46 protein-coding genes (1 of these 46 running past the window's edge) are annotated in these 45,860 nt (G+C 37.1%); 31 read left to right on the forward strand and 15 right to left on the reverse strand.

All coding sequences use genetic code 11. From position 1 onward, the window contains the following. Nucleotides 1-616: the 5' end (the start) of a cation diffusion facilitator family transporter gene (locus ABZP31_RS15190; RefSeq protein ID WP_071851566.1), read on the reverse strand. The gene continues 665 nt to the left of window position 1, outside the view; the window shows 616 of its 1,281 coding nt (coding positions 1-616); it begins with the start codon at nt 614-616; the stop codon falls past the left edge of the window. A 90-nt stretch (nt 617-706) separates the two neighbouring features. Here ABZP31_RS15190 and cadR point away from each other — a divergent pair, with 90 nt between their 5' ends. From cadR to ABZP31_RS15225, 7 genes are all read left to right on the forward strand, one after another. Further along, complete coding sequence (gene cadR, locus ABZP31_RS15195; RefSeq protein WP_004992253.1) at nt 707-1,099, forward strand: Cd(II)/Pb(II)-responsive transcriptional regulator; 393 nt, start codon at nt 707-709, stop codon at nt 1,097-1,099. A gap of 142 nt (nt 1,100-1,241) precedes the next feature. Beyond that, complete coding sequence (locus tag ABZP31_RS15200; RefSeq protein WP_262476003.1) at nt 1,242-1,652, forward strand: hypothetical protein; 411 nt, start codon at nt 1,242-1,244, stop codon at nt 1,650-1,652. A gap of 48 nt (nt 1,653-1,700) precedes the next feature. After that, on the forward strand, nt 1,701-3,068 hold the full coding sequence (locus ABZP31_RS15205; protein ID WP_262476002.1) for a TolC family protein: 1,368 nt from the start codon (nt 1,701-1,703) through the stop codon (nt 3,066-3,068). 1 nt (nt 3,069) lies between these two features. Then, nucleotides 3,070-4,305, forward strand: coding sequence for an efflux RND transporter periplasmic adaptor subunit (locus ABZP31_RS15210; protein ID WP_004281853.1), 1,236 nt, complete (start codon nt 3,070-3,072; stop codon nt 4,303-4,305). Further along, a complete protein-coding gene (locus tag ABZP31_RS15215) occupies nt 4,295-7,453 on the forward strand; it encodes a CusA/CzcA family heavy metal efflux RND transporter (protein ID WP_034671372.1) in 3,159 nt (1,052 codons plus the stop codon). Before ABZP31_RS15210 ends, ABZP31_RS15215 begins: the two co-directional genes overlap by 11 nt. A gap of 86 nt (nt 7,454-7,539) precedes the next feature. Further along, a complete protein-coding gene (locus ABZP31_RS15220; protein ID WP_262475999.1) occupies nt 7,540-8,439 on the forward strand; it encodes a cation diffusion facilitator family transporter in 900 nt (299 codons plus the stop codon). Nucleotides 8,440-8,642: 203 nt separating this feature from the next. Continuing rightward, the gene (locus ABZP31_RS15225; RefSeq protein WP_004897244.1) at nt 8,643-8,825 is read left to right on the forward strand and encodes a hypothetical protein; all 183 of its coding nucleotides are present in this window, start codon (nt 8,643-8,645) and stop codon (nt 8,823-8,825) included. A 131-nt stretch (nt 8,826-8,956) separates the two neighbouring features. Here the strand turns inward: ABZP31_RS15225 and ABZP31_RS15230 are convergent, their stop codons facing one another. Next, nucleotides 8,957-9,889: an IS5-like element IS17 family transposase gene (locus ABZP31_RS15230; protein WP_151985036.1), complete on the reverse strand. Its 933-nt coding sequence runs from the start codon at nt 9,887-9,889 to the stop codon at nt 8,957-8,959. Between the two features lie 55 nt (nt 9,890-9,944). On the opposite strand from ABZP31_RS15230, the gene ABZP31_RS15235 reads away from it, so the two are divergent. The 3 genes from ABZP31_RS15235 (at nt 9,945) to ABZP31_RS15245 (ending at nt 12,675) form a co-directional block, all read left to right on the forward strand. Further along, the gene (locus tag ABZP31_RS15235; protein WP_151985038.1) at nt 9,945-11,213 is read left to right on the forward strand and encodes a Y-family DNA polymerase; all 1,269 of its coding nucleotides are present in this window, start codon (nt 9,945-9,947) and stop codon (nt 11,211-11,213) included. Between the two features lie 116 nt (nt 11,214-11,329). Then, nucleotides 11,330-11,668 carry a DUF192 domain-containing protein gene (locus ABZP31_RS15240; RefSeq protein WP_015060266.1) on the forward strand — a complete coding sequence of 113 codons (339 nt, stop codon included), beginning with the start codon at nt 11,330-11,332 and terminating at the stop codon, nt 11,666-11,668. A 71-nt stretch (nt 11,669-11,739) separates the two neighbouring features. Next, the gene (locus tag ABZP31_RS15245) at nt 11,740-12,675 is read left to right on the forward strand and encodes a hypothetical protein (RefSeq protein ID WP_015060265.1); all 936 of its coding nucleotides are present in this window, start codon (nt 11,740-11,742) and stop codon (nt 12,673-12,675) included. Nucleotides 12,676-12,720: 45 nt separating this feature from the next. On the opposite strand, the gene ABZP31_RS15250 is transcribed toward ABZP31_RS15245, so the two are convergent. The 8 genes from ABZP31_RS15250 to ABZP31_RS15285 form a co-directional block, all read right to left on the reverse strand. Further along, nucleotides 12,721-13,782 carry a TraR gene (locus ABZP31_RS15250; protein ID WP_015060264.1) on the reverse strand — a complete coding sequence of 354 codons (1,062 nt, stop codon included), beginning with the start codon at nt 13,780-13,782 and terminating at the stop codon, nt 12,721-12,723. Next, nucleotides 13,782-14,441 (reverse strand): plasmid mobilization relaxosome protein MobC, encoded by a 660-nt coding sequence (locus ABZP31_RS15255; protein ID WP_151985040.1) that lies wholly within the window; start codon nt 14,439-14,441, stop codon nt 13,782-13,784. The genes ABZP31_RS15250 and ABZP31_RS15255 overlap by 1 nt, the downstream gene beginning before the upstream one ends. A 222-nt stretch (nt 14,442-14,663) precedes the next feature. Beyond that, a complete protein-coding gene (locus tag ABZP31_RS15260) occupies nt 14,664-15,701 on the reverse strand; it encodes a ParB/RepB/Spo0J family partition protein (RefSeq protein WP_015060262.1) in 1,038 nt (345 codons plus the stop codon). A 3-nt stretch (nt 15,702-15,704) separates the two neighbouring features. Then, a complete protein-coding gene (locus ABZP31_RS15265) occupies nt 15,705-16,481 on the reverse strand; it encodes a ParA family protein (protein WP_005253313.1) in 777 nt (258 codons plus the stop codon). Between the two features lie 152 nt (nt 16,482-16,633). After that, nucleotides 16,634-17,014, reverse strand: coding sequence for a DUF6573 family protein (locus tag ABZP31_RS15270; RefSeq protein WP_005253312.1), 381 nt, complete (start codon nt 17,012-17,014; stop codon nt 16,634-16,636). 363 nt (nt 17,015-17,377) lie between these two features. Continuing rightward, entirely contained in the window at nt 17,378-17,692 is a 315-nt protein-coding gene (locus ABZP31_RS15275; RefSeq protein WP_131319720.1) for a hypothetical protein, read from the reverse strand. Between the two features lie 89 nt (nt 17,693-17,781). After that, nucleotides 17,782-18,300 carry a J domain-containing protein gene (locus ABZP31_RS15280; protein WP_015060261.1) on the reverse strand — a complete coding sequence of 173 codons (519 nt, stop codon included), beginning with the start codon at nt 18,298-18,300 and terminating at the stop codon, nt 17,782-17,784. Between the two features lie 906 nt (nt 18,301-19,206). Beyond that, the gene (locus ABZP31_RS15285) at nt 19,207-20,412 is read right to left on the reverse strand and encodes a replication initiation protein (RefSeq protein ID WP_151985042.1); all 1,206 of its coding nucleotides are present in this window, start codon (nt 20,410-20,412) and stop codon (nt 19,207-19,209) included. Between the two features lie 1,189 nt (nt 20,413-21,601). Between ABZP31_RS15285 and ABZP31_RS15290 the strand changes: the two genes are divergently transcribed. Together ABZP31_RS15290 and ABZP31_RS15295 are read left to right on the forward strand one after the other, a co-directional pair. Further along, nucleotides 21,602-21,874, forward strand: coding sequence for a hypothetical protein (locus tag ABZP31_RS15290; protein ID WP_262475845.1), 273 nt, complete (start codon nt 21,602-21,604; stop codon nt 21,872-21,874). Nucleotides 21,875-21,885: 11 nt separating this feature from the next. Beyond that, the gene (locus tag ABZP31_RS15295) at nt 21,886-22,206 is read left to right on the forward strand and encodes a hypothetical protein (protein WP_005248735.1); all 321 of its coding nucleotides are present in this window, start codon (nt 21,886-21,888) and stop codon (nt 22,204-22,206) included. A gap of 30 nt (nt 22,207-22,236) precedes the next feature. Here the strand turns inward: ABZP31_RS15295 and ABZP31_RS15300 are convergent, their stop codons facing one another. Then, the gene (locus tag ABZP31_RS15300) at nt 22,237-22,491 is read right to left on the reverse strand and encodes a hypothetical protein (RefSeq protein WP_262475844.1); all 255 of its coding nucleotides are present in this window, start codon (nt 22,489-22,491) and stop codon (nt 22,237-22,239) included. A 526-nt stretch (nt 22,492-23,017) separates the two neighbouring features. Between ABZP31_RS15300 and ABZP31_RS15305 the strand changes: the two genes are divergently transcribed. From ABZP31_RS15305 to ABZP31_RS15390, 18 genes are all read left to right on the forward strand, one after another. Further along, entirely contained in the window at nt 23,018-23,296 is a 279-nt protein-coding gene (locus tag ABZP31_RS15305) for a hypothetical protein (RefSeq protein ID WP_005248732.1), read from the forward strand. 283 nt (nt 23,297-23,579) lie between these two features. Then, nucleotides 23,580-25,832, forward strand: a complete 2,253-nt coding sequence (gene topA / locus ABZP31_RS15310; RefSeq protein WP_114541747.1) for a type I DNA topoisomerase — start codon at nt 23,580-23,582, stop codon at nt 25,830-25,832. After that, nucleotides 25,832-26,509 carry a lytic transglycosylase domain-containing protein gene (locus tag ABZP31_RS15315; protein ID WP_015060258.1) on the forward strand — a complete coding sequence of 226 codons (678 nt, stop codon included), beginning with the start codon at nt 25,832-25,834 and terminating at the stop codon, nt 26,507-26,509. Before topA ends, ABZP31_RS15315 begins: the two co-directional genes overlap by 1 nt. A gap of 134 nt (nt 26,510-26,643) precedes the next feature. Next, nucleotides 26,644-26,949 carry a TrbC/VirB2 family protein gene (locus tag ABZP31_RS15320; RefSeq protein ID WP_004644768.1) on the forward strand — a complete coding sequence of 102 codons (306 nt, stop codon included), beginning with the start codon at nt 26,644-26,646 and terminating at the stop codon, nt 26,947-26,949. Beyond that, nucleotides 26,949-27,275 (forward strand): VirB3 family type IV secretion system protein, encoded by a 327-nt coding sequence (locus ABZP31_RS15325; RefSeq protein ID WP_005407440.1) that lies wholly within the window; start codon nt 26,949-26,951, stop codon nt 27,273-27,275. The genes ABZP31_RS15320 and ABZP31_RS15325 overlap by 1 nt, the downstream gene beginning before the upstream one ends. Before the next feature lie 7 nt (nt 27,276-27,282). Then, nucleotides 27,283-29,745 carry a VirB4 family type IV secretion/conjugal transfer ATPase gene (locus ABZP31_RS15330; RefSeq protein ID WP_015060257.1) on the forward strand — a complete coding sequence of 821 codons (2,463 nt, stop codon included), beginning with the start codon at nt 27,283-27,285 and terminating at the stop codon, nt 29,743-29,745. A 2-nt stretch (nt 29,746-29,747) separates the two neighbouring features. Next, nucleotides 29,748-30,047: a hypothetical protein gene (locus ABZP31_RS15335; protein WP_015060256.1), complete on the forward strand. Its 300-nt coding sequence runs from the start codon at nt 29,748-29,750 to the stop codon at nt 30,045-30,047. A 23-nt stretch (nt 30,048-30,070) separates the two neighbouring features. Then, nucleotides 30,071-31,096: a type IV secretion system protein gene (locus ABZP31_RS15340; protein WP_004644765.1), complete on the forward strand. Its 1,026-nt coding sequence runs from the start codon at nt 30,071-30,073 to the stop codon at nt 31,094-31,096. Between the two features lie 11 nt (nt 31,097-31,107). Beyond that, complete coding sequence (gene virB5 / locus ABZP31_RS15345) at nt 31,108-31,809, forward strand: P-type DNA transfer protein VirB5 (RefSeq protein WP_004644764.1); 702 nt, start codon at nt 31,108-31,110, stop codon at nt 31,807-31,809. Nucleotides 31,810-31,971: 162 nt separating this feature from the next. Continuing rightward, nucleotides 31,972-32,787 (forward strand): virB8 family protein, encoded by an 816-nt coding sequence (locus ABZP31_RS15350; protein WP_367156972.1) that lies wholly within the window; start codon nt 31,972-31,974, stop codon nt 32,785-32,787. 11 nt (nt 32,788-32,798) lie between these two features. Further along, entirely contained in the window at nt 32,799-33,692 is an 894-nt protein-coding gene (locus ABZP31_RS15355; RefSeq protein ID WP_367156973.1) for a TrbG/VirB9 family P-type conjugative transfer protein, read from the forward strand. After that, on the forward strand, nt 33,692-35,116 hold the full coding sequence (gene virB10, locus ABZP31_RS15360; protein ID WP_111818455.1) for a type IV secretion system protein VirB10: 1,425 nt from the start codon (nt 33,692-33,694) through the stop codon (nt 35,114-35,116). Before ABZP31_RS15355 ends, virB10 begins: the two co-directional genes overlap by 1 nt. Further along, nucleotides 35,097-36,209: a P-type DNA transfer ATPase VirB11 gene (gene virB11 / locus ABZP31_RS15365; RefSeq protein WP_367156975.1), complete on the forward strand. Its 1,113-nt coding sequence runs from the start codon at nt 35,097-35,099 to the stop codon at nt 36,207-36,209. The genes virB10 and virB11 overlap by 20 nt, the downstream gene beginning before the upstream one ends. After that, a complete protein-coding gene (locus ABZP31_RS15370; protein ID WP_367156976.1) occupies nt 36,206-38,860 on the forward strand; it encodes a type IV secretory system conjugative DNA transfer family protein in 2,655 nt (884 codons plus the stop codon). Before virB11 ends, ABZP31_RS15370 begins: the two co-directional genes overlap by 4 nt. A 10-nt stretch (nt 38,861-38,870) precedes the next feature. Next, complete coding sequence (locus ABZP31_RS15375; protein WP_367156977.1) at nt 38,871-39,152, forward strand: hypothetical protein; 282 nt, start codon at nt 38,871-38,873, stop codon at nt 39,150-39,152. Between the two features lie 10 nt (nt 39,153-39,162). Continuing rightward, nucleotides 39,163-40,452, forward strand: coding sequence for an LPD7 domain-containing protein (locus ABZP31_RS15380; RefSeq protein WP_367156979.1), 1,290 nt, complete (start codon nt 39,163-39,165; stop codon nt 40,450-40,452). A 425-nt stretch (nt 40,453-40,877) separates the two neighbouring features. Continuing rightward, nucleotides 40,878-41,264, forward strand: coding sequence for a hypothetical protein (locus ABZP31_RS15385; RefSeq protein ID WP_151984896.1), 387 nt, complete (start codon nt 40,878-40,880; stop codon nt 41,262-41,264). A 10-nt stretch (nt 41,265-41,274) separates the two neighbouring features. After that, complete coding sequence (locus ABZP31_RS15390; RefSeq protein WP_151984898.1) at nt 41,275-41,508, forward strand: transposase; 234 nt, start codon at nt 41,275-41,277, stop codon at nt 41,506-41,508. 214 nt (nt 41,509-41,722) lie between these two features. Here the strand turns inward: ABZP31_RS15390 and ABZP31_RS15395 are convergent. Beyond that, a protein-coding gene (locus ABZP31_RS15395; protein WP_104425814.1) for an IS3 family transposase occupies nt 41,723-42,870 on the reverse strand; the annotation gives its coding sequence in 2 pieces (ribosomal slippage) (nt 41,723-42,624 and nt 42,624-42,870; 1,149 coding nt in all). Between the two features lie 215 nt (nt 42,871-43,085). Between ABZP31_RS15395 and ABZP31_RS15400 the strand changes: the two genes are divergently transcribed. Further along, nucleotides 43,086-43,415 carry a four-helix bundle copper-binding protein gene (locus ABZP31_RS15400; RefSeq protein ID WP_016804323.1) on the forward strand — a complete coding sequence of 110 codons (330 nt, stop codon included), beginning with the start codon at nt 43,086-43,088 and terminating at the stop codon, nt 43,413-43,415. A 134-nt stretch (nt 43,416-43,549) separates the two neighbouring features. On the opposite strand, the gene ABZP31_RS15405 is transcribed toward ABZP31_RS15400, so the two are convergent. From ABZP31_RS15405 to ABZP31_RS15415, 3 genes are all read right to left on the reverse strand, one after another. Beyond that, nucleotides 43,550-44,254, reverse strand: coding sequence for an IS6-like element IS1007 family transposase (locus ABZP31_RS15405; protein WP_001067793.1), 705 nt, complete (start codon nt 44,252-44,254; stop codon nt 43,550-43,552). Between the two features lie 46 nt (nt 44,255-44,300). Next, nucleotides 44,301-44,510, reverse strand: coding sequence for a hypothetical protein (locus ABZP31_RS15410; protein ID WP_228273101.1), 210 nt, complete (start codon nt 44,508-44,510; stop codon nt 44,301-44,303). A 368-nt stretch (nt 44,511-44,878) separates the two neighbouring features. After that, a complete protein-coding gene (locus ABZP31_RS15415; RefSeq protein ID WP_034429273.1) occupies nt 44,879-45,760 on the reverse strand; it encodes a copper resistance D family protein in 882 nt (293 codons plus the stop codon). Nucleotides 45,761-45,860: the final 100 nt, after the last annotated feature.

Raw genomic sequence — 45,860 nt, forward strand, 5'->3', positions numbered from 1 at the left:
TCAGTTTTCGATTGGGAAGATCAAAAGTAAGACCTTTAACTGCTTCAATATCTGCAAGAGCCATACGGACCATTTGCTCTTCAGCAGAGCAATCCATTTTAGGAATGGTGTAGGTACTTGTTTGCTTAGCCTGTTGATTGCTTATATAAGTTTCAGTCTTCACAAGCTTTGCACCAAAACCCAAAGCTTCAAGTTTGGTAGTTATATTTTCATCTTTTTGATTATGTAGAACCTTTAAAGACCGGTTAGGTAAATCAAAGATGAGTTTTTGAACACCATCAATTGAAGATAGCGCCATACGAACCATCTGTTCTTCCGCAGAACAATCCATTTTGGGAACTAAGTATTCACTCATGTAGTGCGAATCTTTTAAAACGTCTTCAGTGCTTAAATTTTCTTTGGGATCAGAACTACAACAGGATTGAGCGGTATCTTCACAACTGTTTGAAGTGTTACAGCAAGGGGATGAAGATTTTTTTTCTTCCTCTTCCCCACAACAGCTAAGCGTATTATTACAATTCTTTGAATTGTTTGCTTCTGCAATTGATGGATGATTTTCTTGTTGAGATTTCTTATCTTCGCATGGTGTTTCTTTACTACATCCACAACCACTCATAATTATACCCATTAAAAAAATTTATAAACTTTGAATATTAGAATCCCTATAGTTACTATAGAGTCAAGATTTTTTGGAAATACCAACTCAATGCATTTAAAAATTGGTGAACTCTCTAAAAAAACCTCATGTTCAGTATTAACAATTAGGTTTTATGAAAAGGAAGGTTTAATTCCGGAACCGGAAAGAACGGAAGGAAATTACCGCCTTTACGATGTAGGCTATGTTGAGCGAATTAAGTTTATTTTGAATTGCCGAACTTTAAATATGAGTTTGAATGAAATTCGTCAATTACTCACCTATAAAGATAATCCCAAGAAAAATTGTTCAGATGTGAATGAATTAATTGACTTACATGTCAGTGCTATCAGGGAAAATATAATCAAGCAACAAAAGCTTATTGAACAATTATCTGATTTAAGAGGTACTTGTGATGGCTTATGTACAATTGACCAATGTGGAGTTCTAAAAAATCTAGCTTGATTATCTAGACCTATGCTTTTTTCAAAAATTCTGTATATCTTTACTTAAGGCTGCAAAAAGTTTAAGGTTACTCAAATTCTGTGATCAGATCTTTGATAGATCTGGACAGCTTCTTATTGGTGTTTTAAATACAGATTTGTGTATGAAGAGAAAAACATTTCTAATCCAGATATTGGTACTCTTATTCACATTCCAGAATATTTGGAGTGTGGCAGAGGCTGCGTGTCTGCATGAAATGCCAAACATACCCAATTCAATACTCTCTAATCCAATCGATTTAGACGAAAAGAGTGATAGTCCTAGTCAAGCACTTTATTCCTTAGAAAACTATAAAGAAATTTATGACTATTGTCAGAAGGTTTGTTTTAACGAAAAGTGCAGTCATTTCTCAAATACAATCGTGATTCAGATTGACCCACCCGATGATTTGAAGCTTAAAACTCATTTTGAGACAGTCCTTACACCATCTTATTTGGGAAGAACTTTTTATAAATCCCCTTATCTGGATCAATTAACACCCCCTCCTGATTTGCCCCTACTATTGGTGGGGTAGTCTTATAAAAGCCCACCACTCCTAATCTTATTATGTGTGGGGCATTTCATGTCAAAAAACAAATTATATCAGGATACTTCTATCCTGAATTTATCCTGGTCAGCATTCCGTACAGGTGTCTTGCTATCCGCAATGATCAGCTTGAGTACTTCTGTAGTCGCCAGTCCTCAAGATTTAACGCTGCGACAAGCCATTGATCAGGTCAACCAGTATCAAGCGTCCCAAAATTTCTGGGAAACGCAAAACAGCATTAATGCCACTAATATCCAGCAAAGTAAGCTGTTTAAAAATCCTGAACTGTCAGTTGAACAAACGGGATTTGGTTCAAATAATGAAAAAGAGCTTACCATTGGCATATCACAACCCTTGGATATTTTTGGTGAGCGAAGAGCAAACCAAAAATTAGCCAGTCTCTCTACAGATAAAACAGCGCTGAAACAGAAGATTTATCAAGCACAAATTGAGCTTGCAGTGAAATATGTATGGTCACAACTGGCCATTGCTGAACTTGAAAAAAACATTGTCAATGAACAACTTCGGGTGAGCCAAGAAAACCTTCAAGCAATCGAAAAGCGCTTTAATGCAGGCAGTATTGCCCAAGTAGATGTAAATCGCGCACGTTTAAGCCATGCTGAAAATATCCGTCTTTTTAGACAGGCCGACTTACAGGTACAAGTGGCCACCCAACAATTATCAAATTTATGGGGAACCTCTGATAAGTCATTGCAGGTAAACCTCTCTTCACAAAAGCTCTGGCCAAAATCGACTCATGAACAGGTTCAAGAATATTTAGCGGAAAACTACGTTGAGAAATATCGAGCTTTACTGGTATTAGAGTCTCAAGCAACGGTTGATCAACTAAGGGCAAAGGCACGTCCTAACCCCACTTTAAACCTGGGCGTTAACCGCACCCAATCCTTGGATAACTCAACACAAAATCAATTAGTAGTCGGAGTCAGTGTACCGCTTAATATTTTCGATCGTCAGCAAAATGGCATAAAAATCGCGCAAGAAAAAATGAACTTATTAGAGCGTCAGAAAGAGTTTTATCTGAAGCAAAATGCGCTGCAAATAGGCACAATTTTAACCGAGTTGCAGGGTTTAGAGCTGCAATTCAAAGTCGTTGACGAGACTCAAATTCCTTTGGCGACTCAAGTTCAAAGTAAGACGCTACAAGGTTTCTTGGCAGGCAAGTTTGCTTTAACCGATGTTCAGCAAGCCACGCTTCAATTACAAGACATCCGTCTGCGTAAAGTCCAGTTGTTACGGGATGGCTGGCAAAAGGCCATTGAAGCAGAAAGTTTGAGCTTAGGCATTAGCCCAAGTGAAGTCATGTCGAAAGATGCTATTGCACAAATCAATCAAAACTTATGGCAAGACATACAGGCCATGCCTGTCATTGGTGGGGGAAATTAACATGTTCGATCTTAAAAACAGCTTAAAAAAACAGAGCGGAAAAATCTCTCAACCTCTACTGATTAGTTTGGTTATCGGCGCTACCGTACTCCTCAGTATTTTTTTGATCTTAACTGGTAAGAATAAATCGGAAACATCAGATGAACATGCCGAGGAAGAAAGCGGAGAAGAACATGGCGGTGAAACCGAAGAGCATGCAGAAGGTGTGAGCCTGACTGCCAAGCAACTGGTGGAACAGGGCATACAATTATCAGCGGTCGATCAAGGCCCGGTGGTTAAATTAAGTTCTTATCCTGCCAAACTGAATGTGAATACGGATCAGCAAGCGCACGTCTCACCGAGTTTTAGTGGTCATGTAGAAAATGTCTATGTAGAACTCGGTCAAAAAGTTCAGAAAGGACAGCCTTTGGCTGCGTTGCTTGTTCCTGATCTAGTTGATCAGCAGGCCAATCTTAAAATTGAACAAACCAACCTTGAACTGGCGAAACAAGACTATGATCGTGAGCGTCAGCTTTGGTCACAGGGCATTTCAGCAAAACAGGACTATCAACGTGCTTATAACAGCTATAAACGGGCACAAATTCAGGTTCAAGCGGCCCAATCACGTTTAAGTGCATTTGGTGCAGTGAATGCCAGTAACGGACGCTATATTTTGAAAGCTCCCATTTCTGGCGTGATCAGTAAAAAGGATTTGGTTCTCGGGGAAAATGTTCAGTTAGCCGATCAACTCTTTACGATAGACCGGTTAGATCAACTCTGGCTTGAGTTTATTGTTCCAAATTCTGAAATTATGGGCTTAGCCCCGAATCAAAAGATCGAATTTAAATCCTTGCAAACAGAAAAGGTTTATCAAGCTGTTATTCAGACTTTAAATACTGAAGCGGATATTCAAACAGGTCGTCTTCAGGTGCGAGCAAAAGTTGAATCGAATGCAACCGAATTACGTCCAAACTTGATGGTGAACGTACAGTTGCAACAACGGAGTGAAAGTACCGCATTACGGGTACTTAAGTCCGCAGTTCAGAATGTCGATGGAAAAGATGTGGTTTTTGTCGCCACTCAGCATGGACAAAAAGTTGAATTCAGTCCGCAACCTGTGAAATTAGGGCAATCATCTGGGGAGAGCCAATGGATTGAAGTGGTGAGTGGGCTTAGTCAGGGACAAAAATATGCCGCTCAAGGCAGTTTTTTACTGAAATCCGAGCTGGAAAAAGGAGAGGCTTCACATGAGCACTAAAAGCCCTCACATTCCAGACCACGAATCGGTAAAACCTGAAGGACTGTTTGATCGACTGATCCAGTTTTCTATCCATAACGCAATCTGGGTCATGCTGTTTATTGCAGCCTGGATTGCTATTGGTATTTATAGTTATCAAAAGTTACCGATTGATGCTGTACCAGATATTACCAATACTCAGGTGCAGATTAACACTTCAGCCAATGGTTTTACGGCTTTAGAAATGGAACAGCGGATTACATATCCAATCGAGAATGCCATGTCAGGCATGCCGAAAATGGAACAAACCCGTTCGATTTCACGCTACGGCTTATCGCAAGTGACCATCATTTTTGAAGATGGCACGGATATTTACTGGGCCAGACAGCTTATCAACCAGCGCTTGCAAGAAGCAATGGGAGAAATGCCTGAAGATGTGCAACCTAACATGTCGCCTATTTCGACAGGTTTAGGTGAAATCTATCAATGGGTGATTAAAGCCGAACCAAATGCTAAAAAGCCGGATGGAACCCCTTATTCGGCGATGGATTTACGTGAAATTCAGGATTGGATTGTAAGACCGCAATTACAGCGCGTAAAAGGCGTTGCTGAGATCAACAGTATCGGTGGCTTTAATAAAACCTATGTGGTTGCCCCTGATCTGAACCGATTGCAACAATTGCAAATTCCTTTGTCTGATTTACAAACTGCCTTAACAGAGAATAATGAAAACCGTGGTGCTGGCTATATTGAGAAAAATGGACAACAGCTAACGGTTCGTGTTCCCGGCACTTTAAACACGATTGAAGATATCCAGAACATCAGTATTGCCAATAAAAACGGCTATCCGATTCGGGTGGCAGATGTCGCCAATGTCTCAATTGGTCATGACTTAAGAACAGGGGCTGCAACCTATAATGGTGAAGAAACTGTATTGGGTATTGCCATGATGATGATGGGAGAAAATAGCCGTACCGTTGCTCAAGCCATTGATGAAAAGGTGCAATCGATCCAGCAATCGCTACCTAAAGGTGTGGTGATTGAGACTGTGTATGACCGTACGCATTTGGTTGATCGGGCGATCAAAACCGTTCAGAAAAATTTGATTGAGGGTGCAATCCTCGTCATTGTTATTTTATTTCTCTTTCTAGGTAATTTCCGTGCTGCGCTGATCACGGCTTGCGTTATTCCACTCTCAATGCTGTTTACCTTGACGGGAATGGCAGAGCAGAAGATTAGTGCAAATCTGATGAGTTTAGGGGCACTGGACTTCGGTATTATTATTGATGGTGCAGTGGTTATTGTAGAAAACTGTATCCGTCGGCTAGCAGAAGCTCAGAAGCTGAAAGGTGGTTTACTTAGCCGTTCTGAAAGATTTAAAGAAGTCTTCTTGGCTGCAAAACAGGCGCGTCGTCCTCTGATTTTTGGACAGTTAATTATTTTGGTGGTTTATCTACCTATCTTTACCCTGACGGGTGTAGAAGCCAAACTTTTCCATCCTATGGCAATGACTGTTGTACTGGCTTTAATTGGGGCCATGATTTTATCTGTCACTTTTGTGCCAGCCGCAGTTGCCCTATTTGTCACTGGAGAAGTCAAGGAAACCGAAAGTCGCTGGATGCATTGGCTTAAAACCAAATATGAACTGCTTTTAGATAAAGCCTATGAGCTTCGTTTATTTGTGACTATTGTGGCTGCCTGTATTTTAGTGCTTACGGGCGTGCTAGCCACTCAAACAGGTAGCGAGTTTGCACCTCAACTGGGTGAAGGTGATTTTGCTGTTCAGCAAATGCGTTCCCCAAGTACAGGGTTAGAACAGTCACTGAGAATGCAGGAAAATACTGAAAAGTTACTGTTGAAAGAATTTCCTGAAATTAAAGCAATCTTTGCCCGTACCGGTACAGCAGAAGTGGCCACAGATGTCATGCCACCCAACATTTCAGATGGCGTGGTACTGTTAAAACCTCATGATGAATGGCCTGATCCAAAACAAACGATTGATGAGCTTCGCCAAAGAATGATTACTTTCTTAGCGACATTGCCGGGAAATAACAGTGAGTTCTCGCAACCCATTGAACTGCGTTTTAACGAGTTAATTTCAGGGGTGCGAAGTGATGTGGGTGTCAAGTTATTTGGCGATGATATGGAAATTCTGAATCGCGAAGCGAATAAAATTTCTCAAAAAATTAACTCAATTTCAGGCGCGACAGCCGTTAATGTAGAACAGACCAGTGGCTTACCCTTGTTGAATGTAGAGGTGGATAAGTCCAGAGCTGCACAATATGGCTTGTCGGTAAGAGCAATTCAGGATCTGGTAGCTACAAGTGTCGGTGGCCAGAATGTTGGAACAATTTTACAGGGAGACAAGCGTTTTGATTTTGTTATCCGTCTAGATGAATCCCAGCGTAGTCCTGAACAGTTAGCGGTACTTCCTATTCAATTGCCGAATGGTGGTTTAGTCCAACTGCAAGATGTGGCACGCGTTGAAAATATCCTGGGTATTAATCAGGTCAGCCGTGAAAATGGTAAACGTCGAGTGGTTATTACTGCAAATGTAGAAGGACGTGATTTAGGCTCATTCGTAACAGAGCTTCAGAGCACGTTATCCAAACAGGAATTACCAAGCGGTTATTGGATAGATTATGGCGGTCAATTTCAAAATCTGATGTCTGCAAAAGCGCGTATGCAATTGGTGGTTCCGCTCGCATTGTTGACGATCTTTATTTTATTGATGGCTGTATTCCATAATATCAAAGAAAGCTTACTGGTCTTTAGTGGTGTACCGTTTGCCTTATGTGGAGGCTTAATCGCGTTGTGGTTGCGTGACATTCCATTATCCATGTCAGCAGGGGTTGGCTTCATTGCACTATCGGGGGTGGCTGTACTGAATGGCTTAGTCATGCTCACCTTTATCAAAGAGTTGCGACAACAATATGACCTTTATTATGCAACGTGGCAGGGTGCAATTTTGCGTCTTAGACCTGTGCTGATGACCGCTTGTGTGGCGTCCCTTGGGTTTGTCCCGATGGCTTTGGCAACCGGAACTGGGGCAGAAGTACAGAGACCTTTAGCAACAGTGGTTATTGGAGGAATTATCTCCTCTACCCTGCTTACATTGGTTTTATTGCCCGTACTGTACCGCTGGATGAATGAAAAGAAAGTTTCTTAATCCAATAGATTAGTCGATTTACAGCAGAGATATTGGCTGTTATCCAATATCTCTGCTCATCATAAATAGAATAAGGAAAATATTTTATGTCAGAACATCATGATCATAGCCATGCGGTTGTTACTGAAGAAAATAGTAAGAAGTTAATGGTTGCCTTAGGTTTAACGACTACTTTTTTAATAGTAGAAGTTGTCGCTGCTTTTATTACCCAAAGTTTGGCTTTGTTATCTGATGCAGCTCATATGTTTACTGATGTAGCCGCTTTAGCTATTGCTCTTGCCGCTATCAAAATTGGTAAAAAAGCCGCAGATGATAAAAGAACTTTTGGCTATCAGCGATTTGAAATTTTAGCGGCTCTGTTTAATGCGGTGATGCTTTTTGTGGTGGCGATATATATTGTCTATGAAGCTTACCAACGTTTTACGAATCCTGCTGAAATTCAAAGTGTTGGAATGATGATTGTCGCAGTCATTGGTTTGGTCATAAATTTGATTTCAATGAAAATCCTTTCTGCGAGTGCTCAAGAAAGTCTAAATGTGAAAGGCGCATATTTAGAAGTTCTTAGTGATGCACTGGGATCGATAGGCGTGATTATCGGAGGAGTGGTCATTTATTTTACCCAGTGGATGTGGGTAGATACCGTAATCGCTGTGTTAATTGGCTTCTGGGTTTTACCTCGAACTTGGGTTTTATTAAAACAAAGTATCCATATTCTGCTTGAAGGGGTTCCTGATGAGATTGATATTGAGTCGTTAAGAAATGATTTATTGATGCTAGAGGGTGTTGAAGGGATTCATCAGTTGAAAGTCTGGGCTATATCTTCAAAAAACATTCATTTAACTGCTCATTTGGTTGCTCCTAATAGCGATCCAGATCAGCTCTATCAAAAGGCCTTAGACGTTCTAAAACATAATCATAGTATTACTGAAATTACGTTACAAATAGAAAGTACGGAATGTAATACATTGGAACAGCATAAACATTAAAGTGCTGCTCTTTCTACATAATGGACAGATGACTAGGCTGATAAACCTTACCATTTTCCTGTATTACACTTCTATTTATCACACGCACTTTAAACACCATCCTGAGACATTTTAAAATTACAAGAATGTAATTTATGAGTCCTCTGGGTGTTAATTCTTTAAAGTTAGAATATCTAACAAGTATTAAATGAGAGTAAATAAACATGCTATTCAAAAATAAATTTTGTACTAAATTACTGTTAATTAGTGCATTCTTTAGTATCGCAAGTTTTAGTTATGCAGATGGCGGATTGTTATTTCTTGAAAAGAATTTAAAAGCTTCTAAAGTTGAAAATTCTAAACAAAAACAAGTTGAAAATAATGAATCAAATGAATCAAATGAATAGTTGGGTTGCATAAATAAATCAATTAGACTTATTTATTCAGCAATATAATTCCTGAATGAATAAGTTTATAACTAAAACCGGCTTTGTTGCACAAAGATTTGAAATGCAAAGCGCCCCTAATTGAGCCAAATTTAAGGCGTAACTTGGGTAAGTGGTCGACCTAATTCCGTAAATCTGTTGAGGACTGCTACACGTGCATGAATTTCATTCACCTGACTAGGAAAGCTTCTTGCCATTAATTTATCGCCTAATAATTTGATGCAATGCATCTTGGTTTCCACCAAAGTGCGGCGATGATAGCCTGACCATTTTTTCCATAATGTCCTGCCTAAACGTTTAACTGTTCGAAGTAATTCATTTCGCTCTAGCGAGCTACTCTTTGTATCTTTCCATGGTTTCGCATTTTTTCTAGGTGGAATCACCGCATGTGCTTGCCGATCTGCAATGACCTGACGGCATTGCTTGGTGTCATAAGCTCCATCGGTATAAACAGAGTCAATCTGCTCATCTTGTGGAATCTGATTAAGTAAATCACCAAGCACCTGTGAATCACTGACATTATTGGTTGTGAGCTGAATAGCGCGTATTTGTAGGGTTTTGGCATCTATACCAATATGTAGTTTACGCCATTGGCGACGATATTCAGCTCCATGTTTCTTGCGTTTCCATTCGCCCTCACCTAGAAACTTCATGCCTGTAGAGTCTACGAGTAGATGCAGCCCATCGCTACTTTTTTGGTAGCTGATTGCAATATCAATATGCTTTTGTCTTCTACAAAGCGTACTGTAATCTGGTGCGGTCCAATTTAATCCGCAAAGTTTAATCAGACTTTGCACAAAGCCAGTGACCATACGTAAAGATAGACGGAATAAGGATTTAATCATTAAGCAGCATTGGATAGCTGCGTCGGAGTAGGTTTGATTTCGCCCTTGTTTGCCTTTTGATGGAGCATACCATTGCGTAGCAGGATCAAACCAAATGGCAATATTTCCGCGACTCATGAGTGCTCGGTTATATGCGGGCCAATTGGTTGTGCGGTAGATTTTGTGTGTAGGCTCCTTCATTTGAAAATTATATCGCTGAAAAAGCCTTTACAGATAGGTTTGTGCAACAAAGCCCATGGAAAATCAAAATAAGATCTTTGCTTTGGTAGACATTAATAACTGTTATGTAAGTTGTGAACGTGTCTTTAATCCAAGCCTGAATAATAAACCAGTAATCGTATTATCTAATAATGACGGTTGTGCTGTGGCTCGTTCACAAGAAGCTAAAGACTTAGGAATAAAGATGGGTGTACCTCTTTTTCAACTCAAGGATCTTGTAGAGCAGCACAACATTACAGTCCTTTCTAGTAATTATGCTCTATATGCGGAAATGTCCCGCAGATTTATAAAAGTCCTAGCTGAATTTGTTACACCTCAAGAACAAGAAATTTATTCGATTGATGAATGCTTTTTAGATTTAACTGCTTATGCTTATTTAATTCTGGATCGGCTATCACGTTGGCTAGGTTTGCCGGCCTGTATTGGAATTGGACGGACTAAAACAGAAGCAAAAATGGCTAATCATATCGCTAAAAAGAATAGTTATTTAAAAGGTGTATGTAACCTTGTTTCAATGGACTATTGTTCGATTGAGGGCTTATATCAATCTATAGAAGTTAGTGAAGTATGGGGTATTGGTAGAAAGCATACTAAAAAGCTGAATAGCCTAAGCATTAGTACAGTTCTAGATTTTGTCTGTACTTCACCCTTAATTATTAGAGATCAATTCTCCATAGTCATGCACAGAACATTATTAGAATTACAGGGAATTTCCTGCATTGAAATTGAGCAAAGTCCTAAAGCGAGAAAACAAATAATAGCAAGCCGTTCCTTTGGCCAGAAAGTTTATAGCTGTGAGGATCTTAAAGAAGCGATTACTCTTTATGTTCAAGATGCCGTAAGCCGTTTAAGAAGTGAAAATTTACTATGTGGCTGTATTATTAGTTTTGTTCAATCTAATCCATTTGATAGTTCTGAGCCTTTTTATAATAAATCTTTGTCTTACGCTTTACCTGATCCTTCAGACAATAGTTTATTACTTTCTAAAATTGTTACCTCAATGGTTGATCAGCTATACCAGAAGAATATTGGATTTAAAAAATGTGGTGTTATCCTCACTTGTCTTGAACCTAAAGCTACTCATATTTATGACCTATTCACGGACATGAATAAGATAGAATCAAGTAATAAGCTTATGGATTCACTCGATGATATACAGAATAAATTTGGTAAGAGCAAAATAGGATTAGGTGCCAGTATGCTACCTGATAGAAATTGGAATATGTCACGTAATAAGCTGTCTCCCAATTACTTTAAATGGGATCAACTTATGAGTGTTAAATAATTAGTCATGACTAAGACAATTTTTTTTCATGTGACTTGCCACCTGGCTAAAAGGAATAACAGGAATTGAAATTAAAATATGCAGCGTTTATAGCTCTTTTAATAGTAGTGTCTGTTATGGCCTTTAAACAAGTTTACAACCCTTACTTTGATCAAGATAAAGAAGTAAAGACGTTTAGCTTTAACGGAAAAAAATTAACAGCTCTGTACCTATATAGGGAACATGATCAAGAAATAGGTTTTAAAGAAAATCCCTCATTAAAGCCGTTAGTCTTTACGTGGAACAAGCCGATTTATACCTGTTTTAATATGGTCAATGTACCTTATGACTTAGAGATATTTTTCTTTAATGCAGATAAAAAAATTATTGGGTCGGCTGTAATGGAAAAATTTTCCCAAAAGCAGTACTGCCCCAAAGAAAAGATTCAATTTGCATTAGAAAGAATAAAAACTTAGATTTTTCAATCTAGTCTTTAATATCTTTAAAATTGTTTGAATAGTAACTATATGGATAAAGAGTATAAAATATGTCTTTAATGTCGATACTGAAATCTTCAGATCCTAAGTGCAAAGAAGTAAAAGAAATTATAAAAAGTGTCGCACCCCAAAAAAAAGATTTCAAAACTTACAGTGGTATTCCTCCTTTTACTAATTATGAAGTTATGAGTGAACATAAATTAACGAGTAGTTATGATTCAGGCTTGGTTGGTACAGCATTTGACTACTTATCTAAAATAATTTGTGCGTACTACACGAATACTGAATTGAGTGCTAAGGAATTTGAGCAGCCTAAAATTATCAGCTTTCTAGAGGAAACTAAAAACAAAAGCATTTTGGTATTGTATAAAAAAATTCAAAATCACATAGATTTTCTACTGGCTAATAAATCAAACGATTTAGAACTAAATGAAGAATTTATTGGTGGAATTATTCTTTTGGCTAAATTAGAAAATCTATGGCGATCTGGATTTCTACCAGTAGCAACAAAGAAAGACATACTAAAACCAACGGAGAAAGTGGTTTATGAAGATATATCTTCCCTAGTCAAAAATTTTGATAATGTATTCATTAAGAATGGTCTTATTAAGCCTGATAGTCTGATCACATACAATCCCAGATATTCTGCAAATATCCGTGTTGCACTAGGTGGGATAGATGCAGATATTTGTATTGATGAAACACTATATGACTATAAAAGTACAAAAAATCATGGATTTATGATTAAAGACAGTATGCAGATCACATCGTATTACTTATTCTATTTAATGGATCGAATTATGTCGTCAACAGTGCAGATGCAACGACACAGAATAGAACGAATTGCATTATATAAAGCTAGGTTTGGCCAAATTGAATATTTTGATGTTAAGCATATACCTGAAAAAGATTTAAAATATGCAATTTCTGAGCTTAATAGGATGTTTAAATTAGGTATGCCCACTCAGAAAATTAAGGATTTTTAAAGGGCACTAAAGCACAGTATTGCGCCTTATCCTTCCCTTATATTATTAACGGTCTTGCTCTTTCCCCTTGTTCTTTCCGTGTTGAAGATCTAGCTTATTAGGTTGAATCTGTGGCTGTGGCACTGGTTTTTTAACTTCTACCTTTTTCCGTAAATAGTCCACTAGATCAACTGCTAGTTTTCTATCTTGCGGATCTGGTGACTGTGATAGAGCTTTAGTAATTTCCTTGTAATGCGTCAATGCTTCTTTTTCTTGCTGTTTAGCTTTCTGGACACGTTCTGGACTGGCCTTATTTTTACCATATCGCTTAAACGATTTGCCCTGCTCTTTCATTTGTTTAACTGACTGCTTATCACTTCTATTTTTTTGAAGCCTAGCTATACGTTTTGTCGCATTCGCTTCAATCCCTCTGGATCTTAATTTTTCAGCAAAACTTTCTCGCCATTCCTGAAGGTCAGCCTTCCTAATATTTAACCGATCACCTTTTTCAGAAACAGCTTTAACAACAACATGCACATGCGGGTTTTCACTTGGATCTTTTGAAGGGTCATTGGTAAAGGTATGCTGCACCATCATATATTTATGGTCTTTAAAATGTTCCTCTGCAAATTCTTTTGCAGCATCATAAACGCCTTTTTCATCCGTACCTTTCGGCATAGATAATACAATATTAAAAGCCTGCTTATATTTAGATTCTTCATCAGAAATAGGTGTACCTGACATTTGCCAATCTTCAGCAGTATCTTCTATATCATCCTTACCATTAACTTTATTTCCGTCCTGATCAATTCCCTCTAATTGTCCATTCCGAGTGATATATCCCATGTGAGCTTTCACCTTACCCATAGAATTACCTCCACCAGTAACCTTGACCATTACTTCAGGGGTCTTTTTACTAATTCTATCTAAAGTTGCTTTAACGCTATTTGGAGATGATTTAGCTGAATGGCCAGATCCATTTTTAGGCTTAGACAGGTCATTTAAAAAAGTATCTAAACTTTGGGTCTGATTAACACGCCTAACTTTAGATCCATTAAGTAGCTGCTCACCATGAGCAAGCAAGGTGCTTTGCACTTCTCTGGTAGTCTTACTGCTTCCGTTAGCCATTATTCCCACCTCTTTTTATTGCGCTCTAATAGAGTGAAAACATGCCTAACTTGAGCTTTTACTAGCTGATGGACTCGCTCGACAAATTCTCTATCGTAAGATTCATAAATACCCTGATTCATATTCTTAGCTATTTGGTTTAGGTTTCTACCAATCGCCAAAAGCTGACTATTTGATTCACCAAGTTTAAGAGCTTCTTCCTGGCTAAAGAATATTGAATCTTTTGTGACATTAGCTGTTAAAACCGAAATGATATATTGATTCGGTTTCATGCCGATCTGTGCTGCTTTTTCATTAATGGCTTTCATCAAACTTGGTTTAAGCCGTAATTCTTTGCGTGATGTTTTTTCAAATACATCTATAACGTCTTGCGTTTTTTCTATTTCAGATAACTTTTCCTTGATCATTTTTTTTATCAGGTCGTCTGGATCTACTTCTTCAAACTTAGCTAAATGATAGATTTTTTCGGCTAAGTCCTTTTCAAGATTCAAGGAAAAATCTTGTCCTGAATATTCTGGATCATTCTCTTTTTGATAAGAAAGTTCTAACGCTTTTTGGAAAGGTGCGCCTTTCTTAATTCCCTGTTTTTCACACTTTGCTTCCCACCAATCAAGCACTGCCCGATCAACTCTGAAAAAGATTTTATTGTCTTTAGTCATGATTAATTCCATAAGCAAAGTAATATTTTGCTTATCCCATTCTATCAACTGGGTGACAAAATGGCAATTTTAACGGCTACTGCCTATCCTGCCCTAGATTATATATCTTCTTTTTTCCCTCTTTTCTCCTTAGTCATGACTAAGGGTAATCAAGCTAGGTGGTCGGGAAAACCCGCCCAAAAAAAGACCTTGCATTAGCAAGGTCTTTTTCCATTGGTAGGTTTAGGCTTCTTGTAAATACTCGATTTCAAGGCTGCTGCAATCTACGGATACCTCTGTTCCATCTTCGTATTTGATCCATGCAAAACCCAAAGAAGAAGGCTTTTTATTAAGCATCAGGTTCGCTTGTCTGCCGTCATGAATAACAACTAAAAGCGGTTTTTTGATTTTGTCTGGATCTTCTTCTTTAGCTTCTGGCTGCTCTTTCTGGTTCGACTGATCCATCAGTTTTTTAACTTCAAGTTCTTCAGTCGCTTCAGCTTGATCATTCCCATTAAAATTGAAAGATTCATTATCATCAATAATAGCGGTTTGCTCTTGGCTTTCTTGCGCCTGTGGTTCTGATTCTGGATCTGCTTCAGTCGCTTCAGCTTGCTTAGGTTCTTTTAACTTTTTAGATAGAGCCTGTACTTTCGATCTGATAATGTCTTGACCATTCTCTAAAGATTCATCCACCCAAGCGTTTACTTCTTCAGGGAATGATTCCCAAAGTTTGCGTAAGTCATACAAAGTCTTTGGAGATTTAAAACCTGCATCATAAGCCTTAGATAAGCACTCTGGCATATCCACTAAAGCTAGGTGAGTAGAAATAAAAACAGGATCTTCATTTAACTTTTTAGCGATTACGTTTTTCTTCTCGCCTTGCTTAATTTTCTTTTGGATGAAAAGTGCAAGCTCAATAGGTGAATGGTTAAGGCGTTCTTTATTCTCCATGACCTGATCATAATCATCATGATCATTATCAACAAAAGCAGGGATAGTTTCCTTGCCAGCCATCACTGAAGCTCTAAAACGTCTAGCTCCATAATTGATGATCCACTTGCCTTGTTCTGTTGGGTGGGGTTTAACACTAATAGGTGTTTTAACTCCACGAGCCTTGATTGATTCGACCATTTTTTGCATCTGATCTTCTGGAAATTCGACACGCGGCTGATCTGGATCTTCAAGAATATCTGTAAGTGGAATCTGTTTAGGTGTTCCGTCTGCTACTGGTGCAGGATTACCTAGATCAATACCTTCCAAAGCTGATAAATCTAACATTCCTTAAATCTCCATAAACTTGTTAATGCTTTCAAAAACTGTTTTTAATTCAGCCCATGCGGTAAAACCGCTAGTTTTACCCAATTTATTTGTTGGTATGCCTTGCGCTTGGGCTTCAGCGATTGCAGTCGTTTTTTTAACGAAAGCATAGCTACCGTCTGAGTTTTTGATCAGGTACTTTGAAAAATGCTGAACAATAGCTTTTAGGTTGTCTTTCTGGAATGGAGTTGGTTCAACAATATTCGGAAGGATGCCGATTAATTTTAAATTTGGGTTTAGCTTTTGATTAATTGCTTGGATCTGCTTCAGTAATCCACCAATGCCGTCAATAGCTTCCTGATTCAACTGAATTGGACTTAGAACATAGTCACTAACAATCAATGAAGCCACTTGGCGAATGTCGGGATTTGGATTGGTATCAATCAGGCAAACATCAAATAAAGAATCAACTGATTTTAAAAACTTCTGGTAATTGGTGGCAAAGCTATTATGCAAAGTGCCATTTTTTTCAATAGCTGTTAATTCTGGTGTTGCTTGTACCAAAGTAAAGCCTTCAGGATTTGAAATAGTTTGATCTTCTTTAGTCAGCATGTCGAAAGCAGATACATTAGCTACAGTCACAGCCCCGCCAGTAATCAAGGCTTTTGTAGTGTTTTTCTGGTGGTCTAGATCAATGACTAATACACGTAAGCCCAAAGAATTCAAATAGTGTGCATACTGGCAAATGATTGCAGATTTCCCCACACCGCCCTTTTGATTTGAAGCAACAACTTTTTTCATATTTCACCTAGTTTAATGGCTTATTAAGGGTCGCCCTATTGCGTCCTTATGCTGTATATTCTAACGTCCACCTGTGGACATTGCAAGCATTTTCTTAGTCATGACTAAGTTTTTTATCATAAAAAAATCCTCCCATAAAGGGAGGACGTAAATTAAAAATCTTCAGGATAACCAATTGTTATGACTGGTTCTCCTTGATCTCCACCATGTACGTGCAATTCTAAAATATGATTTCTCTTGCGACCTGCGCCTGTGATAATCACTGTAAAACGTACCGCACTAGGGCTTAGGGGTGTCTTATATGCTCGGCTCATCCATAAAATGTCATGAATAACGCCCTCTAAGTCATTAAGCCATTTTTCATTTTTTACAGCCTTATCAACTACCGCCCAAAGCGCAGAAGTGAAGCAGATAGGATGCTTATAATGTTCTTTTGCAAGTCCATCTAATTTAGGACTAAGAGAATTGATTGCAACTAGAAAACCTTCTTCAATGGCTTGCTGACGTGTGTAAACTGAAATGTATTGTTCCATGATTTTTAACCTGTTTTATTTCAGGTCGCCCGATGCGTCCTGATAAAATCATTATATCAGTCCACCTGTGGACATTCAATAAAAATCTTAGTCATGACTAATTTTTTATAGGGAAAATTGAGTAGAAAAATATCTGTTTTAATACCTGGCTAAACTGCTTTTCAGATGTTCTTATTTGCGATTCTTAGGCTTCTGACAGCCTTTTTTATATATGAAGTTAGTTTAATCCCAGCACAAACCTAAACAGGCCAAAATGAGCGTATATAAAGCAGAACAGATAGACAATTTTTTATGTTTTTTAGACAAGCTAAAAACCAAAAAAACTGCCCCCAATAAAAAACCTCCCATTATGGGAGGTTTGCCTTAAACAGCTAAGTTATAAGTGATTCTATAATCTTCAAAATAACCGTTTTCATTGTCGCCCCTTCTGATTCTTTCAATATGAGTAACATTGTGGGCTACTCGGCAATTAATCATGATTTTTTCAATTTCTTGGAATAGTGTTTTTTCATCAAAGATTGGAAACCAGATATTATAGTTAGATCCAGTTAAAACCTCATGACCGCAAAAATGAACCAGTTTACCTGTAGGATAGTTTGTAAATATTGCTACTACTGAAGCTCGCATAATTAATACCTGTTTTATTTCAGGTCGCCCGATGCGTCCTGATAAAATCATTATATCAGTCCACCTGTGGACATTCAATAAAAATCTTAGTCATGACTAAGAATATTGATAAAAAAAGCCCCCTTTCGGGGACTTCTTCATTAAGCTGTTAAAAGCTGTCTTTCTTCTGTCATTCTGGTTTTTTTAACTTTCTGGCTGCCGTGTAACTCTCGCATTTGATCTAAAGTCATTCTGCCCCGACCATTGGATTTTTTACCAATGAACACCCATTTACATTGCACTCGATTCCAGACAAAACCCGCTTCTTTTAATTTTTCTTTGTGCTGCTTAGTGTCGCCAGAAACCCAAACCCAAACGCCAATAATTTCAATATCTAAACCATCCAGATTGATAATTGCATCAATAGCCTGTTTTACTTTTTTCTCAACTTCAGAATGTTCTGAACGGCTTGACCAGAAACCACGACCATTTTCGGAACTGTCTTGATACTGATCTTTTGATGCTTCATTAATAATACGATTTAAAAGCTGTTCATATTCGCTGTTAATTTCCTGCATTACTTCGGTTTTACCGCCACGATCAGGATGATTTTTAAAAGCTAGTTTTTTGTACTGAAGTTTTAACTCGTCTAATGATGTAACTGATGAAAAATGTTTCATGTTTAAATACCTGTTTTATTTCAGGTCGCCCGATGCGTCCTGATAAAATCATTATATCAGTCCACCTGTGGACTTTCAAGCAAAAACTTAGTCATGACTAATTTTTTTAATGATAAAAATATATAAAAAATAGGTAGTTAATTATTTTGTCTGGTCTGCTTTTATAATGCTTATATTTTCAATTCTTAGGCTGCTGACAGCCTTTTTTCACCTTATGTCTAATACCCCACACCAACCCCAAAAACACGCTAAAATGAGCTTAAAGGACGCAAGATGAAAAATTGTTTCCCCCTTAGTCATGACTAAGGAAAATGATGCACTAGATCCCATGAAGATATATCAGAGCAAAGTGTCTACTTTGCGAACTATGGAAAAAGCAAAACCTTCCCTCCCTGATTACCGTTGATTTTCAAGCGAGCTTTAAAAAGCTGTGCTTTTTAAATAGCGACCGTAGAAAATAAACTGCTCCCCTTTGATCTAAAATGGGATACCTAAAGCCAGCCCGCATGGGTGGCGACCAGATAGCATAGAAAACTAAAAAATTTAGGGGTAGGTAAGGCAAAAACTAAATACTTAAAACTTATCAAACTAAATTTATTGACAAAATATTACAGGTTTGGCCAAATTCTGGGAAACATTAAGATTAAGTTATTGTTTTTATTATATGGGTGTAAATTAATATTCTAAAAAAATGGTAAAATATTCCACTTAGGCTAAACATACATATTTAGTCATGACTAAGGTATTAACTGGCTAATTATTAAATTTTACTATTTGGATGCGAACAGAAAAGATAATTTTTATATAGATTAATAAGAGTTTTTGAAGGTTTTAAATTGAACCACCATATTGTCTTAAATTAGCGAAGTCTGTTTAAGATAATATGGTGGGTATGCTTTTTAGATATTAATCCTGATAGTCTGTGTCCTGATCGTCCTTCTTATCATTATTGCTATTAGTAATAATCCCTCGTTTTGCCTGTAACCAGAAGTAATAATCCATATCTATCGGCTTATGAGCATTAAGCTTATCTAACTTTTCAGTTAATAGAGTTCTCATGATTACCTTAGAAGTATCCTCGTCTAAATTACCTAAGAAATATCCATAATCTAGTAAAAATTCTTTGCAATTTACTAAGGTGCTGATTTGCTTTGGAGATATTTTTACTGGTTGTTTGAAATGCTTAATACGATCAGGTGCTTTAAAGTGTGATCCATCATCACTAAATGGAATTGCAGCAGCCAGATAGCCCTTTTTCATTTTATCTATAAATTTGATGTGTCCTTGCTCTTTATATTCAGTTTTCAAGTTAAAAATGAACTTAATAGCAACTACTTCCTTTCCATTTTTTACGTTCTCAAAACTGACATTAATATTACTAAGTTCGTTAATTTCATCCTGAGCTACATTCAAAACACGGCTTTTAAAATTGGCCAACTCTTTATATTTATCCTCACATTCAAGCATCCATCTTAATTCTTCCAGATCAATAGTGACCTCTGATGTACGCCACATATAGCTCATTAAGATCCTATACAAACGAAGGGAATAGCTCGAATTAAATAAGATAATATGCTTCAGTTCATGGCTACTAAATGACTTAGTTTTTTCATCTACTTTCTTAACTAGATCATAGAAATATTCAAAAAATTCTTTTGCAAATCTGACCTTAATACATTTAGTTGCTTTGTCATAATGGCAATAAGTCATCATCGGAACTTTAGCAGGTTCGTCAGATTCCCCATCTTTAACCAACATAGTTGGGTTATCAAATTTTGTATAAATACGTTTTAAAGCAGTTTCAGCATTTCTCTGAATTTCACGTTTATCTGTTGCTGTAAGCACTTCCTTTCTAGCCATTGGGGAAGTCAATTCTCCAAAGTTTTCGCTACTCACATAAATGAAGTCGTCATGAGTAATTGAGGTCTTATTTTGAAGCTCATTCTTTCTTACGATGATCATTGCACAGTACATAAGCTTCTCAAGATTGAGATCAATGCTATATCTGGCAGTAGGAAAATCATTGCGGGTCACAACTAAATCGGTCAATTTTGCCCTTGTATTTGATTGTGTATAGTCCTCTAAGCCTTGTGAGCCAATAATTTTCTGCATTTTTTTGTAAATCCGTTATTCCTCTTGAAATCATTATAACTATACAAGTATATTTATCAAGTATGGTTATTAACTAAGATTATAAGATATTGTTTTTAAAATATATATTTATTAAAAATCAGTAAAATTACTTTATACCCCTGTAGTAGTATAAAAAAAATAAATGTTTTTCCTTTTTAAGTATTTTGTTTTATTTCAATTAGTTACGTTGCGACAAAACGTATGGCTATTTTTAACACAAAAACCAGATAAAAAATATTCAATTTTGAATATTTATAACTATTATATAAATATCAATTACTTACGATGCGACAAAACGTATAGTTATGATTTTAAGCCTATACAAATATCTTTTTTAGCACCAAAAAATAAAAATCGTTCTTTAATATAATTATTTATATAAAACAATAACTTATTAGATTTGCAAGAATCTAGTTAATTCCTGAAAAATATATATAATCGTATCCAGTACGCATAATCGCAGGTTTGCGACAAAACGTATAGTTATGCGGGGAAGTTGCGACAAAACGTATAGTTTTGAGAGTGCAGCATGGATTAAGGCTAAAAAATACGCAAAAATATAATAAGTTAGAGCTAAACACCTAACTAATTACTGATTTTTAAGAAAAATTTAGCCATTTTTTTGTATTCTGTTGATAAGCTTGTGGATTATTTACGACAAAACGTATAGATATGTGACAAAACGTATAGTTGTAGCGACAAAACGTATAGTTGTAGCGACAAAACGTATAGTTGTAGCGACAAAACGTATAGTTATAGCGACAAAACGTATAGTTATAGGCTTGCAAACTTATGTTTTACAAAAAGAAATTAAGGCTCTTAAACTGTACTAAACAATCCTAAACTTTATCTAAACTCTTTTTAAACCTGATTCTAGTTTTTTTTAAAAAGTTTTTAGAAATGTTTAGAAGATTATTAAAGTGATATTTACATGACAAAAAGGGAAGGGATCTAAAAAAAATATGAGCTTTGATATATACAAACTTTTTACAAAAGTTTTAAATATTTCATTAAAGCTTTAAACTTTTTGATATATATTAAAAGCGTTTAAAAATAATTGTTGTTTTTGTGTCTTTTACACACAGTTACACTTCAGTTACATTTTTAAATTAATTATATTTTGTAAGAATCCGTACTTCACTTTTAAAAAACTAGGGATCTTGCAGAAATGGCTTTAACGATGAATGACTTGAAAACAGTCGATGACTTCAACGCCAATAACTATGGTGTTGAAATTGGTATGAACGAACAGTTCCAATATTTTGTGACTGTTAAAGTAAATGATGTTGATCACGTCATTCATACCGCATCAGGAAAAATTCGATTCACACGGAATTTACCCTTCTTGATTCAAGAGATTTATTTAATGTGCAGCAATGCCAAAACAATATCTCTAAACTTTGAAGGCAAGTTATTCGTACTGGAAAACTCATCTAAATAGAGTGACTACTTGTGTATAAAAAATTTATTTTAGGTTTAACTTTAGCTAGTGCATCTGCCTTAGTTGCAGCTAAAGATGAAAATTATGGCTGTCGTGCTTTTATGTGCTTTGCTGGCGGTCTTAATGTTTCTGAATGTCAGTCTACAATTAGTGACGTAAAAAAAGATCTGGCTAAAGGTAAAGGCTTTCCTCACTGTTCATTCGTCAGCAGTAATCAAGATGGATCTGTTGGAGGGGGAGAAGGACAACCTAAAATTTCATCTTATACACATAATAAAAGAGTTTATCTTTATGTAGATGACAAGTTAGTCACTACAGTTAAAAAGTCCTAAGTTTTTGCAAGAAAAAAAAGCCTGATTAAATCAGGCTTTTTTTTCTTGCAATTGTTTATAGAAAATTCTTAAAACTTCTTTGACTGCTACACTTTTTCCTTGTTTTTCCCCGCCATAAATATCTTTTAAATATTCTAAGGCTTCCAATGCTTCAACATCTTCAGGAACATCCATATTGAAATAAACTGATAGTGGAGTTTTGGTAGTAGGCTTTTTTCTATATCTTTTTCTGCGATCTAATACCTTTCCTTCTGTTTCTGTTTCTGTTCCTAGTTCTTCAGTCATAACTTATCCAATTTAAAAAATGTCCACAGGTGGATATTAAGTCCTTTTCAAATAATTTACTACTTATATCGAGTCGCCATTTATGAGGAGTAGCATTGCAATAGTATGTTTTAACGTGAGGTTATAACCCTTTTAATAACCTCATGCTATGTACTATTTAAATCCCGCTACTAAATCAAATGGGAGCAGTTTATTTTCTGCGGTCGCCATTTAAAAAGCACAGCTTTTTAAAGCTCGCTTGAAAATCAACGGTAATCAGGGAAGGGTAAATTTAACTGATTGCGCCAGTTCGCAAAGTAGACACTTTGCTCTGATATGTCTGCTATGGATCTGGATTAGATAGGTAATATAGATGCCTGGATAAACGCTGCAGCTTTTATCCAAGCATCGAGGTTTTTAGTCATGACTAAAGCAGAATTTAGCTAAAATATTTAAAATTTCTTTAAATTATTTAAAAAACTTTACCAAGATTACCTAAATTGATCATAATGCACCTTTGTTATGGGTGCTTTAAAAGGTTTTATGGATGACTGATTTTATAAATATTGATCCTGATTTTTCTATTTCAGAGGTGGTGCTAGAGGAATCTAATAAACAAGGATTTATTAAAGAGTTAATTATTAATGAATTTGAGGGTGGATTTTTTATCACAGCAAAACTGGCATGGTCAGGCCAAAAGGTTTGGACTTTAACAACAAGACGAGAAAAAGATAAAGCTAGGATCTTTAAGGATCTGACTAGGCTTAATGATTTCTTGAAAGAAAAAATTTATACAGAAGAAGTAAAAATAATAAGAATCAAGTAAAAAAATACAAAAGCCATTTCCAATATGGTATATTTTGGATTGTATTCTTTAAAGCTCTAAGATGGGATTTAAGAAAATGGCTATAAGTTTGAATAAATATGGAAATTTTTTAAAATTTTTTCTAGTTATTTCATGTGTTTATCTTGTGTGCTTCATGCCACAAGATGCACTGCTTTTAGAAATCCTTATAGATTTCACTAAATTTCAAGTAGTTGCTTTCTTATATTCATCTTTTCTTTGTGGGCTTTCGAGTTTCCTAAATTTTACAATTTGGAAATAACCCATGAATCTTGTAATCGTTGAATCTCCTAACAAATGTTCAAAAATTGGAAGTTATTTAGGATCTGATTTTAAAGTTGTGGCCAGTGTTGGCCATGTTCGGGATCTACCAAGAAAAGGCTTAGGTATTGATATAGCCAATGATTTTGCAATGGAATATTCATTTATTCCTGATGCCAAAGTTAATGACAGAACTTTTGACGGTGGCGAAAAACGTATTGAAAAAATAAAAGCCTTTTTGAATAAAGCAGACAAGATTTATTTAGCTACCGATCCAGACAGGGAAGGTGAAGCTATTTCATGGCATTTAAAAGAATGTTTAGGTCTGGAAGATGGTCAATTTGAACGAATAGAATTTAATGAGATTTCAGAAAAAGCTATTAAAGAAGCCATTAATAATGGGCGTGGTTTAGATTATCAGCTTGTATATGCTCAAGAAGCACGTAGGGCTTTAGATCGTCTGGTGGGCTATCTAGTTTCCCCTATTGCATCTGATCTTATGGGTCAGCCTTCATCTGCGGGGCGGGTACAATCTCCTGCTGTTTTAATCGTTGTCCTTAGAGAAATCGAAATCCAGAAATTCAAAGTTACTAACCACTTTGGCGTTAATTTGAGTTTTGATAAAGAGCCTAAAAAATGGATCTCGCAATGGGTTACAACAGATTTTGTAACTGAGGATCAGCCTTATGTTTTAGATAGTTCCTTAGCTGAAGAAGTTGCAAAAACTAAGAAAGTTAAAGTTTTAAACTGCACTGAAAAAACAGAGTATTCAAATGCTCCTTCTCCGTTCTCTACAGCCCTACTTTTACAAGCTGCTAGTGTAGCGTTAGGCTTTAGCCCTCAACAAACAACCAAAGCAGCACAGGCATTATTTGAACAGGGGGCAATTACTTACATTCGGACTGACGGCCTAAACATAGCTGATGAAAGTGTAGAAGAAATCTTTGCTTATGCTAATGAACATCAATTTTCTTTACCTGAAAAGCCTAATAAGTTTAAGGAAAAAGATGGGGCGCAAAGTGCCCATGAAGCAATCCGACCTGTTCACATAATTGATAAAGATCTAGGAAAGTCACCAGAACAAAAAGCTTTATATCAATTGATTTGGGAACGTACTATTTCAAGTCAATTGGCCAAAGCTGAATATAAAGCCGTTACTTTGGAATTACTGTCTGAAGATGGGAAATATAAGTTCCATGCTAAAAGCCGTGAGTTAATAAAAAAAGGGTGGATGATTTTTGGTAAAGACTGCCTGAATGAAGATGAAAACGAGCCTTCAGGCGTGGTGCCTGTCTTAGAAGTTGGTTCTGTAGTTGATATTGAAAGCGGTGAAGTTATTGCAAAACAAACTAAGCCACCAAAACGCTATACAGAAGCTTCACTAATTAAAAAATTGGAAAGTTGCGGGATTGGTCGCCCTTCTACTTATTCATCAATCATGGCCAATATTCTGAATAAGGGCTTTCTGGAGGTAGAGAAGAAAGTCTTAAAACCAACTAAATTAGGGAATGATCTAATTGGTAGTCTGTTGAAAGCTAAGTTTAGCTTTCTGGATCTGCACTATTCAAAAGAGATGGAGTTGCAGCTAGATAAAATTGCATCTGGTGAAACTTCATATAATTCGGTTGTTTCTGCCTTATACACTCAACTTGCTCAAGAGCTAAGTACAGCTTCAAAACTTACAGCTATAAACGCAATACATTGTCCAAAGTGTAAAAGCCAGTTAAAGAAATTTAAGAATACTAAAACCAATCAATTTTTTTGGATTTGTAGCAGTGAGGACTGTAAGCACTCTATGGATGACGACAAGGGTAAACCAGTCGAAAAAGTTATTCATTCATGCCCTAAATGTAAAACAGGTCGCTTAAATAAATTCCAAAATTCGCAAACTAAAGAATTTTTCTGGATCTGCAATGATCAGGAATGTAAGCACTCTATGGACGACAAGAAAGGTCAGCCAGTAGAGAAAATCAAATATCCTTGCCCTAAATGCTCAACGCCATTATTCAGATCCAAAAAAGAAGGTAAAGATCCGATCTGGTTCTGTCCCAATCGGGAAACAGATTGCAAAGTCTTTTTGCCTGAAGTTAATAAAAAGCCACTTCTTGAAGTCTATTCATGTCCTCAATGTGCCAGTGATTTAAGACGGATCAATGGGGCAAATGGCTATTTTTGGGGGTGTACCAACTATAAAAATGGGTGCTCCGCTACTTATCCAGATCAAAAAGGTAAGCCAAAATTTGAGGTGAAAAAGTAATGATTGATTTCGTAGTTTTGGCACAACAATGTGCGCCACAAGTTGATGTGAATATTGCGTCTGCAATTGTTAAATCTGAATCCTCATTTAATCCTTTTGCGATAGGGGTTAATCGTGCCGCAGGTCTTAAAAAACAGCCGACTAGCTATGAAGAAGCTGTATCTATGGCCAAAAAATTAATTAGCCAGGGACGAAATATTGATGTTGGTTTTGCTCAAATTAATAGTGCTAATTTCAAAAGACTAAATCTTAGTGTCGAGCAAGTTTTTGATCCCTGCACCAATCTAAGCGCAATGCAATTTATCTTTAATGACTGCCGAAATAGGGCAAAAGGCAAAGATATTTATAAAGCTATGTCTTGCTATAACACTGGCAACCATTCATCAGGATTTAGAAATGGGTATGTAGCGAAAGTATCAAGAAATTTGAATTATTTTGCTAATGGTTCACTCAATACCATGCCTGTAAAATTCAATCCTCCCTCACCTCCTATGAATAGCTCGGAACAGCTTGCATATTTTGCTACTAATGCAGATATGCCTAACTCCAGTGGATATACCGAAAATACAGAACTTCAAAGCCTTCCAGTAGTGGAGAAACGGCCTTCATTTTTCTTAACTAACGGCACAGATTTTAAAGAAAAAGAAAAAAGTTTAAAATCTTCTATGATCTTTTAAAATATTTTCAAAAAGTTTAAAACTTAGTGTAATATATTAAATATACAGTACCAATGAATAATATTTGATTTTCCAAAAATATTGTTCTTGGTACTTAATGCGCTAGGTCTTAATTGCTTCACTTGGAGAAAATAATGAAAGCAAATCAAACGCAAATAACAACGACTAAAACGACTGGTATCAAAGCAAGCGTATTGATGTTGTTCATGACGTTAATCTCAAGCCCTGCTTTTGCTCAAATCTCAAAAGTTAATACGGTTATGGCTAATGTTCAGTCAGTCTTAGCGGGTGTGGCTGTAACTGTATTTACCATCACTATCATGTGGGCTGGCTTTAAATTGGCTTGGCAACAAGCGAAGTGGTCAGACATTTCTAACATCGTTATCGGGGGCATTTTGGTAGGTGGTGCTGCGGGTATCGCTGCTTGGCTGATTAACTAATGTCGAATTTTTCTGATCCAATTTTCAGGGGTTGCACTCGTCCTGCCATGCTTTTTGGCGTTCCAATGTTGCCTTTTTTGTTGGTGACGGGGGTAGCAATTCTTTTAGCGGGTTGGTCTTTTTATCTACTTAGTGCCTATGTGACTTTATTTATAGCAGCTATTTATGTGCCTATTTACTTCTGGATGCGGGCAATAACAAAAGTAGATGACCAACGATTAAAGCAAGTATTGATGCGGTGGCGCATAAGAGGGAAACAGATCCAGAACCATCAAAAATGGGGAGCAATCTCATTTTCGCCACTTAAATTAAAGAAAAGGAAATAACAATATCATGCGTTCAAAACAGCAAGTTAAAGATAGCGCAAATGCTGAAGTCGCAATTTCAGACTATCTGCCGTTTGGTAATCATGTTTCCAACAATGTTATTAAGCTTAAAAATGGTGAATATATTGCTACATGGAAATTAGAAGGCATTTCGTTTGAAACAGTTGAAGCCGATATTATTAGAATCCGTAAAGAAGGATTAAATAATTTTTATCGTGCTTTAGGTGGCGGTCACTTTGCTGTTTGGACGCATAAGATTCGTAGGGGAGTTAATGAACGTCTAAATGGCGTTTATGAAAATGATTTTATTGCTGATTTTAATGAAAGATATTATCAGCAGTTTCAGGGTGAAAAGAATAAACAGATGGCTACTGAATTGTATTTAACAATTCTTTATCGTCCTGAAATTTCCAGATTAACAAAGATTTTTAAGAGTAAAGCTAGTCGTGATCCAGTAGCCCTGAAAAAGCAGATTAAGCGGGATCTCGATATTTTGGATGATGTAGCCAAACAGGTTGAAGCAAGTCTATATCACTACAATCCAGAACGTCTGGTGACCTATACCAAGAAAGGTTTTGTCTACTCCGAAATGTGTAATCTGCTTGGTTTCTTAACTAATGGAGTTTGGGAAGAAATCCCTTTAAGACAGGCTAATCTTGATCAATATATTCCAAGTAGTCGCTTGTTCTTTGGTGACAAAAATGGCTATTTACAGATCAAACATCCTGAAGCTCAAAAATATGTAGGCTTTCTGGATATTCAAGAATTTCCACGTTTATCAGAATCAGGAATGTGCAATTCCATCCTGTATGGAAACTATGAATACATTGAAACTCAAAGTTTCACGGTTTATGGCAAGCGTGATGCTGTAGATAAATTAAAAACAATTAAAGGCCAACTAAATTCTGTAGAGGACGTTTCAGATCAAGAGATTCGTGATATTGATCTGGCTATGAGTGAAGCTAATAGCGGGAATTTCCAGTTAGGCGAATATCACTATACGCTTGCGATTTTTGGCGATTCACCAAATCAAGTTGCTCTAAATGTTTCGAGTGCCAGAACTGCTCTATCAGATGAAGCAGGTTTCAAAATGGCTGTAATTGATACTGTTCCTGAATGTGCATGGTTCTCGCAATTAGCTGGTAACTTTAATATGCGTCCAAGAGAAGCATATCTCACAAGCCTAAATTTTTCTGCTTTAAGCCCTTTTCATAACTTCGCAAGAGGTAAGCGTGACGGCAATCCTTGGGGAGAAGCACTAGCTTTATTTAAAACTCCAAGTGGCCAACCATTTTACTTTAATCATCATGTTAGCCCTGATAAGCAAGATTCTACAGATGACAAGATGCCAGGTAATACGTGTGTCATTGGAACAACTGGTGTGGGTAAAACAACCCTAGTCATGGCCATGATGATGTTTGCTTGTAAGTATAAAAATCTGAAGGGTGTTTTCTTTGATAAAGATAGGGGCGCAGAAATTGGGATTAGACGGATTGGGGGGCAATACTATGCCTTAGAGCGTGGTGTACCAACTGGCTTTAATCCGTTGCAGCTACCACCGACTGAAACAAATATTCAGTTTGTAGAAAAGCTTGTAAAAATTCTGGTAGGTGGCGTTCGTAATGCTGCCGAAGATCTGGAAATCAGTCAGGCTGTTCGTACCATTATGCGTGATGATATGCCGTTAGAACTCCGCAGACTTTCAGTTTTATATATGAATCTGAAAGTAAATGGCGGAGGTGATTCGCTTCAGGATCGTTTAGCTAAATGGTGTAACACTGCTGATCATGACGGAAATTTATCATGGGTCTTTGATAATCCATACGATACTCAAGACTTTTCTAAAGCCAAAATGCCAATCTTTGGTTATGACTACACGGAATTTTTAGATGATCCTGAAGTCCGTACACCAATCATGGCTTATCTATTACACATCACAGATTCATTGATTGATGGTAGTCCATTTATTTATTGGATGGACGAGTTTTGGAAGCCATTAACAGATGAATATTTCAAAGATTTTGCCAAAGATAAGCAGAAAACTATTCGTAAATTGAATGGTCTAGGTGTCTTTATGACGCAATCCCCAAGTGACGTTTTAGATTCTGACATTGGTAAAACAATGGTTGAACAAAGCGTTACTCAAATCTTTTTACCTAATCCTCGCGCTGATTACGATGACTATGTAAACGGCTTTAAGGTCACTCCGCAAGAATTTGAAATTATTAAAGAGCTAGAAGAAAACTCACGCATGTTTTTAGTTAAGCAGGGTAGCCGTTCCGCACTCTGCAAAATGGATCTAGGTGAAATGCGTGACGTTTTACAGATTATTTCAGGCTCTAAGGACAATGTAGAACTTCTCGAAAATCTCATGAATGAAGTTGGTGAAGATCCTAACGATTGGGGCGAACTTTTCTTACAACGGATCGCAGAACGTAAAAAATTAATTTCAGAAAAAGGAGTTGCTTAGTCATGACTAAGTTTTTAGCACTATCTAGTTTGTTGGTTATTTCTACTTTAACAACTGCATGTTCTGATGATAAGGAACAGGTTAAGCAGTTAAAAGAAGAAGTGAAGGCTGCACAACAATTAAAACCTCAAGACTTAACTGCTGAACAGCAAGAAGAACTGAAGCAGCGCAAGGCTAGAGCATCCCAAAAGGGCAATATTCTTGATGAATATGATCCTTCTGCACCGCAAAAAGCAGTAAAACCAGAAACTAAAAAAGGATCGGGAAATATCCTCGATGGATATAACCCAGATTCAAAATAATTAAGGATTCATAGGGGATTGCAATGGCAATTATTACTACATTAGAAACAAAAATTGATTCTCTATTAGCAAGTTACGTGACAGGTGTTAGTAGTAATATCGCTTCTGCAATTGTTCCTATAGCTTTGACTGCTGCAACAATTTATATCCTGATCATTGGCTACAATATTGCGACTGGCGCACAAGAAGATTCTATTTATACCGCTTTATGGAAGTTTTTTAAGATCGCTTTTGTTGGTGGAATTGCTTTAAGTGCGGGAGTCTATCAATCCTTTGTTGTTGAAGCTATTAACGGACTAGCCATAGGTTTAATTCAGATTGTTAGTCCAGGTGGTGAATCTTCGTTAGGTGCTTTACTGGATCAAGTGAGCGTTCCGTGGGGTGATTTAATCCAAAAATTAGGTGAAGAAGCTGAATCAGCTTCTGGCGTTTTCCCTGATATTGGCTTGTATTTATCTGCTGCTGTTGTTTCTGTCGCTCAATTCCTATTGTTCTTCATTGGTACTGGCCTATATTTACTGGCAAAAATCAGTCTGCAACTTTGTTTAGGCGTTGGTCCCATATTCATTCTGTGTGCAATGTTCCCTGCTACACAAAAATATTTTGAAAGTTGGCTTTCTCAAACATTGAGCTATGTTTTCACCATAGGCTTTATCACAGCAATTATCAGTATGCTCTTTGCTTTCGTTTCAGGCATGTGTACGCAAATCGCTAATAACTTTGATGCGGGTGACATTCTTACTTCTGTAGTTTCCCTCTGTATTGTTGCGGGAACTATTGTCGTGATCATGTGGAACATTCCAACGATGGCTTCAGCCATAACAGGTGGGGCGGGTGTTCAAGGTGTCGGTCGTGCTGTAGCTCAAGCAATTACTAAAGGTCGTGGCGGTAATAATTCAAAATCTGACAGTGCTTCAGCTACTCCTACCACTGGGGGAAGTGTTCAAGGGAATTCTAGCAGCTCTAATAATTCCAATAGCTCGAATACAGGAGGATCTAAGCCGTTATATCAACGACACACTCTCTCTAACCTCAAAAGAAACAAATAGGAATTTTTCTAATGAAAAAACAATTGTTAGCTTTGGGTTTAGGTTCATCTTTGTTTATTAGTGGTCAAGCAAATGCTACAGGTATTCCTGTCATTGACGGTGCTAACCTTGTTCAAGCTGTTCAAAATATGGTGGCTTGGGGTGAGCAATACAATCAGATGGTGAACCAGATCCAACAGGCAAAACAGCAATACGATTCCATTACTGGTATTCGTGGTTTCGGTGATGCTGTCAATAATCCATATCTTAAAGACGTGATTCCAAGTGATGTTGCTGACATCTATAAAGGCATCCAACAAGGCGGTGTCAATGGTATGACTTCAGCAGCTAGAAACATTCGTGATGCCACAATGGTTTATGACTGTGCTTCAAGAACTGGCCAGAACTATAAAGCCTGTCAAGCTGCATTAAATAACAATGCACAAACACAGGCTTTAAATCAGCAAGCGTTAGGCGTTGCGGATCTGCGTACTGAACAGATTGATAATCTGCGTAAACAGATCAATAACACTACTGATGCTAAAGCTATCGCTGAGTTACAGGCTAGGATTCAAGCGGAACAGTCACAAGTTGCTAATGATGCAAACCGAATTGCTTTGATGCAGGCGCAAGCGCAAGCTCAAAAAGATGCAGCACAACAGCTTGAAATTGAAGGCCGATTAAAACGTGCTGCCCAAAAAGGCAACATTCTTGACGGCTACTCTGGTAACTAAACTTTTAAAAAAAAGCCCATTTCTTTTGAAATGGGTATTTTTTTTGCAATTTTTCAGAAAACATTGAATTTATAAAACCAAAATACATTATTTTGGTTTACGATTTTTATATTTTTTGTCATACTTAGAGAAATAACTCTAATAGGGTCTATCGGGTCTATCATGAAAAAACTTAAAAAAGTATCTGCTGCTGAAGAAGCTAAAAGCTATGAAAAAGCTATGGATTGGGAAGCAGATCTTATTGCGATGCGGGCTAAGTCAGAACGTAAAGCTTGGACTATTGCAAAAGTAGCGGTGGGCGTGGCCGTCTTAGAAGCCATTGGATTAGTGACATTAGCTCCAATGCGCCAGACTGTACCTGTTGTTTTCACAGTAGATAAAGCTCAAGGAAATGTTGAATACGTGGGTGTTGTTGATGATCAGCAAGTAAAAGGCAAACAAGAATTAATTGATAAAAATAACATTACTCGTTATGTAACCGCCCGTGAGAGTTATTTCTATCCGTTATTACAGCCAGATTATGATTTAGTCATGACTATGAGTAGTAATCAGGTCGGTAATGACTTTGCTTCACTCTATGAAGGTGATAGTGCAAGAGATAAAAAATACGGCAAAAAATATGAATTAAAAGTTGATGTGATTTCTGTCCAGACTAATCAGGATGAAACAGGTTTTACTGCTAGTGTCCGCTTCACTAAGACTTTGCATTCAGTCGAAGCTAATCGTGATGAACATCCACAATATTATATTGCAAGTATTCGATATGAATATGCTCCGAACAATCTAAATAAACTGGTAGAAAAAGATCTAATTAAAAATCCATTCGGCTTTAAGGTCGTGGGCTATCGTGTCGATCCTGAACTATCTCCTAACAGACCTGTAGCGCAAGCTGCGGTTGTTGAACCTAGTCAGCAAGTCTATGTTCCGATTCAACAAGGCGGGGCTGCTGTTCAGCCACAAGCTCAACAAGGAATGTAAAGGATCATTACATGAAAAAATTAATTCTTGCTTTGGGTTTGGCGGTGCATGGGATCTCTTATGCAGCAATTACGCCTAAAGCTTTGCCTACCGATTCACGTATTAGAACAATCAATTATGTTCCTAATGATGTTTATCGAATTACTGTCAAAAAAGGCACTGTAACCCGCATTGTATTAGGTGAAGGTGAAAGAATTTTAGAGCGTGGTGCTGCTACTGGATACCCTTCAGACTGTGAAAAGGATGACACCAATTGGTGTATTTTTGCAGATACTGGATCAAATTTAGTATGGGTGAAGCCAAAGGATAAGGCTACTCGGAATAACTTAGAGTTACGCACTAATAAGCGTGATTATAGTTTTGATTTTCAAGTTCTAAATAATGCCAAAGAAAAACCGATGTATCGTGTTGTCTTTAAATACCCACAAGAAGAAGAAGAAAAACGGAAGCAGGAAGAAGCTCAACGCTATAACGCTTATGCAGCACAATTAAAAGAAGAAAGCCAACTTACTGAATTTTTGGTTTTACAGCATCGTTTAGCCAATGCTGCGCCTATCCCTAAAAACTGGAATTATCGTCAAGCTGCAAACAGCAAAGGGAAGCATTTTGTTCCTGAAATGCTATTTGATGACGGTCGTTTTACCTATATGCGATTTAAAGGAAATACTGATATTCCAGTCGTATTTATTGAAGGTACGGAAGGGGAAGAAAAAGTTAATTTCCATATCAGTAAAGAAGATCCAAAACTTTTAATTGTTGAAGCTCTAGCTAAAAAATTTGTTTTACGTCAAGGAAAGGGCGTAGTGAGCATTTTCAATGAATCTTATGATCCTATCGGTGTTGCTCCTCAAGATGGCACTACTGTAGAGGGTGTTAAACGTGTCATTACTGGGGATATGAACTAATGAATATTAATGATCAAAAACCATTAGATGATCAACAAGCTCCTGATGAAGAATTTAACGAATCAGAAAATGGCATTGTGTCTGTCAATGAACGTGGGGATCAGGAAGATGGAAAAGGTAAAAAAATAGCGTTTATTGCAGTTATGGCGGTACTTTTTACTGTTATAGCGGTCTTTGCCTATAACTTCTTTTCAGATAGTAGTGATGCTGAAGAAGCAGCTCAATTAAAAGAAAATCAGATAGATCCAAGCCTAGATGCTTCAACTAAAAGAAGGGATTTTACTAATACTGATCCTATGCCAATGGATGCGGGTCAAAATGCTCAATTTCAAAGCCTAGATGCCTGTCAGGATCAAAGTATTCCTAGACAGCTAACAGACAATAACGGCAATGCTGTAACTTATAACGGCATGTTGGTTTTTCAATGCCAAAATGGTCAGCAGATTTTAAGACAGCCTGAAGCTGCGCCAGTAGTTGAACAGCAAGCAGCAAATCAACAACCTGTAGTAATTCAGCCACAGCCACAACAACAAGCTCAATATGTACCTTTAAATAATGGAAGCCGTTACGGTGGCGGGATCTTTGTTAATTCTTCACAACAAGGCGGGGCGGTTGGCCAGCCGTCAAGCATGAATCATCAAGCAGCTTATAACCAAGTAACAGGCATGATGAAACAGTTTGAACAGGATCAGAATAGTAATAGCCGTTCTGGTAATTTCTCTGGATCTGGTTTGATGTCTTTAGCGCATGATGATGATGAACCTATGCAGCAGCATCAGCCACAACAAGCTACAACTAACATGGTTAGTCATTCCTCTAATAAAGTCCAGGCTAGGTTTATTGGGGATCGAAATTACTTAATTGCTAAAGGTCGTGTAATCCGTTGCAACCTGTCAGTTAAAGTCGTTTCAGAAATTGGCGGTATGGCTTCATGTGTCCTTCCACAACCTGTTTATTCTGATAATGGTCGTGTAGTCCTTGCTGAAGCGGGATCTGAAGTCATTGGAGAATACAAAAGTATTGCAGCACAAGGTCAAAGACGTTTAGGTATCATCTGGTCACGCTTAAAAACTCCGCATGGTGTTATTGTCGATATTGATTCTCCCGCAGCAGACCATTTAGGAACAGGTGGTTTAAGTGGTCGAGTAGATAACCGTTGGGGCGCACGTATCGGTGCAGCGTTTATGCTTTCTTTAGTTCAAGACGCTATTGCTTACGGTATTTCTAAAGAAACAGGCGGGAACAATAGCACTCCTTATATGCTTCAAAATACTTCAGACATGGGTAAATCAATGGCTGAAACAGTGTTGAATGAAACAATCAATATCAAGCCAACAATTTATAAAAATCAGGGTGATGTAGCTTCAATTTACGTGGCCAAAGATATTGATTTCAGAGGTGTGTATGAACTCCGCGCAAAATAATGTTTTAAGCAAGGATGTAATGGTTAGACAGCTATTACTTCCATTAGAAAAATTCTTAAAAACTAAAGGGGTGACTGAAATTGCAATTAACGCACCTAACGAAGTTTGGACGGAATCTAATAAAGGATGGGAAAAGCATTCTATAAATCTGGAAATGGCGCAAATAACAGCTTTAGCTAATGTTATTGCTACCTATACCAATCAACGGATTGGCCAAGAAAACCCTATATTATCTGCTCAATTACCTGATGGAGAGCGTATTCAGATTGTTCTACCGCCCGCCATTGAAAATGGAACGGTATCAATGACAATCCGTATTCCTGACGAGTCAAACCGATCATTTCAGGAATATAAAGATCAAGGCTTTTTTGACCACTTCAGATATGGGAAATCTAAAGAGTTTGAGCAATTTAAACCTGTATTACGTACTGAAGATATTAAGCTAGTCCAGTTTTTAAAAAACAAAGATCTTGAAGGATTTTTTAAATTCGCTGTTCAATGTAAGAAAAATATTGCAGTTGTTGGTGATACTGGTTCGGGTAAAACCACTTTCATGAAGGCAATTTGTCAGTACATTCCTGAAGATGAACGTCTTGTCACTATTGAAGATGTACGTGAACTTTTTGTTCCACATGAAAACAAGGTTCACCTACTTTATTCTAAAGGTGGTCAAGGTAAAGCTAAGGTAACGCCATCTGATCTGATCGCTAGTAATATGCGTATGAAGCCAGACCGTGTATTACTTGCTGAATTACGTGGTGGAGAAGCTTTTGACTTTCTGAAACTGCTTACAACTGGCCACAGTGGATCTATTACAAGTTATCACGCTGAAAGCTGTTCACTGGCTTATGATCGCTACGTCTTTATGTGCAAAGAACATGAACAAGCAAATATCTACGATGCCACTACACTAAAGGAATTAGTTGCTTTAACCATTGATATTATTATTCATGTTGAAGTGAAGAAAAAATACGATGATGAAAGTAATTTAATAGGTAAAGAACGCTTTATTTCTGAAATCAAATTTGATCCTGTTTCTAAAGTTAAGGCTCAATTTGGTGATGCTGAAATTATTGTAGGGGATAGGGCGTGAATAAAAAAATCCTGATCCTACTCCTTGCAATTTTTCTAGCGGTCGTTGGTTTCTTTATTACTAAATATCTGGCCGGTATTCTTTATTACTTAGCTAATAAGACCAATCCATTTCCTGAAGTGAATCTGACAACGTGGGGGTATTATTGGGATTTATATGCACACAATGTACCTGCACAAAAGAAAAAGCTGCAAGGTGCCTTGATCGCTGCACTATTTATCACTTTTGTTCTCCCTGCTTTAGTCATTGCTAGTCTGTTTAATAAAAAACAGTCGTTACACGGTGATGCCAGATTTGCCACAACAAAAGAAATTCAGAAATCTGGATTGATGGGAAATAAGGGAATTTTAGTAGGGAAATATCATAATAAATATTTACTGCTTGGCGGTCAGCAATTTGTACTTCTGGCTGCTCCGACACGAAGCGGTAAAGGTGTAGCGATTGTTATTCCTAACCTTCTAAACTATTCGGATAGTGTAGTTGTACTGGATTTGAAGCTTGAAAACTTCCTATTAACTTCTAAATTTCGTGCTAAGAATGGCCAGAAAGTTTATCTATTCAGCCCATTTTCTGAAGATCTAAAATCTCACAAATGGAATCCATTTGATACCGTTAGTCATGACGAAAATTTTAGAGTAGGTGAAATTCTTGCTATTGGTCGAAGCTTCTACCCTGTGACTGGTGATGCTAAAACCGATTTTTGGAATGACAATGCTAATAACTTATTTCTTGGCCTAGCCCTATATCTATTTGAAACTGAAGATCTGCCTGTAACTATGGGCGAGGTTTTAAGACAGAGTTCGGGTAAAGGTAAGCCAATTCAGGATCATATTAGATCTATTATTGATGAAAGAGCGCAAAGTGATAAACCGCTTAGTGATACTTGCCTTGATGCTTTAAACCGTTTTTTAAGTTCACCAGACAATACGCTCGGTAACATCATTTCTACTTTTACCTCACCTTTAACGATTTTTGCGAACCCGATTGTAGACGCTGCAACTTCATCAAGTGACTTTAAACTTGAAGATGTACGCAGACAAAGAATGTCTATCTATTTTGGTGTTCAACCAAACCGTTTAGGGGATGCTAAGAACTTAATCAATTTGTTCTATTCACTCTTAATTGATGTGAATCTAAAAACACTGCCACAACAAGATTCATCTTTGAAATATCAGTGCTTAGTCGTGAATGATGAAGCAACGGCTGTTGGTAAAGTAGCGAAAATTGCAGATGCTAACTCGTTTATCGCGGGTTATAACATTCGCTTATTAACAATTATTCAATCTATTGGCCAGCTAGAGGACGTTTATAAAACCCAAACTAGGGGGCTTGTGACTAACCATGCCTTGCAAATCGTTTATCCGCCTAGAGAACAACGTGATGCCAATGAATATAGTGAAATGCTTGGCTATTTCACTTTCAAAGCAAAATCTAAAGGCCAAAGCCGTTCTATGGCATGGGGTCAAGGTGGCTCAAATTCAGAAAATGAATCAGATCAAAGACGAGCTTTAATGCTCCCTCAAGAGTTAAAAGAATTGTCGCAAGATAAAGAAATTATCTTTATGGAAAATACAAAACCTATCATGTGTGAAAAGGCTAAGTATTTTAATGACAGTGCTTTTGTGGATCGCCTAAAGTCCGTTTCTCCTAGCATGAAAGCAATTAAGGGTTTTCCAACTCACAAGCAATTAGAAAAAATTGCCTTTGAGGATCTGGAACTTTCAATTCCTATTCCTGATTTAGACGTAAAGCTGCATAAGGCAAAAATTGAAAAACGTATAACTGAAATTACTACAGTAGAACAGGCTGAACAAATAGATATTTCTAGCTTAGTTATCCCTGAATTTAAGTTAGATAAAACAGTTTTTGAAGATCCAGAAAATCCACAACCTGAAGAATGTCTACAAGTGGTCGATCAATTCTTTGGGGCTGTTGAATGGGAAGAAGATACTGAAGCGCAAAATATTGTCGATGACTTCTTTAGCCAGGTGGAAGCTAGTGATGAAAATCCAATAGAAAACCTAGTTGCAGTAGACGAACCAGAACAAACGGAAAACCTTATTGCAATTGATGACACTGAATTTAGTCATGACGAAATAGAAAACCTTGTTGCAGTAGATGAACCAGATCCTCTGGCCATGATTGCAGAAATGGAAAATCTGGTTGCAGTAGATGAACCAGAACAAATAGAAAACCTTGTTGCAGTAGATGAACCAGATCCTCTGGCCATGATTGCAGAAATGGAAAATCTGGTTGCAGTAGATGAACCAGAACAAATAGAAAACCTTGTTGCAGTAGATGAACCAGATCTTCTGGCCATGATTGCAGAAATGGAAAATCTGGTTGCAGTAGATGAACCAGAACAAATGGAAAACCTTGTTTCAGCAGATGAATCAGATCCTCTAACCATGATTGCAGAATTGGAAAACCTAGAGGACAGCCTATTTGTACTTGGTGTCACTAAATTTAGTCATGACGAAGCCAAACAAATTGTTGATACGGTTTTTAATTGTGCTGAATCTGAATTTGCAGTTGATGAAGATCAACAAGACAACCTAAATGCAGTCAATAAAGGTCAAAAGGGATCTATAGAAAATTCAGATATTGATGACGTTTATCAGGCGTTTTCAGACCAAGTTAATTCTAAATAAGGAAACTATCATGAAAAAAATCTCTCTTACATTAATCAGCCTCGCCCTATCTTTTTCAGTTGTGGGCTGTACTTCAAATAAAGCCGTGACCAGTCCTAATGGCTTTTCATCTAAAGCAGTTAATCAGCCTGACACTGTAAAAAACTATATGCAAAGCATAGTTGTATATCAGAAAAATAAAGATTTAAGCACTGAAACTGAAAGACAAATTGCACTTCTAACAGACAAATATATTCAAACCAAAATGATTATTGACGAAGCAGCACGTCGCCAAAATATTTCTAATCAATAAGGACTTGATCATGACTGAAGCAAACAAGGTCGATAAACCTAGTTTTAATAAAGAACAAACCGGCTATACCAAACTTGGCCAGACGTTAGAAACAAATCAAGCTGAAGTCAATTCGATTGAAAAAGCTGAAAATATAGATATTTCAAAAAGCACAAAAGGTATTAATCAAGATCCTGAAGAAACTAAAGTAACTGATACCAAAAAGCTAAAAGCTGATGACAGTAAAGAACCTAGTGAAGAAGGCATACCTAAAGCATTGCTCAATAAATATTATGTGGTAGATGACAAATATCACTTTAAAGGTAATCCTGAAAAAGTAGCTTTTGAAGATTCTGGAAAAGCTTTAAAAACCACAATTGATGATAAACATATTGCTGCTTCAATGGTGGAGGTAGCAAAAGCTAAAAAATGGGAAACAATACAGGTTAAAGGCTCTGAAGAATTTAAACGGAATGTATGGCTTGAAGCTTCAATGAAGGGCATGACAGTAAAGGGTTATGAACCTCGTGATATTGACCTAGCCTTGCTCAATGACATGAAAAAAGAACAAGGTAAAGAGGTAATTCCCAATACTATTGAAAAGGGTAATGAACGCCAGAAAGAGAAGCCTTTAAATGAGAAGGATAAAGTAGATCCAACACAGGAACGGAAGGAAAAAATTAATAACCTGTCAGAACAGGAAAAAGCTTTACTGACAGTTTTTGATAAAAAAATGAAAGCTGACGGCTTCACAGAAAAGCAGCGCACAGCCAGTATAGACGTTGCGGTTGAACAGCTTAATCAGAAAAAAATGCACGTTGGAAAATTAGTAGATCATGGTGCAGCACCTTATGAGCATGATCCTAAGAATAACAGTAGCTACTACGCCACTATTGAAAATAGTAAAGGTGAAAAAAATACAATCTGGGCGAAGGATCTGGAACGTACTTTAAAAGAGCAAAATATCATTAAGAATGATGATATTGTCCTGTCCTATAAAGGGTCTAACAAAGTCGAAGTGAATACTAAAGAAATTGATCCTAAAACTGGACTGCCAACAGGTGCAAGAGTTCAAACATTGGCAAATAAAGGGAAGTGGGAAGCTCAAAGCTTGAGTAAATTGAAAGAAACAACTGAAAAAGCTTTAACCAAAAATGATAAAACTAAGCTTCAGATTCAACATAATGCCGACATTCAAAATCAGAAATTTCATAAGCCAAAATTAACGGCTTATGATGCCAATGCTCCAAAACAACAGCCAGTACAGCAGCCACAAGTTAAAACTCAAGAGAGAAATAAAAATAGAGATATATCCCGATAATCTTGGCCACGAAAACACCCATTAAGGGTGTTTTTTTATATCCCGCTACTAGATCAAATAGGAGCAGTTTATTTTCTGCGGTCGCCATTTAAAAAGCACAGCTTTTTAAAGCTCACTTGAAAACAACGGTAATCAGGGAAAGGAAAATTTAACTGATTGCGTCAGTTCGCAAAGTAGACACTTTGCTCTGATATATCTGCTATGGATCTAGATTAGATAGGTAATATAGATGCCTGGATAAACGCTGCAGCTTGCAGCATTTATCCAAGCATCGGGATTAGACGTTTTAGAGATTATGGACCAGACAATAATATTGGCAGTCCATAATCTACTAAAACCAATAGAAGGTTAAACTTGGGATATTGCTTGTATTGTCCACCTGTGGACTATATAATCAAATTTAATCTGATTAAGGACGGTAAAGAATGACAAATGCAGATTTTAAACTGCTAGTTGAATCATTGGGATTTTACAACCCTGAAGCGATACGCGATTATTTCAAAGCTATAGGATTCAATGAATCTATTAACGTCCGACCAATTCAATATTGGTTAAATGGTAAGAGCGTAGCTCTAAATATGCCAATTCCAGACGATGTGGTTGAGAATTTTAAACAGCTTGAACAAATGAAAATTGAGTTATCAGGCCAAGAAAAATTTAAGAAAAATACCTTTCTCTACAAAGATAAATATTTAATGTGGGAAAAATTCCCTGAATTAAAAGGGCTACCTTGCACGTACCTAAATCAATTAATGATTCTGGTGAATATGCTGCATGGTTATAGAGAAATGCAGTATTGCACAAGTTACTAAGGATCATAGAATGAAAAATCAGGATCTTTCTATTGTCGAGTTGGTTAGTAAACGCAATAAAATTGTCTATACGATTTGTGGATTATTAGTCTTACTGACAGCCTTATCTTTCGCCAGATACTTTCTGAATTTTAGTATCCTTTATCTTTTAATTCTGCTTATTCCATTTTTTGTTTTGATGTATTGGATGATAAGAGTTACCGAACATATAAAAGATGAGAAAAATTTAAAAGAATCTTCTTAAGAAGTGAGTAAATCGTATAACTCATGATCTAGAACTAGGATCTATAGGTTAAATATCTAAGATGAATGGGATTAGAATCGCATATAATTCTGCATTCATAAAATTTTAGCATCGGTAGTAATTCATGGATACAGCTCTAATTCAAACGCTAAAAAAAATTCTTAAGCAGTTTCCAAAATTCTGGAATGGTGAAAACTGAATAGCCACCAAAATTCTAGACACACATAACCATCTTTTGATGGGCCTTTTCATAATCTAATGGAGAACGCTGACCATTGGAACCATGTCTGCGTTTTGAGTTATAGAACATCTCTATATATTCAAAGATATCCGACCTTGCTTCAGTTCTTGTCACATAGATTTTCTTCTTGATCCTCTCTCGCTTTAACAGCTGAAAGAAGCTCTCAGCAACAGCATTATCATGGCAGTTTCCACGCCGGCTCATACTGCTTTCAAGGTTGTGATGCTTGAGAAATGTCTGCCATTCATGACTGGTGTATTGGCTACCTTGATCAGAATGAATCAGGACTTTGTTCTTTGGGCTTCTTCGCCACAAAGCCATCAGTAGAGCATCTAAAACCAGATCTGTTGTGATTCTCGACTTCATAGACCAGCCAACGACTAGCCGTGAGAATAGGTCGATTACTACTGCAAGATACAGCCATCCTTCATGAGTGCGAATATAAGTGATGTCAGTCACCCACAACTGGTTGGGCTGGGTGGGGTTAAACTGTCTGTCTAAAGTATTTCGAGCCACAATCGATGGAGTACTAACATTAGCTCTAGGTTTGCGATAGCCACGCTGTGACTTGAGACCATTCGCCTTCATGAGTCGATGTACTCGATTGATACCGCAACTTTCGCCAACGTCTTTCAAATCACAATGAATCTTGCGATAACCGTAGACTCCGCCAGATTCCAACCAGAACTGTTTAATTAATCCTGAAAGCTGTTGCCGCTTCCTCGCAGTTATACTGGTAGGTTTCTTTAACCAGGCGTAATAACCACTGTGATGAACATCTAACGTTGAACATAAACGACGAACAGACCATATATGTTGGTTGTCCCGAATAAAGGCGTACCTCATTTGGACTGGCTTGCGAAGTACACCGCGGCCTTTTTTAATATGTCCCTTTCTTCAGTGACCCTTTGCAGCTCTTTTTTTAATTTCGCTAATTCTGTAGTTGGATCACTAGATTCTGTTGTCTTGGGCTGCTGTGGATCATAACGTTTGATCCAAGCATACAGACTATGTGTAGTGGTTCCTAAATGTGTAGCAACTTCAGCCACACTATGACCTTTCTCAGTGACTTGTTTTACTGCTTCAATTTTGAATTCTTCAGGGTATCGTTTACTGCTCATAAGCACCTCGTTAATTAGCCATTTTATCTAACTAAAAGGTGTCTACAAAATCGGTGGCTATTCAAGTTTAAGCGTTTACACAGTTTTATTTACACTCTCCTAAAACCATTTAACAAAATCTATGACTATTTTACTTTCCCTTACCTAATCGTCCTAGTGTATATCTTTTTTTTTGATTAGCTTATTCCTAAATCAAGTGAATTTAGGTAAGTATGATGAACGATATCCAATTTTCAGATTGCGCAAAGGCATGTATGAGCTGTTCCCTTACCTGTGCCAGTTGTGCAAATGCCTGTCTAAAAGAAGAAAATCTGGAGATGATGCGAGAATGTATTCAGCGTTGTCTAGATTGTGCAGATATTTGTCAGCTCTGTGCTCGTATGCAGCAAAAAGAATCTCCTTTTATGAAAGAAATTTGTGAGCTTTGTGCCAAGGCTTGTGAATACTGTGCAGATGAATGTAGCCAACATGAGCATCAACACTGCCAGCAATGTGCTGATGCTTGCCGTGAATGTGCCGTCGAATGTCGAAAAATGGTTGTCTGATAAATAAAAGAATTAGTTGAGTTTAGGATTTACTCAATGAATAGCCAACGTGTTAGTTGTTAGTGGGTCAAACCACTAACAACGGCACTGTTGCAAATAGGGATCTGAGTCGATGATTTTCCCTTCAAAAAAGCTTAGAGACCGAAAACTCTATTTACTAGCCAAACTTCTCCTAGAATATTACCGTTATAAAATAATGAAGCTTGTCCTTTGCGTAGAGCACGCATAACCTCAATTCCTTTAATTGTGGCATAAGCCGTTTTCATAGACTTGAATCCCAACGTAGCCTTGATGATCCGTTTGAGCTTGCCATGATCACATTCAATCACGTTATTCTTGTATTTAATCTGTCGATGGTCCAGGTCTTCAGGACACTTTCCTTCCTGTTTTAGTCGCGACAAAGCACGGCCATAGGTATGAGCCTTATCAGTGTTTATGACTCGTGGAATCTGCCATTTTTTGACATGATTCAAAATCTTACCAAGAAAACAATAAGCTGAATGGGTATTTCGTCTAGCAGAAAGATAGAAATCAAGAGTATGGCCACGTTGGTCAACTGCACGGTATAGATATGCCCATTTGCCATTCACTTTTACGTAAGTTTCATCCAGATGCCATAAATGTCGATCTGTAGGATTACGCCAATACCAACGTAAACGTTTTTCCATTTCTGGAGCATAACGCTGAACCCAGCGATAAATTGTGGTGTGATCAACATTCACTCCACGTTCAGCGAGCATTTCCTGAAGTTCACGATAGCTGATGCCATATTTACAATACCAACGAACAGCCCAAAGAATGATTTCACCTTGAAAGTGCCGACCGTGGAAGGGATTCATCTGCTGTATCTCGAAATAAATAAGATATTTAGCTTATCATGTCAGCCTATTTGCAACAGTGCCATTCACACTTAGTTTTTTTTAATTTTCCATTTAGGCTGATGTAGGCATGAGCTTTTTCATTTTCACCTATTCCCACTTCTTCGAAGTGTAATCTGAAACTTGGAGACCAACCTTCACGAAAATTTTTGGGTAAATCACCATAATCTAAGAATGCTTCAATTGTATAAAGTTTTCTTAATTCTTCGTCCTTCATTGCCACTCCATGAACATTAGACTGATTCAATGATGTAATCTATACCTAGTGCCATTTTCCCAGACCAACTTTCTACAGTGTCTTTGGCTTTTATTATTTAAATATATTGATCCCCATCTTCGGGATACATCTTAAACAACCTTACAAGTCATTAAAAGCTAAGATTGTAGTTAGCTTAAAAGCTTACTACAATCAATAAACTAAACCATTATTAGGTTTAAGATGATATATAATCAAAAAATAGGTTATAAAATTCATTATATTACTATTTTTGATTATATATTTACTAAGTACTTATAAAGTGCTCAGCTACAAAAGATAAATGCAGTAATGTTAAATTTCCTCAATTCCCTTATTTTGAAATTCTCTTATTCAATACCCACGACAGTGGTTATATAGCCTGTTGTTAATAGAATTGATAGACCTAATAACATCTCAAATAAAATGGCATGACTAAGGTGTTTAGCGAATTTAGGATGTTGAAGACGCGGGGTGAAATACCATTTGTTGAAGGCAGCTAAAAGTAGAATACCTATAACAAAAAACATTTTAACCATGAAACCATAGCCATATGCAGTATTGATTAAGGTATTAAAATCTTTAATTAAAAGAAGAGCTACACTAGCGCCACAGGCGATTAATATCCCAACAATGAAAGCAGCAATACGTCCAAATACATGCATGCGATCTTTTAAAGGTAAACCACTTATTTCCCGGCTGGTTTTCCATAACGGATATAAAGACCCAATCCATAGCGACATAACTAGGATATGGATTGATAATAAAATTTGAGCAAGTAAGCTTAAATTAGCGACATGTCCGAGCTGAGAAAAACTAAAGATAATCGGGATTAGTAAAATACCAAATATTGAACTTTCAGTTATAGAAAACTGACTCTTTTTCCTGTTAAGTTTCACCACCATGAGAAGAAGTAAAAGAGTGAAACTAATACAACGAAGAATGTGTATATGCCCTGGCGGGGTATTCAGCAGTATATTAATATACGTGGGATCCCACATACCTTTAATACCGGTATTGGCAAAACTACCGATCAGAATAAAAAAACCTAAGGTACTGGAAATTAGGCCTAATCCGGCACCAATTGTAATATATTTAAGAATCGATTCTTTTAGTTCAAGATATTGTCTCAGTAAAAAATAGCAAAAGGCTCCACCAACGACAAAAGCTACACTTAAGTATAAAATAACCTTAGTTAACCAAGTTGCCCACATCCAATATTCAGAAATCATTATTTTTTCCATTCTGGGACAGCATGCCAGCACTTCACTGGCATGTTGAAAAGTAATGTAATTAATTCTTATTTTGTTGATTTAATAGTGAAACTATATT

Source organism: Acinetobacter sp. FL (assembly GCF_040744925.1).
In the GTDB taxonomy this organism is placed as follows: domain Bacteria; phylum Pseudomonadota; class Gammaproteobacteria; order Pseudomonadales; family Moraxellaceae; genus Acinetobacter; species Acinetobacter radioresistens.

Coding starts and splice junctions, on each gene's coding strand:
- ABZP31_RS15255 (WP_151985040.1), bottom strand. CDS start 14,441: ATGACTAAAGACAATAAAATCTTTTTCAGAGTTGATCGGGCAGTGCTT.
- ABZP31_RS15280 (WP_015060261.1), bottom strand. CDS start 18,300: ATGAAACATTTTTCATCAGTTACATCATTAGACGAGTTAAAACTTCAG.
- ABZP31_RS15210 (WP_004281853.1), top strand. CDS start 3,070: ATGTTCGATCTTAAAAACAGCTTAAAAAAACAGAGCGGAAAAATCTCT.
- ABZP31_RS15415 (WP_034429273.1), bottom strand. CDS start 45,760: ATGATTTCTGAATATTGGATGTGGGCAACTTGGTTAACTAAGGTTATT.
- ABZP31_RS15250 (WP_015060264.1), bottom strand. CDS start 13,782: ATGGCTAACGGAAGCAGTAAGACTACCAGAGAAGTGCAAAGCACCTTG.
- ABZP31_RS15260 (WP_015060262.1), bottom strand. CDS start 15,701: ATGTTAGATTTATCAGCTTTGGAAGGTATTGATCTAGGTAATCCTGCA.
- ABZP31_RS15230 (WP_151985036.1), bottom strand. CDS start 9,889: ATGAAGGAGCCTACACACAAAATCTACCGCACAACCAATTGGCCCGCA.
- ABZP31_RS15385 (WP_151984896.1), top strand. CDS start 40,878: ATGACAAATGCAGATTTTAAACTGCTAGTTGAATCATTGGGATTTTAC.
- ABZP31_RS15265 (WP_005253313.1), bottom strand. CDS start 16,481: ATGAAAAAAGTTGTTGCTTCAAATCAAAAGGGCGGTGTGGGGAAATCT.
- ABZP31_RS15335 (WP_015060256.1), top strand. CDS start 29,748: ATGACTAAGTTTTTAGCACTATCTAGTTTGTTGGTTATTTCTACTTTA.
- ABZP31_RS15285 (WP_151985042.1), bottom strand. CDS start 20,412: ATGCAGAAAATTATTGGCTCACAAGGCTTAGAGGACTATACACAATCA.
- ABZP31_RS15205 (WP_262476002.1), top strand. CDS start 1,701: ATGTCAAAAAACAAATTATATCAGGATACTTCTATCCTGAATTTATCC.
- ABZP31_RS15315 (WP_015060258.1), top strand. CDS start 25,832: ATGATTGATTTCGTAGTTTTGGCACAACAATGTGCGCCACAAGTTGAT.
- ABZP31_RS15275 (WP_131319720.1), bottom strand. CDS start 17,692: ATGATTTTATCAGGACGCATCGGGCGACCTGAAATAAAACAGGTATTA.
- cadR (WP_004992253.1), top strand. CDS start 707: ATGCATTTAAAAATTGGTGAACTCTCTAAAAAAACCTCATGTTCAGTA.
- virB10 (WP_111818455.1), top strand. CDS start 33,692: ATGAATATTAATGATCAAAAACCATTAGATGATCAACAAGCTCCTGAT.
- virB5 (WP_004644764.1), top strand. CDS start 31,108: ATGAAAAAACAATTGTTAGCTTTGGGTTTAGGTTCATCTTTGTTTATT.
- ABZP31_RS15200 (WP_262476003.1), top strand. CDS start 1,242: ATGAAGAGAAAAACATTTCTAATCCAGATATTGGTACTCTTATTCACA.
- ABZP31_RS15325 (WP_005407440.1), top strand. CDS start 26,949: ATGTCGAATTTTTCTGATCCAATTTTCAGGGGTTGCACTCGTCCTGCC.
- ABZP31_RS15215 (WP_034671372.1), top strand. CDS start 4,295: ATGAGCACTAAAAGCCCTCACATTCCAGACCACGAATCGGTAAAACCT.
- ABZP31_RS15320 (WP_004644768.1), top strand. CDS start 26,644: ATGAAAGCAAATCAAACGCAAATAACAACGACTAAAACGACTGGTATC.
- ABZP31_RS15225 (WP_004897244.1), top strand. CDS start 8,643: ATGCTATTCAAAAATAAATTTTGTACTAAATTACTGTTAATTAGTGCA.
- ABZP31_RS15270 (WP_005253312.1), bottom strand. CDS start 17,014: ATGGAACAATACATTTCAGTTTACACACGTCAGCAAGCCATTGAAGAA.
- ABZP31_RS15235 (WP_151985038.1), top strand. CDS start 9,945: ATGGAAAATCAAAATAAGATCTTTGCTTTGGTAGACATTAATAACTGT.
- ABZP31_RS15410 (WP_228273101.1), bottom strand. CDS start 44,510: ATGAAGGACGAAGAATTAAGAAAACTTTATACAATTGAAGCATTCTTA.
- ABZP31_RS15305 (WP_005248732.1), top strand. CDS start 23,018: ATGACTGATTTTATAAATATTGATCCTGATTTTTCTATTTCAGAGGTG.
- ABZP31_RS15375 (WP_367156977.1), top strand. CDS start 38,871: ATGAAAAAAATCTCTCTTACATTAATCAGCCTCGCCCTATCTTTTTCA.
- ABZP31_RS15290 (WP_262475845.1), top strand. CDS start 21,602: ATGGCTTTAACGATGAATGACTTGAAAACAGTCGATGACTTCAACGCC.
- ABZP31_RS15400 (WP_016804323.1), top strand. CDS start 43,086: ATGAACGATATCCAATTTTCAGATTGCGCAAAGGCATGTATGAGCTGT.
- ABZP31_RS15220 (WP_262475999.1), top strand. CDS start 7,540: ATGTCAGAACATCATGATCATAGCCATGCGGTTGTTACTGAAGAAAAT.
- ABZP31_RS15340 (WP_004644765.1), top strand. CDS start 30,071: ATGGCAATTATTACTACATTAGAAACAAAAATTGATTCTCTATTAGCA.
- ABZP31_RS15330 (WP_015060257.1), top strand. CDS start 27,283: ATGCGTTCAAAACAGCAAGTTAAAGATAGCGCAAATGCTGAAGTCGCA.
- topA (WP_114541747.1), top strand. CDS start 23,580: ATGAATCTTGTAATCGTTGAATCTCCTAACAAATGTTCAAAAATTGGA.
- ABZP31_RS15390 (WP_151984898.1), top strand. CDS start 41,275: ATGAAAAATCAGGATCTTTCTATTGTCGAGTTGGTTAGTAAACGCAAT.
- ABZP31_RS15380 (WP_367156979.1), top strand. CDS start 39,163: ATGACTGAAGCAAACAAGGTCGATAAACCTAGTTTTAATAAAGAACAA.
- ABZP31_RS15355 (WP_367156973.1), top strand. CDS start 32,799: ATGAAAAAATTAATTCTTGCTTTGGGTTTGGCGGTGCATGGGATCTCT.
- ABZP31_RS15405 (WP_001067793.1), bottom strand. CDS start 44,254: ATGAATCCCTTCCACGGTCGGCACTTTCAAGGTGAAATCATTCTTTGG.
- ABZP31_RS15350 (WP_367156972.1), top strand. CDS start 31,972: ATGAAAAAACTTAAAAAAGTATCTGCTGCTGAAGAAGCTAAAAGCTAT.
- ABZP31_RS15245 (WP_015060265.1), top strand. CDS start 11,740: ATGTCTTTAATGTCGATACTGAAATCTTCAGATCCTAAGTGCAAAGAA.
- virB11 (WP_367156975.1), top strand. CDS start 35,097: ATGAACTCCGCGCAAAATAATGTTTTAAGCAAGGATGTAATGGTTAGA.
- ABZP31_RS15300 (WP_262475844.1), bottom strand. CDS start 22,491: ATGACTGAAGAACTAGGAACAGAAACAGAAACAGAAGGAAAGGTATTA.
- ABZP31_RS15240 (WP_015060266.1), top strand. CDS start 11,330: ATGGCCTTTAAACAAGTTTACAACCCTTACTTTGATCAAGATAAAGAA.